Annotated in this window: 53 protein-coding genes (2 of these 53 cut by a window edge); 39 read left to right on the forward strand and 14 right to left on the reverse strand. The window is 51.4% G+C overall.

All coding sequences use genetic code 11. From position 1 onward, the window contains the following. The 4 genes in view from FHT67_RS19275 to FHT67_RS19290 are tightly spaced (at most 41 nt apart) and all read left to right on the forward strand, a layout consistent with a single transcriptional unit that may run on beyond the window. Positions 1 to 395, forward strand: partial view of an ABC transporter permease gene (locus tag FHT67_RS19275; RefSeq protein ID WP_127492433.1) — the 3' portion only. Its footprint begins 568 nt before the window's first position; only the last 395 of its 963 coding nucleotides appear in the window; its start codon lies off the left edge, out of view; the stop codon is at positions 393 to 395. A gap of 14 nt (positions 396 to 409) precedes the next feature. Next, the gene (locus tag FHT67_RS19280) at positions 410 to 1,297 is read left to right on the forward strand and encodes a carbohydrate ABC transporter permease (RefSeq protein WP_167200817.1); all 888 of its coding nucleotides are present in this window, start codon (positions 410 to 412) and stop codon (positions 1,295 to 1,297) included. Positions 1,298 to 1,338: 41 nt separating this feature from the next. Then, entirely contained in the window at positions 1,339 to 3,354 is a 2,016-nt protein-coding gene (locus FHT67_RS19285; protein WP_167200818.1) for an alpha-L-arabinofuranosidase C-terminal domain-containing protein, read from the forward strand. A 16-nt stretch (positions 3,355 to 3,370) separates the two neighbouring features. After that, positions 3,371 to 5,134 (forward strand): glycoside hydrolase family 2 protein, encoded by a 1,764-nt coding sequence (locus FHT67_RS19290; protein ID WP_167200819.1) that lies wholly within the window; start codon positions 3,371 to 3,373, stop codon positions 5,132 to 5,134. Between the two features lie 90 nt (positions 5,135 to 5,224). Here FHT67_RS19290 and FHT67_RS19295 read toward each other — a convergent pair whose 3' ends face one another. Beyond that, on the reverse strand, positions 5,225 to 6,760 hold the full coding sequence (locus FHT67_RS19295) for a sulfatase family protein (RefSeq protein ID WP_167200820.1): 1,536 nt from the start codon (positions 6,758 to 6,760) through the stop codon (positions 5,225 to 5,227). Between the two features lie 149 nt (positions 6,761 to 6,909). Between FHT67_RS19295 and FHT67_RS30550 the strand changes: the two genes are divergently transcribed. Next, positions 6,910 to 7,251, forward strand: a complete 342-nt coding sequence (locus FHT67_RS30550) for a helix-turn-helix domain-containing protein (protein ID WP_208403393.1) — start codon at positions 6,910 to 6,912, stop codon at positions 7,249 to 7,251. Positions 7,252 to 7,322: 71 nt separating this feature from the next. Here the strand turns inward: FHT67_RS30550 and FHT67_RS19305 are convergent, their stop codons facing one another. The 4 genes from FHT67_RS19305 to FHT67_RS19320 are packed head-to-tail and all read right to left on the reverse strand — an operon-like array spanning position 7,323 to position 11,465. After that, on the reverse strand, positions 7,323 to 8,399 hold the full coding sequence (locus tag FHT67_RS19305) for an acyltransferase (RefSeq protein ID WP_132311549.1): 1,077 nt from the start codon (positions 8,397 to 8,399) through the stop codon (positions 7,323 to 7,325). Next, positions 8,392 to 9,243 (reverse strand): D-alanyl-D-alanine carboxypeptidase family protein, encoded by an 852-nt coding sequence (locus tag FHT67_RS19310; protein ID WP_243867341.1) that lies wholly within the window; start codon positions 9,241 to 9,243, stop codon positions 8,392 to 8,394. Before FHT67_RS19310 ends, FHT67_RS19305 begins: the two co-directional genes overlap by 8 nt. Next, entirely contained in the window at positions 9,195 to 10,367 is a 1,173-nt protein-coding gene (alr, locus tag FHT67_RS19315; protein WP_132311551.1) for an alanine racemase, read from the reverse strand. Before alr ends, FHT67_RS19310 begins: the two co-directional genes overlap by 49 nt. An 18-nt stretch (positions 10,368 to 10,385) precedes the next feature. Beyond that, positions 10,386 to 11,465: a D-alanine--D-alanine ligase family protein gene (locus FHT67_RS19320; RefSeq protein ID WP_132311553.1), complete on the reverse strand. Its 1,080-nt coding sequence runs from the start codon at positions 11,463 to 11,465 to the stop codon at positions 10,386 to 10,388. Between the two features lie 192 nt (positions 11,466 to 11,657). Between FHT67_RS19320 and FHT67_RS19325 the strand changes: the two genes are divergently transcribed. The 14 genes from FHT67_RS19325 (at position 11,658) to FHT67_RS19390 (ending at position 24,634) form a co-directional block, all read left to right on the forward strand. Continuing rightward, positions 11,658 to 12,365 (forward strand): response regulator transcription factor, encoded by a 708-nt coding sequence (locus tag FHT67_RS19325; RefSeq protein ID WP_132311555.1) that lies wholly within the window; start codon positions 11,658 to 11,660, stop codon positions 12,363 to 12,365. Next, entirely contained in the window at positions 12,355 to 13,485 is a 1,131-nt protein-coding gene (locus FHT67_RS19330; RefSeq protein WP_132311557.1) for a sensor histidine kinase, read from the forward strand. The genes FHT67_RS19325 and FHT67_RS19330 overlap by 11 nt, the downstream gene beginning before the upstream one ends. Before the next feature lie 40 nt (positions 13,486 to 13,525). Continuing rightward, positions 13,526 to 14,497, forward strand: coding sequence for a Gfo/Idh/MocA family oxidoreductase (locus FHT67_RS19335; protein ID WP_167200822.1), 972 nt, complete (start codon positions 13,526 to 13,528; stop codon positions 14,495 to 14,497). 187 nt (positions 14,498 to 14,684) lie between these two features. Next, positions 14,685 to 15,062: a BlaI/MecI/CopY family transcriptional regulator gene (locus FHT67_RS19340; RefSeq protein WP_167200823.1), complete on the forward strand. Its 378-nt coding sequence runs from the start codon at positions 14,685 to 14,687 to the stop codon at positions 15,060 to 15,062. A 5-nt stretch (positions 15,063 to 15,067) separates the two neighbouring features. Then, positions 15,068 to 16,855, forward strand: a complete 1,788-nt coding sequence (locus FHT67_RS19345; protein WP_167200824.1) for a M56 family metallopeptidase — start codon at positions 15,068 to 15,070, stop codon at positions 16,853 to 16,855. Between the two features lie 106 nt (positions 16,856 to 16,961). After that, entirely contained in the window at positions 16,962 to 17,315 is a 354-nt protein-coding gene (locus FHT67_RS19350; RefSeq protein WP_167200826.1) for a CidA/LrgA family protein, read from the forward strand. Next, positions 17,308 to 17,994, forward strand: a complete 687-nt coding sequence (locus FHT67_RS19355) for an LrgB family protein (protein ID WP_132311563.1) — start codon at positions 17,308 to 17,310, stop codon at positions 17,992 to 17,994. The genes FHT67_RS19350 and FHT67_RS19355 overlap by 8 nt, the downstream gene beginning before the upstream one ends. Before the next feature lie 215 nt (positions 17,995 to 18,209). Then, on the forward strand, positions 18,210 to 19,628 hold the full coding sequence (locus FHT67_RS19360; protein ID WP_132311567.1) for an ABC transporter substrate-binding protein: 1,419 nt from the start codon (positions 18,210 to 18,212) through the stop codon (positions 19,626 to 19,628). A gap of 60 nt (positions 19,629 to 19,688) precedes the next feature. After that, positions 19,689 to 20,663, forward strand: a complete 975-nt coding sequence (locus tag FHT67_RS19365) for a carbohydrate ABC transporter permease (RefSeq protein WP_132311569.1) — start codon at positions 19,689 to 19,691, stop codon at positions 20,661 to 20,663. A gap of 3 nt (positions 20,664 to 20,666) precedes the next feature. Next, a complete protein-coding gene (locus FHT67_RS19370; RefSeq protein WP_015847142.1) occupies positions 20,667 to 21,521 on the forward strand; it encodes a carbohydrate ABC transporter permease in 855 nt (284 codons plus the stop codon). 236 nt (positions 21,522 to 21,757) lie between these two features. Then, positions 21,758 to 22,333, forward strand: coding sequence for a TetR/AcrR family transcriptional regulator (locus tag FHT67_RS19375; RefSeq protein WP_167200828.1), 576 nt, complete (start codon positions 21,758 to 21,760; stop codon positions 22,331 to 22,333). A 106-nt stretch (positions 22,334 to 22,439) separates the two neighbouring features. Then, positions 22,440 to 22,790: an oxidoreductase gene (locus tag FHT67_RS19380; protein ID WP_347880114.1), complete on the forward strand. Its 351-nt coding sequence runs from the start codon at positions 22,440 to 22,442 to the stop codon at positions 22,788 to 22,790. Between the two features lie 71 nt (positions 22,791 to 22,861). Next, the gene (locus FHT67_RS19385) at positions 22,862 to 23,635 is read left to right on the forward strand and encodes an SDR family NAD(P)-dependent oxidoreductase (protein ID WP_167200831.1); all 774 of its coding nucleotides are present in this window, start codon (positions 22,862 to 22,864) and stop codon (positions 23,633 to 23,635) included. Between the two features lie 384 nt (positions 23,636 to 24,019). Further along, on the forward strand, positions 24,020 to 24,634 hold the full coding sequence (locus tag FHT67_RS19390) for a DUF1345 domain-containing protein (RefSeq protein ID WP_132311577.1): 615 nt from the start codon (positions 24,020 to 24,022) through the stop codon (positions 24,632 to 24,634). Between the two features lie 160 nt (positions 24,635 to 24,794). Here FHT67_RS19390 and FHT67_RS19395 read toward each other — a convergent pair whose 3' ends face one another. From FHT67_RS19395 to FHT67_RS19405, 3 genes are read right to left on the reverse strand one after another with little or no spacing between them, the layout of a single operon-like run. Further along, the gene (locus FHT67_RS19395) at positions 24,795 to 25,619 is read right to left on the reverse strand and encodes a carbohydrate ABC transporter permease (protein ID WP_132311579.1); all 825 of its coding nucleotides are present in this window, start codon (positions 25,617 to 25,619) and stop codon (positions 24,795 to 24,797) included. Positions 25,620 to 25,633: 14 nt separating this feature from the next. Continuing rightward, on the reverse strand, positions 25,634 to 26,593 hold the full coding sequence (locus FHT67_RS19400) for a carbohydrate ABC transporter permease (RefSeq protein WP_132311581.1): 960 nt from the start codon (positions 26,591 to 26,593) through the stop codon (positions 25,634 to 25,636). A gap of 35 nt (positions 26,594 to 26,628) precedes the next feature. Continuing rightward, positions 26,629 to 27,798 carry an ABC transporter substrate-binding protein gene (locus FHT67_RS19405; protein ID WP_243867343.1) on the reverse strand — a complete coding sequence of 390 codons (1,170 nt, stop codon included), beginning with the start codon at positions 27,796 to 27,798 and terminating at the stop codon, positions 26,629 to 26,631. A gap of 327 nt (positions 27,799 to 28,125) precedes the next feature. Here FHT67_RS19405 and FHT67_RS19410 point away from each other — a divergent pair, with 327 nt between their 5' ends. The 6 genes from FHT67_RS19410 to FHT67_RS19435 all read left to right on the forward strand — a co-directional run bounded on the left by FHT67_RS19410 (position 28,126) and on the right by FHT67_RS19435 (position 33,133). Then, positions 28,126 to 28,749, forward strand: a complete 624-nt coding sequence (locus FHT67_RS19410; protein WP_347880108.1) for an AAA family ATPase — start codon at positions 28,126 to 28,128, stop codon at positions 28,747 to 28,749. 386 nt (positions 28,750 to 29,135) lie between these two features. Next, on the forward strand, positions 29,136 to 29,534 hold the full coding sequence (locus tag FHT67_RS19415) for a DoxX family protein (protein WP_132311587.1): 399 nt from the start codon (positions 29,136 to 29,138) through the stop codon (positions 29,532 to 29,534). A 320-nt stretch (positions 29,535 to 29,854) separates the two neighbouring features. Next, on the forward strand, positions 29,855 to 30,736 hold the full coding sequence (locus FHT67_RS19420) for a putative RNA methyltransferase (protein WP_167200837.1): 882 nt from the start codon (positions 29,855 to 29,857) through the stop codon (positions 30,734 to 30,736). Positions 30,737 to 30,870: 134 nt separating this feature from the next. Then, positions 30,871 to 31,374, forward strand: a complete 504-nt coding sequence (locus FHT67_RS19425; RefSeq protein ID WP_243711782.1) for a DUF4830 domain-containing protein — start codon at positions 30,871 to 30,873, stop codon at positions 31,372 to 31,374. Positions 31,375 to 31,675: 301 nt separating this feature from the next. After that, positions 31,676 to 32,632 carry a sigma-70 family RNA polymerase sigma factor gene (locus FHT67_RS19430; protein ID WP_167200839.1) on the forward strand — a complete coding sequence of 319 codons (957 nt, stop codon included), beginning with the start codon at positions 31,676 to 31,678 and terminating at the stop codon, positions 32,630 to 32,632. Between the two features lie 75 nt (positions 32,633 to 32,707). Beyond that, complete coding sequence (locus tag FHT67_RS19435) at positions 32,708 to 33,133, forward strand: SRPBCC family protein (protein ID WP_208403394.1); 426 nt, start codon at positions 32,708 to 32,710, stop codon at positions 33,131 to 33,133. Positions 33,134 to 33,199: 66 nt separating this feature from the next. Here the strand turns inward: FHT67_RS19435 and FHT67_RS19440 are convergent, their stop codons facing one another. Beyond that, on the reverse strand, positions 33,200 to 33,616 hold the full coding sequence (locus tag FHT67_RS19440) for a VOC family protein (protein ID WP_167200841.1): 417 nt from the start codon (positions 33,614 to 33,616) through the stop codon (positions 33,200 to 33,202). Positions 33,617 to 33,997: 381 nt separating this feature from the next. Here FHT67_RS19440 and FHT67_RS19445 point away from each other — a divergent pair, with 381 nt between their 5' ends. Then, a complete protein-coding gene (locus FHT67_RS19445; RefSeq protein WP_167200843.1) occupies positions 33,998 to 34,837 on the forward strand; it encodes a DUF2935 domain-containing protein in 840 nt (279 codons plus the stop codon). A gap of 14 nt (positions 34,838 to 34,851) precedes the next feature. Here the strand turns inward: FHT67_RS19445 and FHT67_RS19450 are convergent, their stop codons facing one another. Genes FHT67_RS19450 through FHT67_RS19460 form a run of 3 tightly spaced genes read right to left on the reverse strand, consistent with a single transcriptional unit; the run spans position 34,852 to position 38,533 of the window. Continuing rightward, positions 34,852 to 35,955, reverse strand: coding sequence for a Ger(x)C family spore germination protein (locus FHT67_RS19450; protein WP_167200845.1), 1,104 nt, complete (start codon positions 35,953 to 35,955; stop codon positions 34,852 to 34,854). Next, positions 35,952 to 37,061 (reverse strand): GerAB/ArcD/ProY family transporter, encoded by a 1,110-nt coding sequence (locus FHT67_RS19455; protein ID WP_167200847.1) that lies wholly within the window; start codon positions 37,059 to 37,061, stop codon positions 35,952 to 35,954. Before FHT67_RS19455 ends, FHT67_RS19450 begins: the two co-directional genes overlap by 4 nt. After that, the gene (locus tag FHT67_RS19460; protein ID WP_167200849.1) at positions 37,058 to 38,533 is read right to left on the reverse strand and encodes a spore germination protein; all 1,476 of its coding nucleotides are present in this window, start codon (positions 38,531 to 38,533) and stop codon (positions 37,058 to 37,060) included. The genes FHT67_RS19455 and FHT67_RS19460 overlap by 4 nt, the downstream gene beginning before the upstream one ends. 260 nt (positions 38,534 to 38,793) lie before the next feature. Between FHT67_RS19460 and FHT67_RS19465 the strand changes: the two genes are divergently transcribed. Further along, on the forward strand, positions 38,794 to 39,645 hold the full coding sequence (locus FHT67_RS19465) for a hypothetical protein (RefSeq protein WP_208403395.1): 852 nt from the start codon (positions 38,794 to 38,796) through the stop codon (positions 39,643 to 39,645). A 64-nt stretch (positions 39,646 to 39,709) separates the two neighbouring features. Here FHT67_RS19465 and FHT67_RS19470 read toward each other — a convergent pair whose 3' ends face one another. Beyond that, entirely contained in the window at positions 39,710 to 41,302 is a 1,593-nt protein-coding gene (locus tag FHT67_RS19470) for a response regulator transcription factor (protein ID WP_167200853.1), read from the reverse strand. Positions 41,303 to 41,305: 3 nt separating this feature from the next. After that, positions 41,306 to 43,051, reverse strand: a complete 1,746-nt coding sequence (locus FHT67_RS19475) for a sensor histidine kinase (protein ID WP_167200855.1) — start codon at positions 43,049 to 43,051, stop codon at positions 41,306 to 41,308. Between the two features lie 295 nt (positions 43,052 to 43,346). On the opposite strand from FHT67_RS19475, the gene FHT67_RS19480 reads away from it, so the two are divergent. From FHT67_RS19480 to FHT67_RS19535, 12 genes are all read left to right on the forward strand, one after another. Then, positions 43,347 to 44,276: an ABC transporter permease gene (locus FHT67_RS19480; RefSeq protein WP_132311607.1), complete on the forward strand. Its 930-nt coding sequence runs from the start codon at positions 43,347 to 43,349 to the stop codon at positions 44,274 to 44,276. 62 nt (positions 44,277 to 44,338) lie between these two features. Beyond that, positions 44,339 to 45,250, forward strand: coding sequence for a carbohydrate ABC transporter permease (locus tag FHT67_RS19485; RefSeq protein ID WP_132311609.1), 912 nt, complete (start codon positions 44,339 to 44,341; stop codon positions 45,248 to 45,250). A 48-nt stretch (positions 45,251 to 45,298) separates the two neighbouring features. Continuing rightward, positions 45,299 to 46,939 carry an extracellular solute-binding protein gene (locus tag FHT67_RS19490; RefSeq protein ID WP_167200857.1) on the forward strand — a complete coding sequence of 547 codons (1,641 nt, stop codon included), beginning with the start codon at positions 45,299 to 45,301 and terminating at the stop codon, positions 46,937 to 46,939. A gap of 71 nt (positions 46,940 to 47,010) precedes the next feature. Further along, the gene (locus FHT67_RS19495; protein ID WP_167200859.1) at positions 47,011 to 47,745 is read left to right on the forward strand and encodes a ThuA domain-containing protein; all 735 of its coding nucleotides are present in this window, start codon (positions 47,011 to 47,013) and stop codon (positions 47,743 to 47,745) included. A gap of 21 nt (positions 47,746 to 47,766) precedes the next feature. Further along, the gene (locus FHT67_RS19500) at positions 47,767 to 48,816 is read left to right on the forward strand and encodes a Gfo/Idh/MocA family protein (RefSeq protein ID WP_167200861.1); all 1,050 of its coding nucleotides are present in this window, start codon (positions 47,767 to 47,769) and stop codon (positions 48,814 to 48,816) included. A gap of 135 nt (positions 48,817 to 48,951) precedes the next feature. Further along, positions 48,952 to 49,278, forward strand: a complete 327-nt coding sequence (locus tag FHT67_RS19505; protein ID WP_167200863.1) for a hypothetical protein — start codon at positions 48,952 to 48,954, stop codon at positions 49,276 to 49,278. 223 nt (positions 49,279 to 49,501) lie between these two features. Further along, positions 49,502 to 51,331, forward strand: coding sequence for a cache domain-containing sensor histidine kinase (locus FHT67_RS19510; protein WP_167200865.1), 1,830 nt, complete (start codon positions 49,502 to 49,504; stop codon positions 51,329 to 51,331). Beyond that, the gene (locus tag FHT67_RS19515; RefSeq protein ID WP_167200867.1) at positions 51,324 to 52,862 is read left to right on the forward strand and encodes a response regulator transcription factor; all 1,539 of its coding nucleotides are present in this window, start codon (positions 51,324 to 51,326) and stop codon (positions 52,860 to 52,862) included. The genes FHT67_RS19510 and FHT67_RS19515 overlap by 8 nt, the downstream gene beginning before the upstream one ends. Before the next feature lie 151 nt (positions 52,863 to 53,013). Continuing rightward, positions 53,014 to 54,531 carry an ABC transporter substrate-binding protein gene (locus tag FHT67_RS19520; RefSeq protein WP_167200869.1) on the forward strand — a complete coding sequence of 506 codons (1,518 nt, stop codon included), beginning with the start codon at positions 53,014 to 53,016 and terminating at the stop codon, positions 54,529 to 54,531. A 321-nt stretch (positions 54,532 to 54,852) separates the two neighbouring features. Beyond that, on the forward strand, positions 54,853 to 55,788 hold the full coding sequence (locus FHT67_RS19525; RefSeq protein ID WP_132311627.1) for an ABC transporter permease: 936 nt from the start codon (positions 54,853 to 54,855) through the stop codon (positions 55,786 to 55,788). Between the two features lie 70 nt (positions 55,789 to 55,858). After that, positions 55,859 to 56,773 carry a carbohydrate ABC transporter permease gene (locus FHT67_RS19530; protein WP_165930797.1) on the forward strand — a complete coding sequence of 305 codons (915 nt, stop codon included), beginning with the start codon at positions 55,859 to 55,861 and terminating at the stop codon, positions 56,771 to 56,773. 158 nt (positions 56,774 to 56,931) lie between these two features. After that, a protein-coding gene (locus FHT67_RS19535) for a glycoside hydrolase family 125 protein (protein ID WP_132311631.1) crosses the window boundary here: on the forward strand, positions 56,932 to 57,671 show its 5' portion. Its footprint extends 586 nt past the window's final position; only the first 740 of its 1,326 coding nucleotides appear in the window; it begins with the start codon at positions 56,932 to 56,934; its stop codon lies beyond the right edge, outside the window.

A 57,671-nucleotide genomic window follows, 5' to 3' on the forward strand; every position in this document is an offset into this window, starting at 1 on the left:
GGCAAAGCATGGGATGGCAATCCATTATTTATATCGCGGCGCTCAGCGGGGTGAATCCCCAGCTGTACGAAGCGGCCAAGATGGACGGAGCCTCGCGGCTCCGCCGCATCTGGCACGTCTCGCTGCCGGGCATTATGCCGGTTATCGTTATCCTGCTCATTCTCGATATCGGCCACTTCATGAACATCGGCTTCGAGAAAATTTTGCTCATGCAGAACAACCTGAATCTGGAATCCAGCGACGTCATCTCCACGTTCGTCTATACGACGGGAATCTTGAAGGGCGAGTACAGCTACACGGCGGCCATCGGCCTGTTCAACTCGGTGATCAACCTTATGCTGCTGCTGCTCGTAAACCGTTTTGCCCGCAAGACGTCGGAGACGAGCTTATGGTAAGGAGGTAACCGCTTATGGAAAAGAGCATAAGTCCGTCGAATGAACGTTTATTCGACGCAGTCGTCTATATCATAGCCGCTATAATTATGGTCATTGTATTGTATCCGCTGCTGTTCATTGTCAGCGCGTCATTCAGCGACCCGGCCAAAGTCTTAAACGGCGACGTGTGGCTGCTGCCGCAAGGCCTCAATGTCGAGGCTTACGCCAACATTTTGCAGAACGACAAGATCTGGACCGGCTACGGCAACTCGATTATGTACACCGTCATCGGAACCGTCATTAACCTTATCATGACGATTCTCGCGGCGTATCCGCTGTCGAGACCGGATCTTCCCTTGCGCAACGGGATTATGGTCCTGATTACGATGACGATGTTTTTCAGCGGAGGTCTTATTCCGACTTATCTGCTGGTCAAAGACCTGGGCATGGTCGACACCATTTGGGCGCTGATCGTGCCTGGCGCTATCGCGACTTACAATCTTATCGTCATGCGCACGTATTTCCAGAACAGCATTCCTTGGGAGCTGCAGGAGGCAGCCCACATGGACGGCTGCTCCAACTGGAGACTGCTCGTCAGCATCATCCTGCCGCTTTCAAAACCGATTCTGGCTGTCATGGTGCTGTTCTACGCGGTTGGCCACTGGAACTCGTTCTTTAACGCGCTTATCTATATCCGCGACGAAGGCAAATATCCGCTGCAGCTGGTGCTGCGCGAAATCCTGCTGATCAGCCAATCCGCCCAAACGGACGGCGGAAGCGTTGGCCTGGAGAAACAAATTTTGCTGTCGGAGAGCATTAAATTCGCGGTGATCATCGTGTCCAGCTTGCCCGTGCTGATCATGTATCCCTTTGTGCAGCGGCATTTCGTCAAAGGCGTCATGATTGGCTCCATTAAGGGATAAGGCGGCTCCCGCTATACTAACGATTTCTATGGAGGTTCATTTTGACTAACAAAGCTAACATAACCGTCGATTGCGCCGGAGCGAGCCGGCATGCCGTCAACCCGTACCTGTTCGGACATTTTGTTGAGGATATCCGGGACCATATGGAAGCCATGCTGGCCTTCCCGCTTAAGGATATGGATTTCGAGAGTGAGTCCGAGACGAAGCGGGAAATATCCGGAAGCTGGCAAGCCTTTACGAACGGCCGCAATACGAAATATGCATTGGAGGCGCCCGCGCCCAAGCATTCGGGACGGGCGCAGCGCATCCGCTTGTTAAGCGACGATGAAGCCTATGCCGGAATCGCGCAGAAGACCGCCCTCAAAGGGCCTGCCGATTATAAGGTAAAAGTCGTTGCGCGCGCGTCGATTGAGCTGAAGCGGCTGGTGGTGGAAGCGGTGGACCGGCATACGGAGGAACCCCTTGGTTCTGTAGTTATCGAGCTCACCAGCCATAACTGGCGGGAATACGAAGCGGACTTAGCCGTCTCCCGTGCTTGCGCCGACGCCGAGCTTCGCGTCTACATTCCGGATGACCATCCGCGCTGGGCGGATCACGTGTCGACCGGCATGCTGTGGCTCGATCACGTATCCCTGCTTGCAGCCGACAGCATCGCCCTGGTGAAACGCGAGGTCGTCGATATGACGAGGGAACTGAACGCCGGCATGATGAGGCTGGCGGGCAACTACATCAGCGCCTACCATTGGGAGCATGGCGTTGGTCCCGTGCTGGAGAGACCTGTTATGTACAACGAGGCATGGGGCGGCTGGACGAGCAAATATTTCGGCACGGACGAATTTATCGCCTTCTGCCGGGAGCTGCAGGTGGAGCCCCTTATTTGCGTGAACGACGGATCCGGAACGCCCGAAGAGGCAGCGGCATGGATCGAGTATTGCAATGGCGCGGCAGATACGCCGATGGGCGCCTTGCGCGCCGCGAACGGATATCCCGAACCGTACGGCGTGAAGTACTGGGAGATTGGCAACGAGGTATGGGGAGGGTGGCAGGTAGGCACCTGCTCCGCCGAAGAGTTCGCGGCGCGCACGGTATCGTTCGCCAAAACGATGAAAGCGGCGGACCCCTCCATCGTGCTGCTGGCCTGCGGCCATTACGACCAGGCATGGAACAAGCCGGTGCTCGAGCAGGCCGGCGAGCTGATCGACTATTTGACCCTGCATATCTACCATGGCTACGGACCGTTCGGCATGAACCGGAGTACGCCTCAGGAGGACCGTTATAAAGCCATTGCGGCTTATCCCGAGTTCACGCGGCATTACTTGCGGGAGACGACGGACAGCATCAAGGCAAATCCGAAGCACGCCCATGTCAAAATCGCCATTACGGAATACAACACGATGTATTATCCGAATACGATTCGCAAAGGGCTGCCGAATGAGCATACGCTTGGCGCGGCGGTTGCCAATGCCGCCAATCTGAACGAAATGCTTCGTTCAAGCGACATGGTGCATATCTGCAGCTTCTCCGATCTGGTTAACGGCTGGCTCGGCGGCTGCATCCGGGTGGGCGATTATTATGCCGATCAATATTGCGGCAAGCTGCCTGGCTGGAGCAATCGGCCGCTCGACGTGTATGGGACGCCGACCTACGAGGTCATGAAGCTGTACGCGAACCGCGACCTTCGGCATATGCTTCCCGTGCAGGCGGAATGCGCGACGTTTGCCGTGCCGGCGCTCAAGGAGACGCCGGTAGAGCTGAACGGGCTGCCGGAGCTGGACATTGCGGCGGGCATTAACGGAGACGGCGATACCGTTACGGTATTTATCGTTAACCGCGGCCTGAATGAAGTGAATGCCGCGCTGGATTTGGCTGCCTTCAACGCGGCCGATGAGATGGTACTGCACGAAATCAGCGGCGAGGGTTACGACGAGATTAACAGCGTTTTCGAGCCGGAGAACATCATGAGCAAAAGCCGGATTGTTCCGACGGCCGATTGGAAGCGAGGCGTTGCGCTGCGTCCGTCTTCCATTTATGCAGCGGTATTTCAAGGGAAGGTATAGGAGCAGGAGGTACGGCATGACGACGAAATCATATAGCAAGGACTATCCGAGACCTCAGCTCGTGCGCGGCGATTGGCATAATCTGAACGGCGAATGGGACTTCCGGTTCGACGACGCAAACGCCGGCGAGCGCGAGAAGTGGCAGGTGGCATTCGAGGCAACGCACCGGATTAACGTACCGTTTACGTATGAAACAAAAGCGAGCGGCATTGGCGAGGAAAGCTTTCATCCCTATGTGTGGTACAGCAGAGAGATCTCCGTTCCGTTGGAAGCGGTGGGCAAGCAAGCGATCCTGCATTTTCAAGCCGTGGACTACGACGCCAAAGTATGGATTAACGGCGAGCTGGCCGGAAGGCATCAAGGCGGCTATGCGGCATTCTCTGTCGACATGACGCCGTATCTGAAGTTCGGAGCCGATAACCGGATAACGGTGAAGGTAACGGACAGCAACAGCTGCTATCAGCCGAGAGGCAAGCAGCGCTGGGTGCCGGACATCTTTGAATGCTTCTACGTGCAAACGACGGGCATCTGGCAGACGGTATGGATGGAATACGTAGAGGAAGAGCGGCTGGAGTCGGTCAAAATCACGCCGGATCTCGACCGCCATGTCATCCGGTTCGATTACGAGGTGAACGGCGTCCGGCCTGGAGGCGATCTGCTGCTGGAGGCCATCGTCACCTTAAAGGGGCGGCCCGTGAAGCGGGTTGCGCTGGGGATCGACCGCCCATGCCTCTCGGTTGAGGTAGATCTTCACCATGAAGCGAACGGACCGTGGAAGCGGGCGTATTGGACACCGGCCCGTCCGAATTTGTACGATGTCGAGTTCGTCCTGACCTCGGGCGGACGTGTCGTCGACCGTGTGCTTTCTTATTTCGGCATGCGGAAAATATCCATCGAGAACGGCAAGGTGCTGCTGAACAACGCGCCGATTTACCAACGGCTTATTTTGGACCAGGGCTATTGGACGGACAGCCATCTGACGCCGCCAAGCGAAGAAGCGCTGACCCGGGATATCGACCTCATCCTGGCGATGGGCTATAACGGCGTGCGAAAGCATATGAAGATCGAGGATGCCCGCTTCCTCTATTGGTGCGACGTTAAGGGGCTGCTCGTCTGGTCGGAGATGGCGGCGACCTTCGAGTTCCATGACCGCGCGGTCGAGGCGTTCACGAGAGAGTGGCTTGAAATTATCAAGCAGCAGCATAATCATCCCAGCATTATTACGTGGGTGCCGTTCAACGAGTCGTGGGGGATTGGCAACATCCTTCGCGACAAACGGCAGCAGGGGTTTACGGAGGGCATCTACCATCTGACGAAGTCGTATGACCCGAATCGTCCGGTTATCGTCAATGACGGCTGGGAGCATACGGTATCCGATATCGTGACGCTGCATGACTACGTCCAGACCGGAGACGGCTTCCTGAAGCGTTACCGGGATAATAAGGAGGGGATCATGTCGCGCGAGACAACCTGCAACCACTGGAAATATGCCTTTGCAGAAGGCTACAGCTACCGGGGACAGCCGATTATTATCAGCGAATTCGGCGGCATTGCGTTTCAGTCGGATAAAGGCTGGGGCTATGGGGAGCAGGTGGATTCGGTTGAAGCCTTCACGGAACGCTTCAAGGGGCTTACGCAAGCCATCAAGTCCGTCGACTATATTTGCGGCTATTGCTATACGCAGGTGGCCGACGTGCAGCAGGAGATTAACGGACTGCTGACGGAGGACCGAAAGCCGAAGATTCCGCTGGAGGAGATTCGGGCCATTAACTTGGGTTGATCGTCTTCTGTAACGGGAAAGAGCCGGGTCTGCAGCATGCAGGCCCGGCTCTTTCCCAAGTCAGGGGATAGCCTCTCCTATTTACACAGCCTATGCGCCCGAGATGCGCGGCATCGGCATCGGTTCCTTGCCAAGCTCCGCCCAGATGTATTTGAGCAGCAGCTCGGATTTCAAAGCCGCGTATGCCGGATCGTCCCATAAGTTGTTAAGCTCGCTTGGGTCATCTTGCAGATCAAAGATTTCGCCGTAGGTCTGGTTGTAGTAAACCGTGATTTTATAACGCTGGTCGACGTACGTTTTTTGATGAATGGTTGTTGGCTCATGACGGAATTCGCAGATGGCATGGTCTCTGGCAGAGGATGCCGTCCCTTTCCATACCTCGCTTTGATCGACGCCGGTCATCGCATGCGGAATCGGAATGCCGCTGAGCGACAGGAACGTTGGCGCAAGGTCAACAAGCGATTGGATCGCGTCCGACGTTACTCCTGCCGGAACCTGTCCCGGATAACGCACGATAAACGGCAGGCGGATCAGATCCTCGTAATGGAAGCCGCCTTTGGCCTGCAGACCGTGCTGGCCGAAGAAGTGGCCATGGTCCGTCGTAAAGACGACAACCGTGTTGTCTGCAATGCCAAGCTCTTCGAGCTTGTCGAGGATGGTGCCGATATATTTGTCCATCATGCTGATCATGCCGTAATAGACGGCAACCAGCTTCTTCTTGTCGTAGTCGGTAAGCTTCTTTCTTTCGCCGTATTCATAATAATGATGCGAACGGTACCCGTGAATGCCTTTACCCGTTTCCGCCCAAGGGGAGAAGTCCGGATTGTCCATTTGCGTCAGGCCGAAATGAGGCGGGTTTTTGTCGTGCTCGCCTGGCACGATATCGGGAATGGTCAAGGAATCCGGATCGTACATTGTATCCCACGGCTCCGGCACCAAATATTCCGGATGCGGGTCGAAGAAGCTTGACCAGAGGAAGAACGGCTTGTCTTCTTCGGCGTATTGCTCCATAAGCGCGTTCGTGCGCTCCGCAATCCACGTATTGTAGTGGTACTCTTCTGGAATCGGCCACTTGTACGTAATGGCAGGGTCCATGGTTCCCGTAGGAGGAAGGAAATAATCCCGCCAATTCGTGCAGCCCTTCTCCTCCATCCATATGGCATAATGTTGGCCTACATGAGCTTCGTTCGTATGATTGCGCGTCAGCTCGACATGCTCGAACCCGTAGAAGGGCCCATGGAAGTGCTTCCATTTCTCCAGATCCTGCAGGACCGGGTAAGCCTCTATAGACGGGTATTCTTCCGTAGAAGACAGCGGCTGAAAATGGGCTTTGCCGACAAGCGCGGTCTTGTAACCGGCTGAGTTGAAATCTTCCCCGACGAAATGCCGGTCTTCCAAGAGCTTTGTTCCGAGCGTCCAAGCGCCATGCTGGCTTGGGTATTGGCCCGTAATGATGGATGCACGGCTTGGCGTACACGTCGGATTCGGGCAATAGGCTCTCGTAAAGGTTGTGCCGGACTGAATAAGCCGGTCTAAATTAGGCGTGCTTAATTCGTTATTGAAATAACCTAGCGTATTCCAGTGCTGCTGATCGCTAGTAATCAACAAAATGTTTGGTTTTTTCAAGGGAAAATCGCCTCCATGCCATTCATTGTAATGGAAAGAAGGCAGTCGTAAAATAGCATCATGTATGGTTGATTTACCAATTTGTCAGGTTAAGAGGCGGATTGCGGTGAATGGCAATGGTGCGGGGGCTTCGAAAACGCCGAGTTTTTGTGTATCGTCTATTGGCGGCTTTATGCCGGACGGTTTCGGTTCCCCATGCGTATGCCCGGAATGCCTCGGATTGGGTCAAGCAATGCATGTCCTATATCCGGCAGCATGCCACGGAAGGCATGACGGTTCAGCAGGCGGCTAGGGCAGCGGGGATGAACCGGACGTATTACTCCGTTGCTCTCTCCGAAAAGGCGGAGATACCGCCAAGCGAATTCATCACGCAGGCCCGGATGGAGTCTGCCAAGCGGCTTCTAGCGGAGACGGATGCCTCCATTACGGAGGTCGCTTATACGACCGGTTATTCCTCTTTGTATGCTTTTACGGGAACGTTTGAAAACTGATGCCAACAGGTTGCCCACAGTTATTCACAAACTTATGCACATATTAAGAGCGCTTTCTGTCGTACAACTGTTCATTTTCGCAATGTTATCCACTTGTCCACAGGGGCTGTTATCCACATCCGCATGGGATCTTTGAATTTTCGGATGATTGCCGACAGCCATGCGCTAAACGCGGACATCGCGATCGACAGCAGACAAACGGCGGCGAAATGAAGCAGGCTGTTTACTACAAACAGCCGTTCCAGATGCGCTGCTTTGGCTGCTCCGCGTACCAGAACAATGGCCAAGGGATGCAGGATATACACCCATGTACGCCACTCCCGGAACCTTTTGCTGGCCGGAACCTTCCACTGCATGGACCATTGGAACAGGAAATACGTAGCGGGAAGCGCAAACACATACATGCTGTCATGCCGCGGCATTCCAGACGACCGAAGGAGCATCCCTTCGACGAACATGAGTCCTAGCGATCCCGCAAACAAAGCCGCGTTCACGATCGGTTTGCTGGCGTGAGGAGGCTGTTTGGCTGCCCAGGCTCCCATCGCCAAATAAATGGGGGCGTAGAAAAGCCCGTTGCGGGTGTAATCAAACACCGTAAACATTCCTTCGTAAAGATGGGCCAGGCCTGCATGATTCTGCAGAATGCCGTAGTAACTGTCGCCAAGCAGTCCGACGATGTACAAGAGCCCGGCCGAAGCCAGCACCGCGTTCATCGGCAGGAACCGAACCATCGTGCAGGTTATCAACAGACCGATCATTAACGCCGGCAAATACCATAGATGATAAAAGGTTCCGTCAAACACGATGTCCTTAATGACGGAATACGCCGTGAAGGAATCGGAAAAATAACCGGTATACAGGTTGAGCGGAATGTACAGGACAATGGCAATTGCGTAGAGCTTTAAAATTTTCAACAGGTAGCCTTGAACAGCCTTTCGATCCGTTAAAGGATTTCCGGTCAGCTTGCGGAACAATAAAAATCCGGCCGTCATAAAAAAGACGGGAACGGCAATACGCGTAAGCAGATTGCTTACAAGAAAATCGGCGGAAGCGCTGTATGACAGAAGCGGGCTGGTATGATTGGCGACAACGAGGAGCGCGGCCGCGAATTTGAGCCAATCGAGTCCGCCGTAGCCGGTTCTAGACATGGGCACCCCTGCTTCTATCTCTGAACGCGGTCACGATAAAGCCGTCTATATTATTGCCGGACAAGTGGAACCGGTCGCAGGGGATAAGGGGAATGGACGTCGATTCTCCCGCATCCGCCGCGAAGTAGTAGATTTCGACCCATGTACGATCGTCCTCGAATAAAAGATGCTCGTTCCCGTAGGAAAAGCCTTTAAGCGCGTCAATATATTCCTCCAGGCACCAATCGTGCCGCTCCATAATCTCGGCATGGGGATAACCGATATAACGGAAATGCCAAGGCTCGCACGAGATTTGAGTAAGGGCTTCCTTGCCTTCCTTGTAACGTTGAATGAAACCAAAGCCTGCGGCAAGCTGCTTAAAGGACTTATAGACATCCGTGTCCGGGAACGCCGGCGCGATAAAATCGATCTCCTTGCCAAGCCTGCCGACGTCGATTGCCAGTCCCGTTTGATGCTCGCTCCGGTCGGGCAATGCGACATAACGCGTTGTGTAATCCGGACCGTTCTCAGCTAAGGACGAGCTGTAAATCTGCTCCTGATCATGCTTAGTCCGATAGCCGCTGACCGCGATAATATCATCGAGCCCTTCGCTGGCCGCAAGAAGCTCAGCCAGCTGCCGCAAGCAGGTTCGCTCCAAGCGCATGCCATCCCTCAGCGTATGAATCGCCGGAACGGAGCAGATTGGTGCCAAACGGTCCGAAGAGGGGATTTGCCGAATGGGATTTTCCCGATTAATCAAGACCAGATGTCCTTTATGAACACCGGAATTGGCGGTTTGAATAATTGTGTGGCTTGTTAGATGACGGCCTGACTCATGTCGCTTGGCCAAGTTGGTTTGTCCCATCTTGTTTGTACCTCCTCGATATCTTTATAGACTCTTGTTATCCGGACGCCAAGCGAAGTGGAGACTTCCTGCGCGACGCTTCCGATATGCGCCGCAAGCTCTGCGAAAGTAATACGCTGCCCCCCTTGCGTTCCGATCAAGGTAACCGGAGTTCCTTCCGCGCACGGTCCCGGAAGCTTGACCATCAGCTGATCCATGCAGATTTTGCCCACGATGGGGGCGCGATGGCCTCCAATCAGCACCTCGGTGCCTTGCATCCGCTGCGCCCAGCCGTCGGCATAACCGATCGGTACCGTTCCGATCCATTCCTCCTCTTCGGCCCGGTAAGAATTGTCGTAGCCGAGATAATCTCCTGCAGCCAGCTTTTTCACCTGAATCAGACCGCTGTGAAGACTTAAGGCAGGCTCCAGCTTAACCGGACAAGCAAGGCTTGCAGGGTAGAAGCCGTACATCGCCGCTCCGATTCGGACCATATCCATCGCCAGATGAGGAAATCGCAGCGCCGCAACGCTGCCTGCGCAATGATAATGACGAATCGCAAGTCCGGAGACGCGCGCCCATTCCTTCATATCGAGGAAGCGGGCAGCCTGCTGTTCCAGAAAACGGGTATCCTCCTGCCCGGCGGTCGCAAAATGCGTATAGAATCCGTCCACGTCCACATCCTCAGCGTGCAGCGACGGAACAAGCCTGTCCCATTCCTGCTTCGTCCGGATACCGATTCTCCCAAGCCCCGTATCCATCTTTACATGAATCCGCAGCCTGCCCGGGGAGCCGCAAGGCTTAAAGACCCGCATCTCGGAAAACCATTTGGCGCTTGTTACGGTTATGGAGAGGTCATGCCTCAGAGCCAATTGCGCATGCTCCGGCGGGATAGGCGTTAAGACGAGAATCGGCAGCGTTAATCCGGCATCGCGAAGCCGAATCGCTTCTTCCAGGTAGGCAACCGCCAAATAATCCGCGCCGGCCTTCATCGCAGCCCTGGCCGACTCGATGTCGCCATGCCCGTAGCCGTTCGCCTTCACGACAGCCATCAGCTTCACCGAACCGGGAAGAGACCGGCGAATGTTCAGCATATTCTCCCGAATACGGCTCAAACTAATTTCAGCCCAAGTTTCTCTTAACATAGGGCTCACCTCGCTCGCTTATTTGGTATATTGCAGCGTTTGTTTATTTTGGTGGCGGGCGACGGCATGCCCGATTAATTGTTCGATCAGCTCGGAATAAGCCGTTCCGTTCGTGCGCTCCCACATGACCGGGTACATACTGAAATTCGTAAAGCCGGGCAGCGCGTTTATCTCATTGAGGTACAATCGGCCTTCTCCGTCAAGGAAGAAGTCGACGCGGGCAAGGCCTTCGCAGCCATGGGCCTGATAGGCTTGGACCGCCAGCTCGCGGATTCGAGAAGTCAGGCCGTCCTCGAGCTTGGCCGGAATCTGCATGGTCAGCCGCTTGTCCAAGTATTTGGATTCGTAATCGAAGAAAAGATGGTCATGGATAAATTCGCCGGGCAGCGAGGCAAGCGGTCTCTCATTGCCGATAACGGCGACTTGTATTTCTCTGCCGGCTACTTCGCGTTCGATGACAATCTTTTTGTCGTAAGAGAATGCTTCGCGGATCCCGGTCAGGAGCGCTTCGCGGTTTGTGCACCGGCTGATGCCGATACTGGAGCCAAGGGAGGCTGGCTTCACATAGCACGGGTATCCAATGGCGTCCTCCGCCTTGCGTAACACGGCGTCCTCATCCGTGGCCCACTCCTCATGGCGGTATACCCGATATTCCGTCTGCCGAATGCCGGCTTGGGCCAATACCTGCTTCGACATCGCCTTGTCCAAGGTTAACGCGGCAGCCAGAACGCCATTCCCTACATAAGGAACGTTCACGAGCTCCAGCAATCCTTGTACCGTACCGTCCTCACCATTGGGACCATGCAGAAGCGGCAAGACGACCTTTGGGCCGGGCAGCGCCATGATGCCAGACAGAATTTCCCCAATGGAACGGGCAGGATCCGAAAAGGCCGGCAGCTGGGTCAGCCTTTCAATCGTCAACCCCTCCTTGGCCAGACATCCGGGCGGCGAGCACCATAAGCCTTCGCGTGTAATATAGACGGGATAAACCTCGTAGCGGCTTTGATCAATGGATTGAAGGACCGTAACGGCCGTTTTTAACGACACTTCATGTTCGGCGGATTTACCTCCGTACAGCACGTATAACTTTGTTTTCATCTATTCATACCTCCAGGTAGAGTTTTTGTCCGTTGCTCTATATCCAAGATAACGCGCTGGGCCCAAGAGATTCGTAAGACATCCTAAAGGAAACCTTAAGAATTTCTTATTTGTGATGGGGGGTGTCCGCTCCGCAGACTATTTCTGATACACTATAGCCACATTCATTAACCATATAGACGGGGAGATCTCATGAATACCATTCAAATACTGATCGCCGACGATGACCTCGAAATCGCGGAGCTGATCAAAATCTATCTAACCAACGAAGGGTACCAGGTGCTGATTGCGGGCAACGGCCGGGAAGCCATGGAGCTGATCGCCAAGGAATCCGTCCAGTTAATGATTCTCGACGTTATGATGCCGGAGATGAACGGTCTCGAGGTGGTCCGGGCGGTACGCGCGGAGTACGGCATTCCGATCCTGATGCTAAGCGCCAAGGCGGAGGACATGGACAAAATCATGGGGCTGACGACGGGCGCGGACGATTACATGGTGAAGCCGTTTAACGCGCTGGAGCTGATTGCCCGGGTGAAGTCGCTGCTGCGCAGGTCCATTTATTTGAATCCCCAGCTTCAAACGGCGCAGGATCAGGACAAGGACATCATTCAGCTGCATTCGCTGAAAATAAGCAAGAAATCGCATACGGTAACGGTGGAGGACCGCGGCATCAATTTAACTTCAACGGAGTTTGATATCCTGTACTTGCTGGCAAGCCATCCCGGGCAGGTCTTTAGCGCGGAGGCGATCTTCGAAGCGGTGTGGAAGGACAAGTTCCTGGAGTCCAATAACACCGTCATGGTTCACATAAGCAAGCTTCGGGATAAATTGGAGAGCGAGCTGGGCGGCGTCAAGCTGATTCAGACCGTGTGGGGAGTTGGGTATAAAATTGATCCGTAAACCGTGGAAAAGCCTTCGTTTCAAAATGCTGTATCTATTCGGACTTAGCGCGTTTGGGGCATTCATGTCGTCAGGCCTTTTGTATCTGGTCGCGGTCGCCGCGTACAGCGCCGATATGATTTATCTCTCTCCTTTGCTGAGGGAGGTGCTGGATAAATTTGGACTATTAACAACGTTTATCTCGGTTACCGTTATCTTTTTTTTCATCTATTTCTTCGCTTTAAGCCGTTCGACTATTCGCTATCTGGTGCGGATTTCGCAAGGAATCGAGCGGATTGCCGGCGGGGATTTCGAATCCCGATTGCCGGTGCGAGGCGGAGACGAGCTGGGGGCGTTGGCGGAAAATATCAATAAAATGACGGCTCAGCTTAAGCTCTCCATCGAGGAGGAACGACGCACGGAACGGACGAAAGCCGAGCTTGTGACGAACGTGTCCCATGATTTGCGCACGCCTTTAACGTCTATTGTCGGGTACTTGGGTCTGATCGAAGAAGACCGTTACCGGGATGAGGTGGAGCTGAGGCATTACGTTCAAATCGCTTACGAGAAATCGATTCGTCTGAAAACGATGATCGATGATCTATTCGAATATACGAGGACCAGCGGCGGAATAGGGCTAAGGCTGTCGCCGATCAATCTCGTAGAGATGATTGGCCAATTGTCGGCACAATTCCGCTTGCAATTCGAGCAGGCAGAGATGAAATGCAGATTGACCCTTCCGGATCATCCGATCCTTATCGATGCCGACGGAGACAAGCTTGTCCGTGTGTTCGAGAATCTGATCGTTAACGCCATTCAATACGGAAAAGAGGGCAGGCAGATCGATATCGCGGTCCGGAGCGAGAGGTGGCTTGCCGTCGTCGAGATCGCGAATTACGGCGAGCCTTTGCCGGCTTCGGTTATTCCGCTATTGTTCGAACGGTTCTATCGCGGCGAGCAGTCCCGCTCCCGGAATACGGGCGGTTCAGGTCTAGGCCTTGCGATTGCGAAGAATATTGTCGAGCTGCATCATGGCCTGATTTCCGCGGCGAGCGCCGAAGGGAAAACTTCGTTTAAGGTCGAATTGCCGCTTGGCGGCAAAGATCTCCTTGACATCCACCGGGGGGCAGGTAAACATTAGGGGGAAGGCATAAAACTACGACGTAAGGTGGGAATGTAGAGTGACTCTTCGGATTGGTATTGCGGGAACAGGCTGGTTTGGACGGATGCATGCGGAAAAGCTTGCTGCGATGGATGGGGTAAGCGTCAGCGCGTTTTGCGGGACAAGCCTCGACAAGGCGGAAACGGCAGCAAGGCCTTATAGCGATGCTCGCGGTTACGACACGATTGAAGCGATGCTTGAGGACCGCAAGCTGGACGCGGTTTATATTTGCACGCCGCCATTTGCTCATGGCGAGATTGAATTAGCGCTTGTGGAGCGGGGGATTCCTTTCCTCGTCGAAAAGCCGATTGGCGTAGACGAGGAGACACCTTCCCGGATCCGTCAGGCGATTGCGGATAAAGGACTTATTACGTCGGTTGGTTATCATTTCCGTTATATGGACAGCACAAACCAGGCGAAGGAGCTCCTTGCGGACCGCACGCCGCTGATGGCCCTGGGCCAATGGATGGGCTCGATGCCGGGCGTATACTGGTGGCGCAAGATGGAGACCTCCGGCGGACAGTTTGTGGAGCAGACGACGCATATCGTGGATTTGACCCGTTATTTGCTTGGCGATGTGAATGAAGTCTATGCGGCGTATGGCAGCAGACATATGGCTCAGGTGGAAGAGGGCGTTACGGTGCCGGATGTCGGTACGGTAACGATCAAGCTGGCGAGCGGGGCCGTTGCCACGATCAGCAATACTTGCGCGATTCCGGCCGGGGGCCATGCCGGACTTCAAATCTACACGAACACGGGCGTGCTGCAGGTTACGGGCGAAGCCCTGGTGGATATCGAAGCCGATAAGAAAACCGAGTACAAATCCTCGAACAATCCGTACGTACGGGAGAACGAAGCTTTCCTTCACGCAGTAAGAACAGGCGACAGCAGCCAAATTCTGTCCACTTACGAGGATGCTTGGGAGACGCACCGCGTAACCATGGCAGCCAATGAATCGGCAAGAACGGGCCTGCCCGTTAAGCTGAGATAGCTGTTTGACGGCGCGTAATAAAGTTAACATAAAGGTGCTTATCGTTATTTGACGATAGGTACCTTTTTTTGCGTTACAGGTTTGCGGGGTTAAAGGTTAGCCTTGACAACCATTGATTACAATCGTAGTATTGACTACAGCTGTAATATTGATTACATATGTAGTCGAGGAATGGAGGCAGAAGCCCATGAAAGAGATGTCGCGCATCTCCGATGCGGAGTGGGAAGTGATGAAGGTGTTGTGGACGAAATCGCCAATGAGCGCAAGCGAGGTGATTGAGGATTTGGCAGGCGTTACCGATTGGAGCCCCAAAACCATCAGAACCCTGCTTACCCGGCTGGTTCAAAAAGAGGTCGTAACCTATGATTCAAAGAGCAAGCCCTATGTCTATTCTCCGCTCGTTACGGAAGAAGAAACGACGAGGGCCGAAACGGAGTCGTTCTTGAAACGGCTGTACGGAAGCGTTGCCTTGAAGCCGATGCTGGTTAATTTTTTAAAGCACGAGAAATTGTCTAAAGAAGATATTGAAGAGCTGAAAAGCATTCTGGACGAAAGAAAGGATTAAGACAGATGACCGTTCGTCTTTCCGACTTTTTTGCTTGGATACTGTCTGCCTCGCTGATGGCCAGCGTATTGGTCGTTCTTATTTTGGTTGTCAAAGGGCTGCTGCGAGATAAATTAAAGCCTAGATGGGGCTATCTGCTGTGGCTTCTCGTGATTTTACGGCTAGTGCTGCCGTGGACTCCCGAAAGCTCGTTCAGCATGTATAATATCTTTCATCTATTCGGAGAGAAGAATCATTTTGCAGCCGCGAACGAAACGGCAATCACTCCTGCAGTGAAACCGGCGATTGAGGGAGTTATTCCTGCGCCAATGCCCCATACCTCTCAAGATGCGTTAGCAGCTATTCAAAGTGATCCGACGATTAAAGAACCGGCTTTGCCTCTGAAAGTCGCTTCAATTATTTGGCTGGTTGGCACGGTTGCTTTCCTTGGTTTTATGTTCAGGACCAATCTGCGGTTTGCTAAGAAAATAAAAGGTGAACAGTCCATATCGGACCCAGACATCACGGCTTTGTTTGAACGCTGCAAAGAAGAAATGAACCCGCGCCGAAGTCGAAGGATCACGTTAATACAGACGAATCGAATACCCAGCCCTACCTTATTTGGATTATTTAAACCAAAGCTGCTATTGCCGGACATAGCTTTAAAAACGTTAAGCGAGGCGCAGCTGCGGTATGTGTTTCTGCATGAACTATCGCATGTGCGCCGAAAGGATATTGCTTTGAACGGGACCATGAACCTTTTGCTGGCTCTGCATTGGTTTAATCCTCTTCTCTGGTATGCCTATCACAAAATGCGGGTAGACCAGGAGTTAGCCTGCGATGCGTTGGCTTTATCGAGAATGACACCGGAGGAGTCCAAAGAGTACGCCTTAACGATTATTAAATTGTTAGAGCTGTTCGCTAAACCTATTCATCTGGCAGGGGCTGCGAGTATTTTGGGGAATAAAAAGGAGCTCAAGAGAAGACTGTTGATGATCACTTCACCCGTGAAAAATTCCTATAAGTGGTCTCTAGTTGGCGTTGCGGTCCTCTTGTTAATAGGAGGTGCTGCATTAACCGATGCGAACTCGAAAGAGAAGCATAAGGAGGTAACTACGCAAATAGCGGATGCTGCAATAGAAAACCTGACTACGGTTTGGGCAGACGCGCTTAAGACGCGGGACGGGAAACCCCGTTATGACATGATGTCCGCTAAAGCGAAGGAAAAGTTCGTACAGGAACAGGTCAACAGGAGCGGCCAGGACTGGAATTATAATATAGGCGTTTCGAGCCCTTGGGTGATCGATTACCGTAGTAAAGTTAGCGGGATGAATGCCGTTATTACCTATGTCACGCAAACCAGCGAGCCTGCCTACTATAAGACGGTGGAGTCTGTTACTTTCGTCAAGAAGAAAGGTGAACTTGTTGTAGATGATTATCAGACCCTGCTTGAAGGGGAGCTGATTCCTACAAATACGAAAATATCAAAAACAGATTATGAGAGAATGAGCAACATAATTATTGCAGTTAATAAAGGTGAGCTTCCTGTTTCGGCTCTTAAAGACGCCGGGCCATTACTTAAAAGAGAAGGCCGCTTAGTCGACTTATCTATTTCTGTTAGAGAGCAATATATGAAAGGGCCGGATTACCAGCTTATTTCAAAAGATGAGTTCACGAAAATGTCTGACATTGTTACCGAAGTTAATGCCGGAAACCTGCCTGCTGAGGCTCTTAAGGATGCCGAGCTTTTGCTCGAAAGAAGTCCAAATATGATCACACCGGAAACGCGGGCGAAATATTTAGCTTTTAAATAACAGCTTCACGCAAGGGCCTCCCGATAATTATCGGCGGGCTCTTTATCGTTATTCACCTTGCTGGTAAGCTAGTAACTAGCACTTATACGATAAAGGAGAACCAACAATGAGAGGACTTGCCATCTTGCTGGGATACACCCTATTGGGCAACGCGATACACTCCCTGCTGTCCGTGCCGATCTCGGGGAACGTTATCGGAATGGTATTGCTCGTCATCAGCCTGTTTGCAGGCTGGATGAAGCTGGCGTGGATCGAGGAGACCGCGCAATTTTTTCTGAAGCATATGATGATCTTTTTTGCGCCCGTTATCGTGGGCACGATGATGTTTTTTGGCTTAATAGGAGATCAGTGGCTAGTCATAGCGGTTGCGCTCTCCGCCGGCACAATAATCGTCATTCTAGTTACAGCCTGCGTAACGGCATGGCAAACCGGAAAGGCCAAGGAACGTACCTATGAATGAAGCCTGGTTTCAACAGCCGTTGTTCGGCTTTACAATCACCGTATTATTTTATGTCGGAGCCCAGCTCCTTAATAGCCGCTATAAATGGTTAAACCCTCTGTTCGTAACATCGGGAGGCATTATCCTGCTGCTGCTGCTTTGCGATATTCCTTATGAGGCTTACCAAGCGGGTGGGGACATCATTACCTTTTTCCTTGGACCGGCTACGGTTGCTTTAGCGGTTCCCTTTTACAAAAACTTTCAAAAGCTGAGAGATCAGCTTATGCCCATTGTTATTGGCGTCAGCGCCGGATTGGTATGCGGGCTGCTTGCGGTATGGGGAATCGTTCATTTTCTCCATGGTTCGAAAGAGGTCATGCTCACCATGCTGCCTAAATCGGTAACAACGCCTATTGCGATAGAAGTTGCCGATTTGCTGGGCGGAACGCCCGAGCTGGCTGGCGTGTTTGCCGTACTGACGGGTCTCCTCGGCAGCATGGTTGGACCTGGCATCCTCAAAATGTTAAGATTCCGCAGCGATTTGGCCATTGGAGCAGCCATGGGGACGGCGGCACACGGCATCGGCACAGCGCGCATTATGCGAGACTCCGAGATCCAAGGCGGCATCAGCGCCTTTGCCATGGGGTTGTCGAGCATCTTGACGCCGCTGTTTTGCATACCGCTGATTTGGTGGCTGTAATATAAAAAAACAATAAAAAGGTACCTATCGTCCGTCGACGAGAGGTGCCTTTTTTCGTTACCGCGTGCCTACGACTTTGGGAATAAAAACCAATAAAAGTGGAATTTTTCCCAATAATGGATTCCTTACGCCTGTCAGAAATTGGTCCTATAATTATGAATGCGGTTACAAAATAACGCACAAAAAAACAAGGATCATTAAAAGGGAGGCAAAGCATGAAACGAATGAAACGCGCTTTAATGGGGATCTCCACATTGCTTGTGATGACAACAGCTCTCGCAGCGTGCGGCGGAAACTCAAACTCGAATTCGAATTCGAACGCAAACTCATCTAGCCCAAGCCCGACAGCATCTGAGACAGCATCAGCGGAACCGGCAAAAAGTGACGGCAAGAAAGTCACGATCAACCTCTGGAGCTTCACGGATGAGATTCCGAACATGACGAAAAAGTATCTCGAAACTCACCCAGACGCAAACGTAGAGTTCAAAACAACCGTAATCGCAACAACCGACGGCGCTTATCAGCCTGCGCTCGACCAAGCACTGGCAGGCGGCGGCAGCGATGCTCCGGACATCTACGCAGCCGAAGCCGCGTTTGTTCTCAAGTATACACAAGGTGACGCATCTACTTATGCCGCTAACTATGCGGACCTGGGGTTGACCGACCAAATGGTTAAAGACGCGGGTATCGCCCAATACTCCGTTGATATCGGCTCGAAGGACGGCCAGCTGAAAGGTCTTGCTTACCAAGCAACCGGCGGCGGCTTTATCTATCGCCGTTCGATTGCCAAGGACGTATTCGGAACGGATGACCCTGCAGCCATCAAAACGCAAGTTGGCCCAGGCTGGGATAAATACTTCGCGGCAGCCGAGAAGCTGAAAGCGAAAGGTTACGCGATTGTATCCGGCGACGGCGACATCTGGCATCCAATCGAGAACAGCTCCGACCAAGGCTGGGTTGTGGACGGCAAGCTGCATATCGACCCTAAACGTGAGCAATTCCTTGATTTCTCCAAAAAGCTGACAGACAACGGCTACAGCAACGGAACGCAGGACTGGCAGGAAGCCTGGTACGCGGATATGTCCGGCGCAGGCGCAAAACCGGTATTTGGTTTCTTTGGTCCGGCATGGCTTATTAACTACGTTATGAAAGATCAAGTCAAAGATACAAACGGCGACTGGGCAGTTACAGAACCGCCAACTGGCTTCTTCTGGGGCGGCACATGGCTGCTTGCCAACAAAGACGTAACGAAGGACGATGCGAAGAAGAAAGCGGTAGCGGACTTCATCAATTGGGTTACGCTCGATACTTCCGAGACAGGTCTCCAATACTACTGGGCGAACGGCACGATGAAGGAAGGCGAGCAAGGCACGAAGGACAGCGTAGCTTCTTCCGTCGTGATGTCGAAGTCGAACGGCGAAGTGGCATTGCTCGGCGGACAAAACATGTTTGACGCATTTGTTCCGGCTAACGCCAACGCAACGGGCAAAAACCTCACGCAATACGACGAATCGATCAACCTGATCTGGCGCGACCAAGTCCGTGCTTACGCTTCCGGCAGCAAGAGCCGCGAGGCTGCACTGAAAGACTTCAAGCAAACGGTTAAAGACCAACTCGGTCTCGAAAGCGAATAATAGGCGCCAAGGGGCGGGAGCATGATCCCGCCCCTTTATATCAATTGATGGGGTGAGAGCATGCGCCGCAAGGGAGTCAACTACTCGAAATACGGCTATATTTTCAGTATTCCTTTTATACTAGCGTTTCTTATTTTTTCTTTGTATCCAACACTGTACACGGCCTTTATCGGCTTCACGGATATGAAGGGGGTTATTCCGAAGCAGGTTCATATTCTGGATAATCCGTTTGGAAATTTCAAAGACCTGATTCTTAACAACGTTTCGTTTAAACAATCTCTTGTGAACACCTTTGTACTCTGGATTGCCAATTTCATTCCGCAGATTGGGCTTGCGCTTTTGCTTACGGCTTGGTTTACCAACAAACGCCTTAATATTAAAGGGCAAGGCGCGTTTAAAGTTCTTCTCTACATGCCGAATATTATCACGGCGAGTACGATCGCCGTGCTTTTCAGCACCTTGTTCGCTTATCCGATGGGGCCGGTGAACAGCTTGTTCCACGCGCTGGGGTGGAGCGATGCTCCCATTCAATTTCTTCAGGATAAGAACACGGCAAGGGGCATTGTTTCGTTCATCCAGTTCTGGATGTGGTACGGCAATACGATGATTATCCTGATCGCAGGCGTAATGGGGATTAACCCGGCACTCTTTGAGGCGGCGGCCATTGACGGAGCAACGGGCACTCAAACCTTTTTCCGCGTGACTCTGCCAAGTCTTCGAACAATCCTGCTGTACTCGCTTGTTACCTCCATGATCGGCGGGCTGCAGATGTTTGATATTCCGCAGCTGTTCATCACACCTGCTGGCGGTCCGGATAATGCCACGCTGACGACATCGGTATTCATCTACGGGCAAGCGTTCAAGGGAGCTTATATGTATAACAAGGCCGCGGCGGCCAGCATGATTATGTTCCTCATAGCGGCCGTATTGTCCGCGCTCCTGTTCTATCTGATGCGCGACCGCGGCGAGGCGAAGCTTAGAAAGCAGCTAAAGCTGCAAGAGAAAGCTGCAAAAGCAGCGGCAAAGGGGGTGTGAGGGATGGCGAAAATAGAGAGAACAGCAACGGTCTCCCGGGGCATCAACAAGACCATTATCTACATTGTCTGCATTGGCCTTGCGCTGCTTAGCATCCTTCCATTCTGGGTGATGTTCGTGAATGCAACGCGTTCTACGGCGGAGATTCAAAGCGGACTGTCATTGATTCCTTCCACGCATCTCAAGACTAACTGGGATGTGCTGACCAGCAAAAGCTTTGATCCGTTAAAAGGGTTCTTGAACTCGTTCATTATTTCGGCTACATCAACCGTCTGCGCCGTTTATTTCTCTTCTCTAACGGCCTACGGGCTTGTTGTGTACAATTGGAAATGGCGTCAAACTTTCTTCACGTTTATCCTGTGCGTGATGATGATTCCGGCGCAGGCCAGCGCGATTGGCTTCTATCAATTTATGTACCAGCTGCATTGGACGAACAGCTTCCTGCCGCTCATTTTGCCTGCGATCGCGGCTCCGGCCATCGTATTCTTCATGCGCCAATACCTGCTGGCAACCCTCTCTTTGGAGATTGTTGAAGCATCGCGCATTGACGGTTCGGGCGAGTTCGCAACCTTTAACAAGATTATCATTCCGATTATGATGCCGGCGGTTGCGACGCAAGCCATCTTCGCTTTTGTGGCAAGCTGGAACAACCTGTTTATGCCTCTCATCCTGCTCACGGACAAATCGAAGTATACGCTGCCGGTTATGGTCAGCCTGCTCCGGGGCGATATCTATAAAACGGAGTTTGGCTCAATCTATATGGGCCTGGCGTTAACGGCCTTGCCGCTATTCGTTATTTACTTCCTGTTATCCCGGTATATTATCGCGGGCGTAGCGCTTGGCGGGGTTAAGGAGTAGCGTGGTTATAAAATCGAAAGAGGCTGCCTCAATGGGCAGTCTTTTTGTTGTCTTTATTGGGTTGACTGCAACGCCAGACGAAGTAGATCCGCAAATACGGGAAGACTACTACTATGGATCGACTGGCCTCTGACATTATTCATTCTATACAAACTGTGTTAAAATTGATTTGTCATTTTTCAACCGGTAGACGGATACTGAGCTCGAGTAAAAGAAATCATAAAGGGTGTGTCGAGATGTCGAAACTCCAAGAGATTATTACTGTTTCCAGAAGAATCATTTATTATAAGGGCTACCAAGCTACATCGATAAGCGATATTTTGGACAAGGCTCGCATCGGCAAAGGTCAGTTCTATCACTACTTTTCGTCCAAGCGCGACCTTGGTCTTGCCGTCGTCGATGATCTGGTTAAGGAATGGGATAGGGATGTATTCGAAGATATTTTCGCATCCAACCTTGATCCTATTGAGAAATTAAATAAAATGCTTGATAGGACGTTAACCATCCATACAGACGAAGAAGGGAAATCGGGTTGTCCCGCAGGGAACCTTGCCATCGAGATGAGCGAACACGACGAGACGTTTCGGGAAAAAGTCCAATATATATTTGACCGATGGATTTCCTCGATCGAAGGTGCGCTCAACGATCTGAAAGCACAGGGGCATCTAACGTCGGACATTGATGCCAAACAGCATGCACGAGCCATCGTATCCATGATCGAGGGTGCCATTTTATTAAAGAAAAGTCAGAAAGAAGCCGACTTTCTCACAAACGCCATCGCGATCATTCGCTCGCAATATCGGCTTTCTTGATTCGCGATGACTTCCGATTTTTTCTATTGCGCAACTAAAACAGTTTTGTTATGATCGGTTTGTACCGAACGGTAGGTACAGATACATCGATCAGGAGCTGGATTATATCCATGTCTCTCTGCATAATTTCTTTTCTAAGCCCCTCCGAGGCACGGAAAGTAATAAATCCCGGATGGAAATCCTGAAAGAGCTAGTAGGAAACCGAACTGTACTCATTGGCGTTGGCGAAATTACGACTCCGGAGCAAGCTGCAGCCGCCCTATCTTCCGACGTGGAGCTTGTCGCACTTGGAAGAGCGCTTCTACTCGACCCGGACTGGCTTGGCAAGGTTCGAGATGGTCGAGAAGATCAACTTAAGAACAAGTTATTCCAAAGAGACTTACCGGAGCTCTTATTTCCTAAGAAAATGTGGGAGCACCCTGATATTCTCCCATTAATCCAGGCTGCTGACGATTAAGAGAACTTACTTGATATTTTTCCGGAGGAGAGGTTAAGCCTTTCCTCCTCTTTTATAGGAGGAATATGTTTATGAAAACGGTTAAATTCGATTTAAATGAAAAGGTAGCTCTCGTTACCGGTGCGGGCCGGGGGATTGGACGAACGATTGCCGAAGGGTTGGCACAAGCGGGGGCTGATGTCGTTTTGACTGCGCGGACCGAAACGGAGGTACTAAAGGCTGCAGAAGAAATACATCTTGCAACCGGCCGGCGCACGCTCGGAGTTTTATGTGACGTTACGGATAAAATCTCCATTCATTCAGCCGTTCAACGGATATTGAAAAGCTTTGGGAAAATTGACATTTTAGTTAATAATGCCGGGACGAATGTACGCCATTCCGCTTTTGATCTTAGTGAGGAAGAATGGGATTTCGTCGTCGACACCAATTTGAAATCCGTTTTTCTTATGTCTCAGGCGGTAGGAACTCATATGGTAGAACGCCGAAGCGGACGTATCGTCAATATCGCGTCCGCAGCATCCGAATTAACGTTATCTTTCTCATCGGCATATGGGCCAAGCAAAGCGGGCGTCGTACATTTAACAAGACAGCTTGCCAACGAATGGGCTAAATTCGGAGTTACCGTAAATGCAATCAGCCCTTGGTTTTTCCGAACTTCTCTTAACGAAAAGGCTCTTGATGATCCGGATAACAAAAAGTTAATCGAAGAGCGTACGCCAATGGGAAGGTATGGCAGTGTCGAGGAATTAGTCACCCCTGTCGTATTTTTTTGCCTTGAAGGTTCGGGTTATATTACAGGTCAAAACTTGTTTGTTGACGGAGGAACTGCACATTACGGCGTCTGATAAACTTCGTCCTCTAGCGGCTGCTACACTTTAAAACTCTATGGGTAGTCCGCGAATCCCGAGTGGTTCGTCCGGACGAGCGAAAGACGGCGACCATTTGAAATGTAATCGCCAATAATACGACCTCGGGAACAAGAAGCTGCGTAGTGTATGCTTATTACTCTACCGAGGAGAAACCAACTCCGCTAGAAATAAAAATCCTAGACTAAGTTAACGGAGAACTTTATTTCAAAAAAACACAAAATAGCAGCCGATAGTTCATCGGCTGCTATTTGTGTTGAAGTAACGGGCAGCATCGTTGGAACATAGTATTCTTTATAAGACTGAAACAACTCATCTTAAAAAAGAGGGTGGGAATTACGAGCAAGAAGGGGATAAAAGCGAGTGAAACGGCATTCGTCGAGATGGGGATATTTTACTGTTATTATAGTCATAAGTATCTTACTTAGTTATCTACCGGAAAAACTGACTGTTTTGCAGAGTTGGACATTGCCGGCCCTTGCTGTTTGCATGCTTGCAACTCTCATAATTTCCATTTTGAGGCGACACCACGAGTGGATACGAACATTCGCGATCATTACAAACAGCATGGTGATGCTCGGGCTTATCAGTAGTGTCGTTATCCTCTTGCATCAGCTTTTTACGCATGTTGCAAGTGCAAGTGAGTTATTCGGAAGTGCATTGGTACTTTGGGTGACTAATATATTCGTGTTTTCCGTCTGGTACTGGGAAATCGATCGTGGCGGACCAAATGCAAGAAATGAACAAGCAGAACGTATTCCGGATTTTCTTTTCCCTCAAATGACTCGTGAGGATTTGAAAGCCTGGAGCCCGGCTTTTTTTGATTATTTGTTTCTGGCCTTTAACACAAACACCGCGTTTAGCCCAACAGATACACTCGTATTGTCGAAAAAGGCCAAAGTTCTAACGATGATGCAGTCCTCCATCTCACTCGTAATTGTAGCGGTACTCGCGGCGCGGGCGATTAACATTGCATAATCATTCAAATAACTCGACCGCAGCATACGCTAGTCATCCAGCATTGGCAGTACAGATCATTGACGGCTGTTTTTTTATGATGCTTAAGAAACCAGAAACCCGGGCGTCTTGTTAAAAGCCCCGGGTTTCTCCACGCATAGGTGATGGCCTTGCGGCAAGGTCAGCTTTTGATCGCGCCGGCCGCAATATCGGAAATAAACTGCTTGCTGACGAACAGGAACAATATAATGAGCGGGATAACCGCCAACAGCGTGCCCGCGACGACCATGGCATAATCGGTCACATAAATGCCGTTCAGGGAGGAGAGCGCCACCTGCAGCGTAAATTTGCTTTCGTCGTTCAGAATAATCAGCGGCCAGAGATAATCGTTCCAGGAACCGATGAAGGTAAATGCTCCCAGGAAAGACAACGCCGGGCGAAGAATAGGGATGGTGACGTTCCAGTAGAGCCGGAAGTAACCGCAGCCGTCGATACGTCCGGCATCTAACAGCTCGGATGGAACGGCTTCCTGCGCGTATTGGCGAATCCAGAAAATGCCGAATGCATTGGCCATGCCGGGAATGATCAATGCTTTGAATGAGCCCACCCACCCGAACTTCGCCATGATGACGAAGGAAGGAACGAGCGAGAGCTGCGACGGCGCCATCATTGTGGCGAGCAACAGGACAAACAGCCATTTTTTGCCCGGAAAATTGAATTTAGCGAACGTAAAGCCGGCCAGGGAATCAAAAAACAAGACGAGCAAGGTGCTGCAGGAAGCTACGAACAGCGAATTGAGAAACGCGCCGACAAAATCGACATTATCGAACACCCGCGTCACATTGCTTATTAAATGCGTCCCGAACCAAAACTTGGGCGGGAAGCTGTAAATTTCCGCCGTCGTACGGGTGGCCATGACGGACAACCAGTAAAAAGGAAAGATCGAAATGACGAGTCCGATAATCAGCCCGAAATATAGCAGGATGGCAGACTTTCTTTTAACCATGCGTATCACCTCGTTTATTCATCTTTGGCACCGCCCTGAACTACCCGCCAGTTGAAGATCGAGAAGAGGGCAATTAATATGAACATACCCCAGCCGACGGCGGAGCCGTAGCCGAAGTAATTGTTCACGAATGCCTCCCGGTACAGGTAGAGAACGATGGTCAGCCCCCCGCCGCTAACGCCGCCGTCGTTGCCGACGAGCACCTGCGATTCGGTGAAGATCTGCATGCCTCCGATGGTAGAAGTAATGACGGTGAAAAGAATAATCGGCCGCAAATTCGGGATCGTAATGCGGAAGAACGACTGGATGCCGGTTGCTCCGTCAATTTTGGCGGCCTCATAGAGGACAGTGGGGATGCTTTGGAGTCCCGCCAAATAAATGATGGCATTGTATCCGACCCAGCGCCAGATGACCATGATGGACACCGCCAGCTGGATGCCCCAGGTCTTGTTCAGCCATTCCACGGGGGAAAGGCCAAAGAGGGACAGGAAATAGTTCAGCAGCCCGTAATTGTTGGAGAATACGGTGCTGAACACAATGGCAACCGCAACGAGCGAAGTGACGTTCGGCAAGAAGTAACCGATCCGGAAGAAGGTACGAAACCTCGTGAACGACGCATTCAGCAAAAACGCGATGATAAGCGCGAAGAACAGCATCGGAATGGACGAATAAATCCAGATCAAGAGCGTATTGCCTACCGCTTTCCAAAATTCGGGATCGGTGACCATGAATTGATAATTGTTGAGACCGTTAAAGGTCATCGTGCCAATGCCGTCCCATTTCTGGAAAGAAAGATACATCGAGAACAGAATCGGAAATAAGCCGAAGACGGCAAACAAGATATAAAAGGGGGAAATGGCCAGGTATTCTTTTCGGTGCTTCCAAATTTCAGACGCCAATCCTCGCTTCCGTACAGAGAGCTGCATGGAGCTTCCGGGATCGATTTGAGTTCGGTTCTGTAATGGTTGAGCCATAAGAATCTACCTCCATTGTGCGATGGTATGAGGCCTTAACGCAGCAGCTCCTTTTTCACTCTGGATAGCGCGTCTTTCCAAGCCTTATCCGGGTTTTTGCCTTGAAGGGCAACCGATGACAGCTCACGGTTTACGATACCGTTTAGGTTGGAGTATTTCGTCCCGAAATAGGCAGGCTTCACGTTGCGCGCGGACTCCGTAAAAATTTCACCGGTAGCTTGGCCGCCGAAAAACTCCTCTTGCATCTTCATGACATCCGAATCAAGCGCCTTGGAGGCGGAAGGAAACAGATTCAGTTCCTTGAAGCTGGTCACCTGGTTCTCGGAATTCAGCAGCCACTTCATCACTTCGAAGGACTCCTTCGGGTATTTGCTCGTTTTCATAATGGCGAGGAAAGAGCCGCCGTTATTGCCGTCTCCGCCCGGAGCTCTCGCGACGCGCCACTTGCCCGCCGTATCCGGAGCCGCGTCCATTAGAATTTGTTTAGCCCATACGGCGCCAACGAAGGATGCGATCTTTCCGTTGTTCATTGCCGCGTTCCACTCGGTGGAGAACGTGCCTGCATTGGCGAGCAGGTCCATTTGCGAGGCTTTTACCGCAAGATCCCACGCTTTCTTCATGGAAGAGGAGGGATCCTCGCCAATGAAATTTTCGTTTTTATCAAAATAAACTTTATCCGACTGCGAATTGACCTGGTTATACACCTGTCCAATGTTGTCAAGCAGCTTCACCTTGCCGCCTAACGCCTTCTGAAGCTTCTCGCCCGCGGCGAAGTAGTCTTCCCAAGTGCCCATCATCCGATGAACCTCTTCCGGGTCGGTTGGAAGCCCCGCTTGATCGAACAAGTCCGCGCGGTAAAATAAGGCGGTCGGGCCCGTGTCGATCGGCATGGCGATCATTTCGCCCTTCGGCGTGACCCCAAGCTGCCATTTCCAGCCGAGGTAGTCCCCCTCGATGTCCTTTGCTCCGAGGTCGTACAAGTTGTAGAACCGGTCGGCGCTTGGAAACAGCTCGGTAACCCAGTCGTTAAAAGCCACGATATCCGGGCCGCCGCTGCCTGCGGCGAGCGTCGTTTTCAGCTTGGATTTGAAGTCGCCCCCGATTTTTTGGGCGTTGATGCGAATGCCCGGAAACTGCTTCTGGACCTCGTTGATCAGGTTATCGTCCAGACTCCGGTTCCAGTACCAAAGGGTAAGCGTTTTCATTTCGCTGTTAGATGAAGTTCCGTTTGAACATCCGCTAATTATGAAAACTAGAAGCAATAAACACGTTAATAATCCTCGGTATTTTGCCATCCTTTTCGGCCTCCCATCGCGGCATTTTGGTACTGCGGCAACCTCACCACCTCTTAAAAACCCTGAAATGTGTGTTCGACTTATAGAACATTATAGACGCATCCCATTCGATTTTGAACTCGCTTTCCCGAAATGAGGCGATGGTAGGACACCGCCCGAAATGCCATTATATTGCGCATGGGTTTATAGTCATAAGGAAGAACGCCACGATATCCCATAATAATATTTGCGAACTTCGTGAATATATTGTTAGATAAAACTGATGAAGTGAGACATCCTATTACCGAAAGGAATGATAACGTGATCATTATGATAAACGGGGCTTTTGGTTCAGGTAAGACTTCCACAGCCCAAATGCTGCAGCCATTAGTTGCGAATAGCATGATATTTGATCCTGAAGAAATTGGACTTATGATTAGAAAGCTCGTACCCGAGGAAGTAAGGCGCATTCATGAACAAACGGAAGATTTCCAGGACATTGAACTTTGGAAAATCTTGACCGTAAAGGTGGCGGGAGAGGTGAAAAAGAAGTATCAAAAACACTTGATTGTGCCCATGACGATCTATAAAGAGGAAAATTTCAATTACATTTACAATGGATTTAAAGAATGGGATGAAGAACTCTATCATTTTTGTTTAATAGCCTCGGAGGACACCATATATAACCGATTAGTCAAGCGCGGTGACACCGTGGGGGGATGGTCATTCCAACGGACAGCTGCATGTATCGAAGCATTTAGGAAGGATATATTTCAAGAGCATTTAATTACGGATCACTTAAAGACAACGGAAATTGTAGACATTATTTTAAAGAGAATAAACAACTCGACGGCGAGTTTGACTTCACCTAACAATGAATAGGGCTTTTAACATCCGCAACGATCGAGGTTGTGCAACCAGGCTCAGCAAGGGAAAAACTTTTCATTTGCCTGTTGACAACAATAAGAAAATCGTTTATCTTTAATTCAAGATATTTAAATTAAAGATAAACGCACATCATACAAATGCTATCGAAAATGAAATTGAGCATTGTGTGGAGGGACAGAAATTTTTTTACATCTTATATCTTAATTTTAAGATAATTAACCGAGGAGTGATTCTTATGTAGATGTGCCGCAGTTAAGGCAAGAAAACGTCGATTTTTTTACCGGCGCGCTTGCGAAGAGAGAGGCATGACGTGACCATTAGATAAATTCGCTAAGTAACTGTAAGATCAACGCCATAACAATATTGGGGAGATGAAGGAAATGATGGATTTGGGACTTCTTGTTATTCGGGTAGTGGTAGGATTGTTGTTTGTAGGTCATGGAGCACAGAAACTGTTCGGCTTGTTCGGGGGATACGGCCCTAAAGGGACAGGAGGCTGGATGGAATCGGTTGGCATTCGTCCGGGTGTTGCTATGGCTGTCTTTGCCGGAGTATTGGAACTGCTGGGCGGGGCTTTGTTCACTGCGGGCCTGTTCACGGCAGCAGCAGGAGTGATGATTGTAATCACCATGGCAGGCGCAATAGTTAAAGTGCATGGGCCTAACGGCCTGTGGGCAACGGCAAACGGATATGAATATCCGCTGGTACTCGTGGCTTTAGCTATCGGCGTTGCACTAACCGGAGCAGGAGCTTATTCGCTGGATGCGCTGTTCTTCTAATCTGAAACGCGGGGATGAGATTTTCATCAATGATATAGCGGTCTATACAAAACGGCAGTCCATGGGCTGCCGTTTTGTATGAAACCCTATCAGGCAGCCGATAGCGGGTTCTTCAGTAAACCCCAGCCAAATGTTATAATTAGAGCGGTTTTAAATACCTCAACATTTTAGGAGAGTTACATTATGATCATCCAATTCATTCGTTTAAGGTAGTGTAAGGTACAGATCACTTAACCCGTCTATTTTTTTAACAAATAGGTTGGGTTTATTTGACTGTGCCTTTTTCATTCACCGATTACGAATGAATGGGGTGCTTTTTTATGTCCAAACCTAGTAAAAAGATGATGTGTGCAGCTGTTATTGCACGATTCCAAGAGATATTTAGATGCCCGGTATGTAACGGTCACATGCAAATGATCAATTTACAAAGTTTAATTTGCAGCAACCGGCATTGTTTTGATATAGCGAAGCAGGGATATGTGAACCTATTGTCGCTAGCCAAAAAAACCAAATATGATAAAAGAATGTTCGAACATCGAAGAATGATCAACAGAAACGGATTTTTTGATCCCTTGAATGCTGCGGTAAGCAATAAAATAATTAATCAACTCGGGAACAATGAACCGACAAGCATACTAGATGCAGGGTGTGGGGAAGGCTCTCATTTAACTGAAATTCAAGAAAAATTATTTCGAAAAACAACCAATTCTCTCTTGGCGGTCGGAATCGATATTTCCAAGGAGGGGATCAGCAGCGCTGCGGCTGAATATTCCAATGCTATTTGGTGTGTTGCAGACATTGCGAACTGTCCATTTGCCAATCATCGATTCGATTTCATTCTTAACATTCTATCCCCGGCTAATTATTCAGAATTTAAAAGACTGATTGCGGATGAGGGTATGGTTATAAAGGTCATTCCTGAACGGGATTATCTTAAAGAATTAAGAGACATTTTTTACGAAGGATCTGAAAAACAGGTTTATTCAAACGAAATGACGCTGGATCACTTTATTGAACATTTTGAGCTAACAGACGTTGAAAATGTTCGATATCAGGTGAACTTGGGAGAGTCGTCCATTAAACCATTACTTGGAATGACGCCTATGTCCTGGGGGACAACAACGGAACGTTTGCGAAAAATCCAAGAGATGAAATTACAACAGGTCACTATGGACTTCAAGATTTTGATTGGTAAGAAATAACCTTAGTGTAATAGGTCAACGGCGGCAGCTGACACATGATGATCGGCTGCCGTTTTTATTAAGGTAAAGGGCAGGATAACGCAACAATCGAATTGTTTAGGGAGTTTTATATAGTAAAGGGGGCGATGAATTTCTTGAGGAGTATTACCAATTGGGGGATTATTTTGGGGTTATTATTTTTAATCCTTGCTGGATGCGGTAAAGAGATTTCAGGCGATGAAAAAAATGCTGAGCAATACGTCGAGCAACAAGGGTATAAAGTTATTACACGAAAAGGCGAAGTTCAAAAATACGTTTTAGACAAAAGCAAATTTTTCGAAGGAAGTGTGGAATCAACGTACAATCAACAGATATGGGGCGTTCAAAAAGAAGAACCCGACAAGTATTTCGGGAAAGAAATAACCGAATACGGATTCACAGTGAAAAATCATCCCCTAGAGAAAAAATACAATACCGAAACCAACGTCTCTGTCATGGTTTGCGATGGCAAAGTAATAGGCGGCACTTCATTCCCTGTTCAAGGAAAAGTGCTTTTAATGGGAGCGCCTTTCTCACTTGACGGTAAAACGTTAGAGGAAGTAACTGGACTGACTTATAAAGAGTGGTCCGAAAAATGGGGAAAGAAATACGGAAGATGACAGACTAACCGGAAATACTAGTTCAATTAATTAGCCAACTGCCTTTGGAAGCACGTTGGCCTAATTCTGAAATTAATGGCAGTTATGCAGAATATCTCATGTAAGGATGAGGGGGAGCGATATGGAATACGGAGGGTTTTGTCCAGCGGTACAAAAGGTTATAGCTCATGGCTTATGCTGGGAATATTTCTTCGCTGGGCGTGGTGGTCCCACAGATACATTTCATTCGGATTGAGGCTGTCCGCTTCATTGCATATAATGAAGGTACCACCCTTCGGGGAAATCGTTAAGGGAGGCTGCCATGAACGAGACCGCATTTGACGAACCATTATTTGCAAGCTTGAAGCCGGGCTTAACCTCGTTCTGTTACCGAATGCTAGGCTCCATGGACGATGCGGATGATGCCGTACAGGAGACGAGTATTCGGGTCTGGCAGAGCTGGAGCACGTTCCGGCAGGATTCCTCATTCAAAACGTGGGTCTATCGGATTGCCTCCAACCTGTGCTTGGACAAGCTGAGACAATCCAAACGCCGCGCACTTCCCGTTGACCTATTCGATCCGGCCGTCGACATCGTCGAGCCGCGCGACACGCTGCCGGACTCTGCATGGATCTGGCCGTCTCCCGACTTTGGGGGCAATCCGGAGGATCGGCTCGTCCGCAGAGATACCCTTCAACTGTGCTTCATCGCTCTCCTGCAGACCTTGCCTCCGCGGCAGCGCGCGGTACTTCTTTTGAAGGATGTATTTGAATGGTCTTCCAAGCAGATTGCGGAAACGTTGGCGATGTCGCCGGCAGCGGTGAACAGCGCCTTGCAAAGAGCCCGAGAGACGATGGACCGGGCGCAGCTTCGCTCGGATGAGCTCAGCAGCATGGAGGTTCAACCGGAGCAGCAGCTGCTGTCCCGGTATGTGGAGGCCTTCGAGCAATTCGATATTGATGCGCTCGTCGCGTTGTTCCACGAGGAAGGCTGCATGTCGATGCCGCCCTTCCAAATGTGGGTCCGCGGCAAGGAAGATTTGGCCGCGTTCTATTCGCTTACTCGCTGGCATTGCGAAGGATCGCGATTTGTGCCCATTACGGTGAATGGCGGTTATCCGGCGTTGGCCCAGTATATGCCGGGCAAAGAGGGCTCTGGCCTGGTACCCTGGGGCATCCACGTCATCGAAACCAAAGAAAATCAAATCCTGCACGTTCAAAACTTCATTCATACGCCATTATTTTCGCGATTCGGGCTGCCTGAGCGAATTGACCAATGAATTTCGTCATTGGCTTACGTCTATATCATTGAGAGTAACCAAATGACGAATGTCATGAGAGAGGTGTCTATTAAATTGGAAACAAGTCAACCGACGAAAGTAACCGTGCAAGCTATCATTCAAGCCCCTGTCGAGAAGGTATGGCGTTATTGGACCGAGCCGGATCACATCACGAAGTGGAATCAAGCGTCCGAGGACTGGCATGCGCCGAGAGCCGAAAACGATCTGCGGGTCGGGGGCAAGTTTCTGACACGGATGGAAGCGAAGGATGGCAGCATGGGCTTTGATTTTGGCGGCGTCTACGATGTCGTGAATCGGCATGAGGCGATCGGCTACGCCATGGAAGACGGAAGAAGAGTGGATACTGCTTTCGTCGATCAAGGGAATGAAACGAAGGTCATTGAAACCTTCGACGCGGAAAGCTCCAATCCCGTCGAGTTCCAGCAAGCAGGCTGGCAAGCGATCATGGACAATTTCAAAGCCTATACCGAAAAAAACTAATCATCGCGAAGAAGACGCCGGGGAGATGCCCGGCGTCTTTCTTTTTGAATCCTATCTCCGTTAGCCTTATCCTTGTGCCGCATCCATGTTCATGCAGTTAATGGCCCACAGATGGCCGTCCAAATCCACGAAGCCCCAATGATACATGGACCCATGATATTCGGGTTCAGCGTGCAATTTCCCGCCTAAGGAGACCGCGGTATTTACGATTTCATCAACCTTTTCCCGGCTCTCGAAGGCCAATGCGATCGTCATCTGCGCATACTTGCTCGTATCGACGGATTCCTTCTCCGTGAGCGTATTAAAGAATGCTTGATTGATCAGCATGACCTGCAGGTTGTCGCCGATCACGATAGCTACCGAATTCTCGTTATCGGGGAATTGCGGGTTGAGCTCGAATCCGAGTCCGGTGAAGAACGCTTTCGATTGTCCTACGTTTTTTACAGGCAGGTTGAAGCTCGTGAATGCGGACGTTAATGCCATTTTCAAAACACCTCTTCGCAAATTAGTTTGTGTTCATTTATGCCTTCGTTTATATAGACGACAGCCGATCCGTGAATTCATCGGTCTCATGGAATTTCGCTCGATGAGGATGAAAGAGTTTAAACCAATCCACTTTCACGGCAGTCGCAAGACATGGCGCACAGTCCGTTTTTAGAATTTAATAATATCGAGCGAATGAGCATGTTCGTTAACTCGGAACACGCACTGGGCCACAACATAGGCGAAGTTAAGCTATCGGGGAACATTAGGATACGGATATGACACGGAAAGGCGTGATATCGGGATCATTCATTAAGCCTCCTCCTAATAACATAAGATAAATGGATTGTAAAATCGGCAGCTTATCAGGAGGAATGAACGATGAATCAAGCATGCGAGCCTATCAGCCCTTGGGAGGAACACCGTTTTTGGCTGGAAATTCTGGACGATCACTCGATTTTTGTCCGTGACTTTCTGTCTCCTACGGAATCTCAATGGGTTGCATTGGCCCAACAGTACAGCGAACGATTCCGTTATTTGCTCGGGCTGCTGGCGCAATTGCCAAGTCGCAGCCTCCCGATCGATGACCCCGCGATGATCGAGTTCGCCCGTGTTGTCTATCCCGTAGCGGAAGGATACTATCGGCTGGAAGGTACGCTGCAAAACTTGCGGTTAACAAATCGAGTTAATTTAAATGCCACGCCTACTTATTTCAACGGAACACTGAATGAGAATCAGGAGTATCTGCGATTCTTGTCTTATGCACAGAAAGGACAGCCGTTTGAGGAGTTGTCGCTAGTCGCACTGCTTCATCTATGGATCGAGGATCAATTGGGTCACGCTATTCTGCTAAACAATGTTTTGGATCCCGTGGAAATCCCGCTTGCAACGAAAGCGCTGGGATTAGCGCAAGCCTTCCGCAATCATATGGCTAAAAACCAATCGATCGCGGGCTACTTGCGTTTCTCTCCTCCCGGCTTGCCCTTTCAACAACGGTTTGCCCGGGAAGTATCGCAAACCGTTGCCGAGTTCTACTCGTTTGTCGTGCAGATTATCGGGCAATTCGCCAATACGGAGCTCTTAAGCCGGACAACGCTGCGTTTTCTGGAACACCATTTGCCTGAGACCTGTTATTTTCTGCGCAAATTGAGCTGTTTTAATCCCGAAATCGTCATGATCCCATACTGTTCGTTAACGAAGCCGACCTTATATAAGACATAAGCGATTCCCGGAACTCATTTTACCGCGCCTGTGCTTATCAGCTTGACATGGGTTGTAATCCTGACGTCCGCTTGGGCAAACGCATCTCCCCAGTTGTCTTCGACCTTCTTCCATTCGGACAATTGGTAAGCCTTTGCATAATAGCCGAATCCAATCGGATCAACGCGGTAACGCTGAATTTTGTTGATAAGCTTGCCACACTCCAGTTGCAGCTGCCTTGAGACTTCCTGTTCCAGAACGGGAACAGGAATATTTTCTTTCCAGTTCGTCGCTTGTTCCGCTAATTCTGCCTCCGCGTGGATAGAAACGCTAAATTGGAACCGGTCTTCGCCATAGGCGGAATGAGTGTTGAGCTTGGCGTCTTTGATATTAACGGTAACAGTGCCCTTAGAAGGTAAAATGAACGTGAATTGGATCTGCCGTCCGATATCTTGCTGCAGCAATAGCAGCAAGGAGCTTTCCTTGTTATTAAGAGAACCGGCGTATTTTCCGTCATCGGTTAACAGTGCCGTTCCGACTACTTTTATTTCCCGCGGCATTGCCTTGATTTCCGTCACGTAAGGCGTAACTCGGGGATTGAGAAGCTGATCTTCCAATTGATAAGCATGAGTGAGAACGCATATCCGGTCTTCGTAGGAAGTCTCGATCTCTTCCAACAGCACGACTTCCAATCTCCCCTTATCGTCCATTTCCGATTCCATAATTTCAGCCACCGTACCATTGACCATAGCAATGTCAGCGTTGATCTCACTGCTTGGGTCCCGGAAAAGGACATCCATGTATGGATAGATCGACTTCTCGGTAAGCAGCTTTTTGCCGACCAGAACGGTTGCGAGCTTCCGTCCCGTTAACGCACCAATGCTCATGGAATCGAGCTGCTGACGGGATTGTCTGGTTGATAAGGCTGTTGCTTTCGTTATATTGTACTTTTTGGTTGCCTCCCGGCTAAATATAGGTGAGGAGGAAAAGGACTGCAACCGCCCCTCCTCATTGAGGTCTATTCCGTAAACCCCCATAATTTGCAGTTTCTCCAGAGCGGCAGGCTTACTGCATGCGGCCGTTGCCATCAGCATGATCAACGCGCACGGCAGTAGGTACCGTTTAAGTATTCTTTTCATGAATGCCGCTCCTTTCTTATGAACCGATAGCCAATCCCCCATAGCCACAGCAAGACTGGGAACAAGAAAGCGAGCAGGTACCCGGCTTTGCCGTATTGTCTTCCCATCCATTCAAGCTGCCAAACGGAAGGCTGGAACAACATCGAGAGCACAACGCAGCCAGCCAGAAACGCAATGGTGTAGTAGCGATGGTTGCTTGTGCGCAGCAACTTGTTCGCCCCCATGGCAGACATATACAGATAAGGGATAATCGTCGCGAACAGGATAATCAGATACAAGGCTACGAAAATGATCTCGAATCGCTCGACGAAAGGCAAGCGAATCAGCTTTAACAAGACGAGTGAAGGCCATACATATTCCTTGAGCGTTTCTTCGCTAAATTGAAGAAAGCTGACAACCGTAGCAATTGAATAGGTGATCAGCGCAAGCGTGTTCGCGAAAACCACACCCCGAATGGCGTGTTTCTTTTCCGTAAGGTACGGATACAGAACGAAGGCAAGCTCAAATCCCAGGAACGACAGCAGTGTGGATTTAACTGCCTGGATAATGTGCACCCATCCATTGTGTCCTATCGGAAGAAAGTTCAGCCAGTGGGCATCTTTAAGTCCCCAGAATAACGCTAGAGGCATCCAGAACGAACTCATGTAGACAAACTCGCCGAACCTTCCGACCAGCTTAAGTCCTTGAAAGGTATAAAGACAGATCGGGAGCACGAAAAGAAACATGAGAGTTTGATTGGAAATGCCCGGCAACACCCATACTTGGGTCAGGTGTACCGACCATAAGAGCATAACGAGCGCGCCTCCTGCTGTGTAACCGATCCAGAGGAGAGAGAGTCCCCTGCCGATCCAAGATCCGAACAAGCGCGGGAGTAGCTCATATAGCGTATCTTTTGGGTATTTCGACATAGCGGCAATGATCAGGATGCTGGCCGTCACAGCTATCGCATAGCCAATCAGCAAGGATATCCATCCGTCGGTACCGGTTGTTTCCACGAGATCTCGAGGCAGCGTAAGGATTCCGATACCGATTTGAGTCTTATAGATGGTGAAAACAAACTGAGTAAAGCTGATCTCATGATCCTTCTGGCTAAGCGGCCTCCTCAAGCTCCATTCCCTCCCCGTCCGCCGCTCCGGTTTCTTCCTTGCCGGCGAAGCTGTGACGCGTTGGTGGAGCGCGGACGCAGCTTAAGCATAAAGAGGGGGAGGCGAACAAATATATCCTTCCAATCACGTATATCAATCGGAGCAACGGGAATGCCGTAGGGAATGTTGAGCGTTCGCATAGACATGATGACCCCGACCAAAAGGAGCATGCCGATCACAATGCCAATCAACCCGAATAAGGAGGCCGCAATCATAAACGGAAAGCGGATAAGCCTCAAAGAAGACGCCATGTCATAGTCGGGAATGATAAAGGAGGAGATCGCCGTCAGGGCAACGATGATAACCATGATGTTGCTGACGATGCCCGCTTGCACGGCCGCTTGACCGATTACGATCCCGCCAACGACGCCAATCGTCTGGCCGACCGGGCCAGGCAGCCGCAGACCGGCCTCTCGCAGCATTTCGATCGATATCTCCATCAAAAAGGCTTCGATGATGGGGGGGAACGGAACGCGCGCGCGCGACTCCCCGATCGAAAGCAGCAATTTGAAGGGCAGAACCTCGAAATGAAACGCAATGAGCGAGATATAGAATGCCGGAAGGAATATCGTTATCAGCAAAGCGACAAAACGGAGCGCCCGGAGAAACGAAGCCACCAACCAACGGTGGCTGTAATCGTCTACCGCTTGGAAAAATGACACGAAAGTGACCGGTCCGACAAGAACCGACGGCGAATGATCGATAACGAGCGCGATGCGTCCTTGCAGGAGATGCGCTACCGCAGCATCCGGCCGCTCCGTCGTTTGGAATTGAGGCAATAAATTAAAAGGATGATCGTCAAGGTATTCGGTCAGTTCGCCAGTGCTCAGAACCGCATCGACGTCGATGCTTTGGAGTCGCCTCTCCATCTCGCTAACCAAATCCGGCTGAACGATATCAGACAAGTAGAGAAGCGTAATGGTCGAGCGGACTCGCTTGCCGATAATAAATGGGTTGAGCTTGAGCTCATGGCTTGGCAAATAACGCCGAATAAGAGCAATATTTTGCTCTCCCGTTTCTACGAATCCCTGATGAGCCCCTTTGATCGTCGACTCGGTCTGCGGTTCGCTAATCGCGCGCTGCGGCCAGCCTTGCGTGTACATGATCAGGGCTTCCGCAATACCGTCAACGATTAGCGCGCTTTTCCCGGTATACAGCGACATTTCGATTTGTGGCCAATCCGAGACCGTATGCACTCTGCCTACCGTAATTGGAGCATTCGAAAGTTCATTTATGGTTTCGGTTTCAGTAATAAGGGGCCGCAATACATCATGGGTTATAGATAGCTTGTCGACAAGTCCTTCGAAATAGAGCAGTAAAGCCCGTTGTCCCGATTTTAATTGAAAGGGCCGGATAACCAGATCCGGACTTTGACGGAATAAGTGCTGCGCGGTTTCCAAATTGTCGGCAAGCGATGTTGAAAGATCGTTCATTTTTCATTTCCTCCGCAAGGTCCAACAAGCTGGATTTATTTACTAAGACGTAGGTTGCGCATTTGGTAAAATTTTATTCACATTACTGGCATAACCAACGAGTTACTAAGGAGCTATCCCAATGACATTCGATAACATACGGAAGCAGTCTCTGGAGTTGGATCGATCCGCTGTGAATATGTCCCATGGAAGTTGAAACAATAAGGGGAACTCGGCAATGCAAGGGAGGGGGGGGCTTGGGCTCTAATTCGTATTGGTACTTGGGACTGAGCTTCATTAGTATTGTGTTGCAGGTCATTGTGTTTCATAGAAAACGAAGCGTCCACACCTATATGCAATTCTTAATTGGAGTTGAACTCTTATATATTTTCGAAGCAGTCATTTATATCTTCAACGGAAGCTACGAATATCATCCGAAGCTGCTTAGTAATCGTTATTACGACAGCCATCTCGGGGCCATAACCTCGAACTTAATCTCGATACCGTCTCTCGCTCTGATCCTTTCGGTATATCAACTAGGCTGGTTTTGGATAGTTGGGTTTATCGCCCTGCTAGCAGGGATCGAGTGGCTTTTTGTTGAGTTGCGTATCTATACGCTGTATTGGTGGAGGATCGGATATACTTCGTTGGGTCTCCTGCTTTACTTCCCGTTGATAAAAATAATATATCCCTGGATGCTTAAGGCGAAGAAAGGGGGCTCGCGCGCGTTATTGCTCTTTTTATGCTTAGGTCCTATTTCCGGAACCATCCAGTTCTTGCCCTTCATATTATTCTTCAGCAGGGTTTACCGGCCTGGATGGTTTAGCGACCCGGCATATGACACAAGCGCTTTCGGTATCGTTTACTATCTATCCATTGTACTCATTACGACCTTGCTGCTTATGGTAAATTGGAAATACCGATGGATAAAATATGCTTGTTTGGAGACCATCCTTATCCTTGTAACCGTGCTCCTGAAACAAAGAGGAATCTTGATCAGTCAGATATGGTGGGACGTTTACCTGTATCTGTTGTTCCCCTTGTTGATCCTGATGATCGGAGAGGTATTTGGCAAGCATTTGGCAAGGGGAGAATCCCGCGGATTCTGGCCCCGCAGTTCTGAACGTACATAATAAAAAGCAGTAGTCCCCAAAAAACAGCAAGCGGTTAAGTAAAGGGAGCATTCCTTGACCATTCCTAACCGTCCTGCTTATATTCATTCGGCGTTACGCCAACCTCCTGCTTAAAGACCTTCGCGAAGTAGGAGTAGTTGGCATAGCCGACCTTCTTCGCCACGGCGAATACCGACAGATTGGTCGTTCGGAGCAGCTGCTTGGCGGCATTAATTCTCGCTCCGATTACATAGTTTCCAAGGGAAACGCCAGTCTCCTTCTTGAATAGTCTGGCCAGGTAATCGGGATGGAGGTAGACGATTTCCGCCAGGCTGATGCGGGTCAAATCCTCCCCGTAATGGGCATGGATATACTGCTTGATTTCTTCGGCAACGGATTTCGGCTGCTCGGCGAAATGGCGGTATTCCATGGCCGTGTGAACCAAGTACTTCAAGTAAGCCTCCAGATCCTCGATCGAATGAAGGGAATGGGCGAGCAGCCGTTCATTGGTTTTACCCGCGTAGAGTTGATGCGCCTGAATGCCCTTCGACTTCAGGAAAGCGTAAACGAGCTGCATCATATCCAGCCGGAACAAGCTGAGGACGGAGGTGGAGAAATGGTTCCGGTGCACCGATTCGTTTAAATACCGGGTGGTCTCCTGAAGGAATTCATCCGGCAGGTTCCGCTCCAGCAGCTTCTCCAGTCCGGTCAGGTCCGGTGGCTGATACGATTCGTCGGTTTGCCGGAGACCATGCTCCACGAAAAAAATACGGTTGCGCCGCATGGCGATCGCCTGATTGCGCTCCAGCAGCTCGCCGATGACCGGGCTGATGCCCTCGAGCCGACCGGACATGGCGACGATGCAGCAGGCATCGCATTTCAGCGAGCGGTTCGCCTGCCGGATAAAGGCGGCGCATAGCCCGTCAAGCGTCTCGGAGTCGGGGGCTACCTTCCATTTGAGTACGGCAATCCAGTTATGCGCGTTGTATTCCAGCACCGTTTCCACCGTAAATTGCGGATGCTGGAACAGCTCGTATAGGACGTTAAGCAGCGCGAAGTCGAACAGATTTTTTTCCTCAACGCCCATGCTGCCGTCATAAGGAAAGAGATTAAGCAGCACGGGCTGAATGAGATCATTGCGGTCATACGGGAGATGCTGTTCCTCAACGGCGAGCAGGATATCCGCGGCCTTCAGAGGGCAGGAGACGCTGCCGCTGATCAGCTTGCGCCAGAAGTGCTCCAGCATTTTCGCTTGATTGCGCTGCCAGTAGTAACCCTCCTTAATCGCTTTCTCCTGCTGCTGCTGTTCTTTCGCCCGCTCAACGGCTTTGCGGATAATAAGCATCAGCTTATCGAATTGAATCGGCTTCAGGAAATATTCGAAGCTACGCAGCTCGATCGCTTTTTGCGCGTAATTGAAGTCCGCGTAGTTGGTCAAGAAGATCGCCTGCACGTTGTAGTTCTCCTCGCGAATCCACGCCAAGAGCTCCAGACCGCTTCCCTGCGGCATTTCGATATCGGATATAAGAATTTGCACGTTATGCTTCATCAGAATATCCCGCGCCTGGGCGACATTGTGGGCCGTATAGACGCCCTCGATGCCAAGCGAAGCCCAGTCGATCTTCTTCTCCAGCGCGGTTACGACAAAGTAATCGTCATCAACAAGCAATACATTCATGGGCTACACTCCCGTCTCGTTCGAATTGGCCGGAAGCTCCGGAAGATAGAGGGTCACGGAGGCGCCGCCGCTAGGCGGATTCCCGAAGCGGATTTGCGCAAGCTCGCCGTACAGGTGCTTCAATCGCTGAACGGTATTCATAATACCGATTTGCGTGCCAAGCGTCTGATCAAGCGGCTCTCCTTGCTGGAGCTTTTCCAAGACTTCCGGCGGAAAACCCGGCCCCGTATCCGCAATCCGGATGACGGTCATTCCTTGCTCCTCCACCATCTGCCGATCAACGGTCAGCGTAATGAGCACCTCACGATCCCGCGACACCGCGTATTTGATCGCGTTCTCGACAAAGGTCTGCAGCACGAGAGGAGGGATCGGGACATCCCGCGTCGACTCGCCTTGCTCAATCCGGTACAGGAACGAGCTGCGGTAGCGGTTCCTCTGAATTTCGAGATAAACCCGGACATGCTCGATTTCGTCCTCCAGGCGGACAAAGTCCTGACCGTTCTGGAAAATATACCGGAAGTACACCGAGGTGGATAAGGCCATCTGCTGGATTTCTTCGGTCATGTCCATCTGCGCCATGCTGTGAATGGTCGTCAGGCAGTTCAGGAAAAAATGCGGCTTGATCTGCAGCTTCATATAATCCAGCTGAATGCGCTGCTTCTCCAGCTCACGTTCGTAAATGTCGATCTTGTAGGTTTTAATCTGGTTAACGAGCTGGGCGAATTGCCTGTTGGCCTTCTCCAGCTCCACGATCTTGCTGCCCGTACTGTCGAGCGGCTCCCCGTCCTCCGTCCAGAAGGCGAGATTGTAGGAGAAGCTCTTGATCGGCTGGAGCACCTTGTTCTTAAAGTACAGCATGATGAAGCTCAGGCTGCAGGCAACAATTACCGCGAGCAGCACGATCAGCAGCTGAACGATCATGATTTTCTCGAACGCGCCGAATTGAATGACAAGCTTCACGAAGAAGGCTGCGTTATCGAACTCGCCGTTGACCGTTGTTCTGGTCTGGAGAGTGTTCATGATGGAGGAGCGGTCCTGCTCCTGTTCAATGTTCAACAGCTTGCCTTTATTCGAGATGGGGCTGGTTACAAGACTGCCGTCCTCGGCCCGCAGGGAGGCGTAGCCGTTCTCGCCCAGGTTAATCTGGCGGAGCGGCAGGATCAGATCGTCTGCGTTGATCAGGCAGATCATGTAGCTGTCGTGATAAGGCACGATATTAACGATATAAAATTTACCGGCCAGCTGAATGGTTGACCAGCGGGAATAAAACTTTTCATAGATGACCTTGTCTTTGATGAAGACATTAATCTGCTGCTGCAGTTGCTGATATTCCTTGTAGGTCACCCTCATAGGCGCAATATTGAGCATCACGTTCTTCTTCTTGAAGAAGATAAAGAAGTTGTAGCTCTTGTCATAGCTGGTCTGAAGCTCGACGAATCGCTTGTACAACGCGTCGTTGGCCTTGATGAATTCCGTCTCGTTCGTGTCGTGGGTTTCCATCATTTTGACGTTCTCGTCGTTGGCAAGCGTCCAGCCCATGAAGTGATTCATGTAGGAAAAGTCGCTGTTAATCCGGTTGATGTACAAATAAGCGGTATCCCTCAAATCCCGCGCGGACTGCTGTTTAACGATCGTGATCGACGCAAAGCTGATGATAAAGTCCAGAATCAGCGCGGTAAACGAAATGACGAGAATGATTTTGACGTAATGCTGAATCGGATACAGCTTGTTCTCCGACGGTTTGGCCATATGCCCCGCAACTCCCCGCTATCCACCTCTATTGAAAGGAAATCCGTGTGTCAGATAATTATAGCCTTGGCTTTCGAAAATGCAACCGGTTGCAACCCCTTAATCGGGCGAAGGTCCGAATAATGACAGCAAAAAGTCTGGATTGTAGGGCAGCCTGAGCCGTGAATCTCCGTTAAGGCCGAAATCGGGTTTGCTTGCATCCGAATGTCCGGAATTTGCATCCATGAGGTCCAAATCTCGCCGCCGCAAGCACGTATACTGAAGGCAATCACACAGCAAAGGGAGGTACGCATTCATGATAAACAGTTCATCGAGCGGTAATCTGCATCGTTACGTAACGAGAATCAGCAGAAACTGGGGCTTATACCTGCTCTTGCTGCCGGCTGTCGTGCTGCTGCTCTGTTTCACGTATAAACCGATGTACGGGGTCATTATTGCCTTTAAAGATTTCAAACCGGCGCTTGGCATTATGGACAGTCCCTGGGTAGGGTTCAAATATTTCGAGAAGTTTTTTCATTCCTACCAATTCTCGGTCACCATTAAGAACACGGTATTCATCAGCTTGTACAGCTTTGCAACCTTTCCGCTTCCGATTATATTCGCCATTCTCGTGAATCAGCTGAGGCAGAACCGGTTCAAGCGGGTATTTCAGACGATTACGTACATGCCGCATTTTATTTCCACCATCGTTATCGTTGGTCTCATGATGATCCTGCTGTCGCCGGGGAGCGGACTGATCGGCAACATCTACCGGCTATTCGGCGCCGAAGCTCCGAACCTGATGGGCTCGGCCAGCATGTTCAGCAGCCTGTATGTATGGTCGGACGTCTGGCAGCATACGGGATGGGACAGCATTATTTATCTCGCGGCTTTGTCCTCCGTAAGCCCAAGCTTATATGAAGCGGCAACGGTGGACGGGGCCAGCCGATGGCAGAAAATCCGCTACATCGACATTCCGATGCTTATCCCGACCGCGGTAACCTTATTGATCCTGCGAATTGGCGGACTCTTGGGCGTTGGCTTCGAGAAGGCCTATCTGCTGCAAAACAACCTGAATATTGCGGGCAGCGAAGTGATCTCGACCTACGTGTACAAGATCGGGCTGCTCAGCTCGCAGTACAGCTTCTCGGCCGCCATTAATCTATTTAATACGGTTATTAATTTCACGCTGTTAATTCTGGTCAACTGGATATCGAAAAAATACTCCGAGAACAGTCTCTGGTAAGTCAATGCTTACGAAGTATGAATGGCTTCGCCATTCCTTTTAGAGAGGAGGATGAAACAGCTATGGAGGCTGCAACGAATTTAGCCATGCAACCGAAAAGAACCGGCAACAGCGATAAACGGCTGGAGGTCCTGCTCTATATTTGGGCCGCATTAGTCCTTATCATAGTGTTATATCCGCTTTATTTTATAATCATCGCCTCCTTCAGCGATCCTTCGGCTGTGGGAAACGGAAAGGTATGGTTATTTCCGAAAGGGTTTACAGTCGATGGTTATAAGGAATTACTGAATCATTCGAATATATGGATCGGCTACCGGAACACGATTGTCTATACGGTTGTGGGTACCTTGATTGGCCTTATCGTCAACGTTTCGGCGGGCTACGCCTTATCGAGAAAGGATCTGGTCGGACGCAAGTTCCTGTCTCTCTTCTTTATCTTTACGATGTTCTTCAACGGCGGGCTAGTGCCAACGTTTCTGACGATCCGCGATTTTCATCTGTACGACACGTTCCTGGTCATGGTGCTGCCGTTCTCGGTTGCCGTCTTTGATATTATCGTCGCGCGTACGTTTTTCCGGACGGGCATTCCGACGGAGCTATGGGAAGCCGCGCAAATCGACGGCTGCGGAAACCTGCGCTTTTATGCCCGGATGGTGCTGCCGCTCTCCAAACCCATTATTGCCGTGCTGGCTTTATGGTTTGCCGTTGGTCAATGGAATTCGTATTTCAACGCGCTAATCTATTTGCAGGATAAGAATCTATATCCGCTGCAGCTGATCTTAAGAGATATTCTGGTCACCAATCAGATGCAGACCGCGCTAGGCACGGGGGAAGCTGCCCAAATCGCGCTGCGTCTTGCCAACCTGCTGCGCTATTCCGTCATTATCGTCGCTACGGTTCCGATCATGTGCATCTACCCGTTTGTGCAAAAGCATTTCAACAAGGGGGTGATGATCGGCGCCGTGAAGGAGTAAGCAAGCAGTGGGGGAATTGCCATTATCCTTTTAGAGGGGGATTTATACATGACAACCGTTTCAAAGAGCTATACGAGAAAAATACTGTCCGGCCTTGCTTTGATTTCCGTGTTGGGCACAACGGTGCTTGCGGGCTGCAGCAGCGACAAGAATACCGATAATGCCGCTGCGTCCAATAACGCCGGCAACGGCAAGGCAGACAGCAACTTCCATGCCGAAGGGCTTCCGATTGTCGATAAGCCGGTCACGCTGGACGTTCTTACGATCCGTTGGGGCAATATGGGGGACACCTTCAAGAAGAACACCTGGCTTCAGGAGCTGGAGAAAAACTCGAATGTCAAAATCAATTGGCAGGTTATTTCCTCCAGCGACTGGGATGCCCAAAAATCGGTTATGCTGGCAAGCGGCAAAATGCCGGATGTGATTATCGGCGACCTGGCGTTCGGGGATTCCGATATCGTGAATAACCTGAGCATTTTCCGTCCGCTTGACGACTACATCGACAAATACATGCCGAATCTGAAAGCGGCCATGGCCGAAATGCCGGAGCTCAAGAAGCTGAGCACGTTCCCGGACGGCAAAATCTACTCGCTGCCCGCAAGGCTGCCATCGCGGCCGTATTCTTCCGTGCAGCCGGTGATCAACAAAGAGTGGCTGGACAAATTAGGATTGAAGGCGCCTGAAACGCTTGATGAACTTTATACGGTACTGAAGGCGTTCAAAGAGAAGGATCCAAACGGCAACGGCAAGGCTGACGAGATTCCGTACAGCGATCAGAAGGATCTGGACATGAACCTGTTCGCGCCGTTCGGCATTACGGATATCCGAGGCAACCATATGGTGCTGAAGGACGGCAAGCCGGAATATTTCCCGACGTCGGAGGCTTATAAGGCCGCCATTACCTGGGCGAATAAGTTGTACTCCGAAGGCTTGATCGATAAAGAAACGTTTACGCAGGACGACACGATGCTGACGGCCAAACGGCAAAACCCGGACAACGCATTGATCGGGTTCTCGTACCAATGGACGCCCGACGCGGTCTTTGGCCAATGGAGCAAGCAGTATGAGACGATCGCGCCGATTTCCGGACCGGACGGGAAGAAATATCAGATTGGCGATCCGAACGGAATGAGCATCCGCCGCAACGAGGTGCTCATTACAACCTCGAACGAGCATCCGGAGGTTGCGGCGCGTTGGGCTGATCAATTCTACACCGGCGAAGCAAGCATCCAGAACTTCTGGGGCGCGATTGGCACCTCCATCGAGAAAAATGCCGACGGTACCTATACGCTGATGGATCCGCCGGACGGCACAAGCGCGGATGCGTGGTACTGGGACAGCTCCCTGCGGGATTTTGGACCGAAATACGTAAGCCCTGAGTTTGAGAAAAACATCAAGCTCGATCCTGCAAGCGGCGACGGCCTGAAGCTGCAGCTCGACAGCTTGGGCAAGGAATACGTCACGCAGCCATTCCCGGACGTGATGTACACCGAAGAAGAATACGCGGAGCTGCCGACGCTTATTACGGATATCGAGAGCTACATCAAGAGCACCCGCGCCAAATGGGTAACCAAAGGCGGCATCGAGCAGGAGTGGGATGCTTACGTCAAGAAGCTGAACGACATGGGCCTCGAGAAGCTGATCAAGATTTACAATGACGCGTTCAACCGCTATATGGACATTAAATAAGGTTTTGCTGCTGCCCTGCGTACGGACTGCAGGGCAGCTTTTTTTATAGATCATGCTGGGAGGAACAAGAGATGACTGACAAACTGCGAGTAACCGTATGGAACGAGAACCGTCATGAACGTACGAACCCCAAGGCAAAGGAGATTTACCCGGACGGCATTCATCAGGCCATCGCGCGCTTTTTGACCGAAGCGGGGATGGAAGCGGGAACGGCGACCTTGGAGGAACCGGAACATGGACTTACCGATGAAGTGCTGGCTAATACCGACGTAATGATCTGGTGGGGTCATCTCGCGCACGACGAAGTGCAGGATGAAATCGTCGGCAAGTTGCATCAGCGCGTGCTGGACGGCATGGGGCTTATCGTGCTTCACTCCGGCCATTATTCTAAAATTTTCAAAGCTCTGATGGGAACAAGCTGCAGCCTGAAATGGCGCGAAGCCGACGAGAAGGAGCGTCTCTGGGTCGTTGCGCCGGGACATCCGATTGCCGAAGGGATTGGCGAATACATCGAGCTGCCGCAAGAGGAAATGTACGGCGAGCATTTCGATATTCCGGCACCGGATGAGCTTATCTTCGCAAGCTGGTTCGAGGGCGGCGAAATCTTCCGCAGCGGCTGCGCCTATACGCGCGGAAGCGGCAAGGTGTTTTATTTCAGACCCGGTCATGAAACGTATCCGACTTATCATAACCCCGCGATTCAACGCGTCATCGTGAATGCGGTGAAATGGGCGCAGCCGGTTCGGCGGGAGCTGCCAGTACGCGGTAATGTGCAGCCGCTTGAGCCCATTGGCGCGAAGGCATAACAAGAAGAGGGGGAAACGGTGATGAAGAGGTATCGAATCGGATTGATTGGTCTTGGCGGCATGTCGCATTCGCATATCCGCTGGATGGCCGAGGAAGGCCGCTTTGCCATTATCGCGGTGAGCGATGTGAATGAAGCTGCTTTGACGGAGAAAGGCGATTTGCTCGGGATAGCGCCCGACAAACGATACGGGGATTTCGTGCAGCTGATTAACGACCCGGATGTGGATGCGGTCGTATCGGTGACGCCAAATAACGTGCATGCGGATATCGTCCGCGCCTGCCTGCAGGCGGGCAAGCCTTACCTCGCGGAGAAGCCGTTCACCCGCGTATTCGAAGAGGCAGCGGGGCTGCTCGAGCTGTACGAGCAACAGCCGGTTAACGGGATGGTGGGATTCAGCTACCGTTATACGCCCGCTTTCCGCTATGCGCGGGAGCTTGTGCGGGAAGGGAAGCTGGGCAAGGTGCGGAGCTTTGCGATCCAATACCTGCAGGACTGGGGAGCGGTACCGAATCAGACGCCCTATATATGGCGTTTCAACAAAGACATTACCGGCACGGGAACGCTTGGCGATCTAGGCTCGCATATGATCGATATGGCGCGTTTTCTCTTCGGGGAATTCAAGGAGCTGTCCGCGCAGATGCGCACGTTAGTTCCGGAGCGTCCTGATCTGGCTACCGGCCGGATGGTAAAGATCGAGGTCGACGACTTCGTAAGCTTCCAAGGCCGGATGGCCGGCGATGAAGTCGGAATCTTCCAGTCGTCGCGTAACGCGATCGGCTCGGGCAACCAGCATGAAATATCGATCTACGGCGATGCCGGCACGCTTCACGCGTCGACGCTGAACCCGGACCAGATCGTCTGGATCCGCGAGGAGGCGCCGGGTCAGCTGGCAAGAGCGGTAATTAACGTGCCGGAGAGATGCCGGGTAACCCAGTACGGAGACTTTCTGTCGCTCTTGGACGGCACGGCTTCGGAGAGCCTTCCCGGCTTTATGGACGGCTACCGCAATCAGGAAATCATCGACGCGGTAATCCGCGCGAGCGAAGAGAAGCGTACGATTGCGATTTAAGCGCAAAGGTATCTGCGTTCAATGGACGCAGGTACCTTTTTTATTTTTCTGACAACCGAGTTCAGTCCCAAAATATGGTATTATGTAAGCGGAAGTTTATCGATTATTTTTAGAGAGGACTGATCTCGTTAAGCCATGAAAACGCGGAAAGTATGGGCTTCTGCGGTTATTCTGTTTCTTCTTGCAGTCTCGTTCTATTTTCTAAATACCAGAGTGTGGGTGGACAAATACGAAATTAATGGCGACGCCATCTTATTCGAAAACAATAAATATGTTTACGCTGAATCCGACGCCGATCACCTTGGAAAGACAATTGGCATTGCCTATTCGGAAGGAAAGAAAAGGGGAATCACCGATTACATTTGGCCGGAATGGGTGTACGGTTACAAAGGCGATAAAGCCCATAGGCGTATTTTCGTAAGAGGGCTCATGGATATGGGGGATACTTATATTAGGCAGTAACAAGACATTAAAAGCCCGTCTCGGCCTTGCGGTTAGACGGGCTTTTTTCATTTTGATCATACCTTGACCTTCCGGAATGCAATGGACTTCCTGATTCTTTCGGTGTTATGATTTGTGCTGAAAATCGGACCTGTCGCCGGCGCCGGTCCGAATAGGCGCGGCTCCGTCCTTAATGTTATAATGGCGGGAAATCCTAACTATCGACGAGAGAGGGCACGGGCGTTTGAAATTCCGGAACATCTACCGAAACTATATACAGAACAACCTGTTCGTCAAAGTCATTCTCGTCTTCGCGCTTATTGTGCATGTGACGATTATCACGCTCTCGTACCTGCTCTTCGGTCTCATATCCGATTCCATCGTAAACAGCGAGCTGAACAACCAGAAGCAAGCGATGGAGCGGGTGAACCGTTATATGGAGCAGAAGTACGACTGGGTGCAGAACACGGTGCAGGATATCTACCGCAACAGCCTGCTGGCGAGCAACGCGTCTTACTTTCTGCGGCATTCCTACAGCGAATACGCGCAGTACATGCTCGACCAGAATTACGCGGGCGGCAACGAGAGCGCGGTTGATATCCTGAGCTATCTCGCGGACCGGATGGATGCCGATCCCGACATCCAGAATATCCTGCTGTACAGCACGGACATGCAGCAGCTGTACGCCTTCAACCGGAACGGCCCGCGACGGCTGTACAAGACCAATCCGACCCGCTCGTACATTCCCGAGATTATGGCGGCGGAAGGGCCCGTGGCGGCAACGCCGAACATCTGGATCCGCGGGCTGATCGGCCAATGGAACTCGCAGCTGTATTCCATGCGCGTCCAGGTAAACGATAAGAATACGCTTAAGAATATCGGACAGCTGCTCGTATACTTCGATTCCGGCATGGTGAACCGGTCGCTTGACCAGCAGCGGACCCCGCTCAAGGGCGAGATTCTGGTGCTGTCGCAGGACGGGCAGGTGTTGTCGGATTCCGCAAACCGATACTATGGACAAATCTTCCCGTACATGAAGCAAATCGGCTCCCTGAAGGAAACCGGCATGCTCGACGAGCCGTCGTACATCTCCACGCTGACGCAGAACAAAGCCGGTTATTTCGTTGTCGGCATCACGCCCAAGAGCGCGATGGCCGAGGCTTACGCGGGCCTCAAGCGGACGATCATACTGATCAGTACGATCTGCATTGTCGTTGCCGTCATTATTCCGTCCATCGTAATCGTCAATATCTCGCGGCGTACCAACCGGATCGTTCACTTCATGCGGAAGGTGGAGGGCGGAAACCTCACCGCCCGCCTGCAGGACGCCCGCGAGGACGAGCTTGGTCAGATCTCCCAGAGCTTCAACGAGATGCTCGATGAGCTGGGCCGGCATATCGACAGGGAATACAAGGCGGAGCTGAGGCATAAGCAGACGGAGCTTGCCGCTCTGCAAGCGAGGGTAAACCCGCATTTTCTCTACAACACGCTGGAGGTCATCCGGATGCGGGCGATGTCGCAGGGCGCGGTCGACGTAGCCGAGATGATCTACAGCCTCGCGGCGCTGTTCCGCAACTCGGTCAGCGCGAAAGCGGAGAACACGCTGGGCGAAGAACTCGAGATGTGCAGACTGTACCTGGAGCTGTTTCGGATCCGCTACAAAAACAAATTCGCTTACGAGGTCGAATGCGAACCGGAGCTGCTGCGGGTTCCGATCGCCAAGCTGCTGCTGCAGCCGATCGTGGAGAATTATATCGTGCACGGGATGGATTCCCGGCGCAAGAACAATCGCTTGATTATCGAAGCCGTGCAAGAGCAAGGCCTGATCCGGGTACGGATAAGCGACAACGGCAAAGGCATCGAGCCGGAGCAGCTCGCAAGCATCATGCGGCGGCTGAAGATGCCGGAAACCGAGGAACAGCAGTCCTTCGGGCTGCGCAGCGTGCACGAGCGGATCGAACTGGTGCATGGACCCGGCTACGGGTTAAGCATAGAAAGCACGCCCGGGAAAGGGACATCGGTGACGGTGACTTGGCCCGCGGCTGAACAACAGGAGGAAGCTGGCGATGTATAAAGTATTGCTCGTGGATGACGAACCGTTTATCACGGAGGGGTTGAGCGACGCCGTTGATTGGTCCGCCTTCGGCCTGGAGGTCGTCGGCAGCGCCGAAGACGGCGAGGAAGCGTTGGAACGACTGCGCGAGCTCCGGGTCGACCTGCTTATTACCGACATCTCCATGCCGATCATGACCGGACTCGAGCTGATCCGCAAGGCGAGGGAGCTGCAGCCGCAATTAAAGGCGATCATCCTGAGCGGGTACAACGAATTCGATTTTCTGAAGGAAGGCATGCGCCTCGGCATCGAGAATTACCTGCTTAAGCCCATTAACTTCGGGGAGCTTGAGGCGACCTTGGCGGATACGGTACGGAAGCTGGAGGCGGACAAGCCGGCGGAGCCGTTTGGGGAAGACGAGATCGGCATTCTGCGGGACAACGTCATGACCCGATGGGTAAACGGGCGGATCGCTTTGCCCGAGCTGACGGAGCGGACCTCGCTTCTCGGCATCGATCTCTCGAAGCCTTACGCGGCGCTGGCGATCATCCGTTTTCGCCCGGAACAGGGGGCTGAAGACTACAATCCCGACGATTGCATCGCGGATCTCCTGGCCGAGGAGACGGACGGCCTGTTGCTTGTTCCCTTTCGCAACGAGGAAGGCGAGCTTGTCGCCGTCTGCTGCATAAACGGGGACCCGCGGAATCAAGCTAAGGTAACGGAAGCCTTGGAAAGAGCGGCGGACAAATGGGAGCACAGGCAGCTCGGCCCGCAGATCGCGCTCGGCGGGATTGTGGCGACGGCCGATGCCGCCGCAAGCTACGCAGAGGCGCGCAAAGCGCAGCAGTTTTTCCTGGTGCGGCATGACCGGCATTTGCTCGATTATGCGGCCATTTCCGCGGAAACGGCGGCTCTTCCTTCGGGACTGTTCGAATGGGAGGCGTATGCCAAGGCCATTCTGGCCAAGGACAAGAATGAGCTGGCGGAGGTTATCGAACGCGATTTCGCGGCTATACGGTTGGCGGAGAGCTTGCATCCCGTCCGGGCGAAAGGCGCAGCTATCGAGCTCATGATTCTGATGAAGATCGAAGTCGACAAGCTTGGACGAGCGGATGCCGCCGAGGTGTTCCAAGGCGCGCTCGACCAGGCGGTAACCGCGGCAACGCTCGAGGGCGTGGAGAAAGCCGTGCGGACGGCGGCATTCTTCGCGGCCGATTCGTTCTCCGGGGAAGACATGAGTCCCGTCATCAAGCAGGCGCTGCGCTACATCCACGAGCACTACGCGGAGGCGCTGACGCTTAAATCGCTTGGTCTCCAATTTCACATTCACCCCAATTACCTCGGGCAGCTATTTCACAAGCAGACGGGGGATACGTTCACGGATTATTTGAATAAATATCGTATCGACAAAGCGAAGGAACTGCTGGCGGACAGCCGGCTCAAGGTAAACGAGATCGCGAGACAGGTCGGGTACTGGGAGACAGGCTACTTCTACAAGCAGTTTAAGAAGCATGTCGGGATGGTGCCGGGCGATTTTAAGGAGCTGCTGTGACGCCGAGGCGTCATTCGCGGTTCCTTTCTTTATTTTGTACACATATTCTTTGTTTTCTATTATTTTTGAAAATGTTTTCATCTTCTAAGATGAAGTAGCAAGAAGTCGCGACTACTGAATTTGCTACACAGACAAAAGGGAGGCAACACCAATGGGAATCCGTAAAAAGGCTTCGATCGGCCTGACGTCCGCGATGGCCGTCATGCTCTTGCTGAGCGCCTGCGGAAGCAACGGCGGCAACAATGGCAACAATGGCAACAGTGCAGCAAGCAACAACACATCTTCGTCCAGCAACGCTGGCAGCAACGCCAAACCGGTCGAATTGAACTGGTACACAATCGGCACGCCGCAGAAAGACGTCGACAAAGTCATGGAAGCGGTTAGCGAATACACGAAAGAGAAAATCGGCGCTACCGTCAAAATGACGATGATCGACTGGGGCGATTACAACCAGAAGATGCAAGTACTGACGGCTTCGGGCGCGGACATGGACATCATGTTCACGGCGGCATGGGCGTTCGATTACGTGCAAAACGCGCGCAAAGGGGCTTTCGCTCCAATCGACGATCTGCTGGCGCAATACGGCAAAGGCATTACCGACACGCTGAACCCTGCCTTCCTGAGCGGCTCCAAAGTCGACGGCAAAAACTACGGCGTACCGGCAAACAAAGAGCTTCCGACATCCGAGGTATGGCGCTTCAACAAGAACATTCTTGACGAGAACAAGCTGAGCATCACGGACGTGCGCTCCCTGGAAAGCCTGGAGCCGCTGCTGAAAACAGTCAAGCAAAACAACCCGGACGTGACGCCGCTGCAAGTGGACAAGACCTTCACGCCTTACATTCCATACGATTACCTGATCGAGAAATTCCCGCTGGCCGTGAAGCTTGACGACTCCAGCTACAAAATCGTAAACGTATTCGAAACGCCGGAAATGAAGCAGGCACTCGAAACGATGCATAAATACTACCTGGCCGGCTACATTCCGACGGAAGCCGCAACGCTGGAATCGTCCTCGGACGTGCAGGCGACGGGCAAATGGTTCGCCGACAAGGCGACGACGCAGCCGTTCGCGGACAACGTATGGTCGACCAGCTACGGCTACCCGATCGTGTCGACGCCAATGAGCGACGCGCTGATCTACAACGCATCGGTTATGGGTTCCATGCAAGCCATCTCCGCGAACTCGAAGCATAAAGAGAAAGCGATGGAATTCCTGAACCTGCTGAACACCGATCCGGTTCTCCGCAACATGGTTGACTCCGGCATCGAAGGCACGCATTACAAGGTAACCGACGGCGACTACATGGAGAACCTGCCGGAATCCAAGAACTACGACATGCCGACATTCTCGCTCGGCAACATTATGATTACGCACCTGAACCCGGGCGATCCTGCCGACAAATGGGAACAGTTCAAGAAATACAACGATGCGGGCAAGCCTGCGGCACTACTCGGCTTCAACTTCGATCCGACGAAGGTGTCGAGCGAAATCGCGGCCGTGCAAAACGCGAAGGAATCCTTCTGGGCTCCGCTCATGACGGGTACCGTCGATCCGGAAAAATACTTGCCGCAAGCGATCAAGAAGCTCAACGACGCGGGTCTTGGCAAAATCATGGCCGAAGCGCAGACGCAGCTCGACGCTTGGAAAGCTGCGCAAGGCAAGTAAACCGTTATTTATAGCACCGAAGGGCGAATGCTCGGCATTCGCCCTTTTTTCAAAAACAAAGGAGACGAACGGGATAGGACATCCTGTACGTTCTTTTCCGCTCTAAGGGATGAAACTTGCGCCGCCGAAAGAGGACGGCATCAGCCGTTTCATCTTGAATTCTAAGAGTCTATATGTGTTTTTTTTATAGACATGGCTTAGAATTCTCCGGATTGAAACGCGCCACCCCGCCTTAAGGATGGGGAAGCCGTTTCACCTTGGAACGAATTGCCGCAGGCCCTTGGCGCTGCAAACCGACTTCGCTTAGAAAGGGTGAACCCCATGAAGGCCTTTGGGCGTTTCTTCAAAGACATCAATCGCAACAAAGCCCTGCTCCTGATGGTGCTTCCGGCTACCGTCTGGTTTCTTTTCTTCTCGTACCTGCCAATGCTCGGCACCGTGATTTCCTTCAAGGAATACCGCGTGCACGGGGGATTTCTCTCCAGCATCATCCACAGCCGCTGGGTCGGCTTCGATAATTTCAAGTTTCTGTTCAGCACAAACGACGCATACGTCATCACCCGCAATACCTTGCTCTACAACATTGTGTTCATCATCATTGGTCTAGTTCTGGCAGTGGCCTTGGCCATCGTTCTTTCCGAAATCGCAAACAAGCGGCTGGCGAAATGGTACCAGACGGGAATGTTCCTGCCTTACTTCCTGTCTTGGGTCATCGTCGGTTATTTCGCATATAGCTTCCTCAGCTTCGACCGCGGCGTGATGAACAAGATCGTCCAGGCGTTCGGCATGGATCCGCAGCAATGGTATTCGGAGCCGAAGTACTGGCCGTTTATCATCGTCATCGTGTTCCTATGGAAATCGCTCGGCTATAACAGCGTTGTCTATCTGGCCGCAATCATGGGCATTGACAAATCGCTGTACGAGGCGGCGATGATCGACGGCGCGAACAAATGGCAGCAGATCCGCAACGTTACGCTGCCGATGCTGGCACCTCTCATGACTATTTTGACCTTGCTGGCCATAGGCCGCATTTTCTACGCGGATTTCGGTTTGTTCTACCAAGTTACCCGCGATTCCGGCACGCTCTACAACGTCACGAACGTTATCGATACTTACGTGTACCGCGGCCTGAAGACGACCGGAGAGATCGGCATGAGCACCGCGGCCGGCCTGTACCAATCGTTCGTCGGCTTCGTGCTCGTCATCACGTCCAACTGGATTGTCCGTCGCTTCAATAAGGACAACGCGTTGTTTTAAAACTATCTGCCGCCTAAGGGCGGCGAAGCCGTTTCGCTTCGAGAGCAACTAGAAAGAAAGGAGCATCATCATGGCATCCCTTAGGAAAACCAAGGACTTCCACCGGCTGACGCCGGCCTGGAACGTCATCTTCAACCTCATTGCCGGACTGTTCGCGCTGGCTTGCGTGTTTCCGTTTCTGCTCGTCATGGTCATCTCGTTTACGGACGAGAAGACGCTTGCGCTGGACGGGTACTCGTTATTTCCGAAAAAATGGAGCACCGACGCCTACAGCTACCTGTTCAAGGCGGGCGACCAACTATTGCGCTCCTACGGCGTGACGATTCTCGTCACGGTCGTCGGCACGGTGATCAGCTTGGTCTTTATCTCGCTCTTCGCATACGCGATCTCTCGCAAAGGTTTCAAATACCGTAAATTTTTCTCGTTCCTTGCCTTCTTCACGATGCTGTTCAACGGCGGACTCGTACCGACCTACATCGTGACGACGAAGCTGCTTGGTCTCGGGAATTCCTTGTGGGCGCTCATTCTGCCGCTCGCGGTAAATGCCTTCTACATCATGATCATGCGCACGTTCTTCTCGACCATGATCCCGGACGCCATTATCGAATCCGGCAAGATTGACGGCGCCGGCGAGTTCGGCATCTTCTTCAGGCTCATTGTCCCGCTCGCGCTGCCGGGCCTCGCGACAATCGCGCTGTTCAACGTGCTGGGCTACTGGAACGACTGGTTTAACGCCCTGCTGTACATCGAGAACCCCGACCTGGTGCCGCTGCAATCGATGCTGATGCGGATCGAGAACAGCATGCAGTTCATTCTAGCCAACAGCAACAACGCCTCCTTGGGGACGGCCGTGCTGCAGTCGATGCCGCAGGATACGTCGCGGATGGCGATGGTTGTCCTCGCGACCGGCCCGATCGTGCTTGCTTATCCGTTCTTCCAGCGCTATTTCGTGCAAGGACTGACGGTTGGTGCCGTAAAAGAGTAATGCCCTTAAGCATTTAAGGTTAACGGAGCGAAGCATTAACCTCATTACGAACATTTCACACCGCATGCGGCCCGCGGCGCGGACAACCGCCTATGGGCCGTTTTTGCGGTTCGCATAAGCAACGACGCGATACAGTAACGACAAAGGGGAAAACGACCATGGAACAATTTAGACTGCCCAAAATCAATATGCCGCACCTGCCGCTGCCGCAATCCGTGCAAGCGGTGCTGGCGGAGGCGGAGACGCGCCTTGCGCACCGGCCGAAGCTGCTGCAGCTGTTCAAGAACTGTTTCCCGAATACGCTGGAAACGACAACCAAGCTGCTGGACGACGGTACGACGTTTGTCATTACGGGAGATATCCCCGCGATGTGGCTGCGCGATTCCGTCGAGCAGGTTATGCACTACGTACCGTTCGCCAAGGACGACGCCGATCTCCAGAGGATTATCGGCGGCCTGATCAAGCTGCATATGCGCAATATCGTTATCGACCCGTACGCGAACGCGTTCAACGAGATGGCCAACGACTGGCACTGGAACACTGACGACAAGACGGACATGTCCCCTTGGGTATGGGAGCGCAAATTCGAGCTCGATTCCATCTGCTTCTCGATGCGCCTCGCGTTCGCGTACTGGAAGGAAACCGGCCGCGCCGACATCTTTGACGCGGACTTCAAGGTTGCGATGCGCGCCGCGGTCGACCTGTGGAAGCGGGAGCAGCATCATTTCGAACGTTCGCCGTACCGCTTCGAGCGGGACAACGGCATCATGACCGATTCGCTCATGAACGATGGCATCGGCATGCCGGTCAACTATACGGGCATGATCTGGTCCGGCTTCCGGCCAAGCGACGACGCCTGCGATTTCCATTACAACATTCCGGACAACATGTTCGCGGT

This window comes from Paenibacillus sp. BK720, assembly GCF_011761545.1.
Classification (GTDB): Bacteria; Bacillota; Bacilli; order Paenibacillales; family Paenibacillaceae; genus Pristimantibacillus.

Excerpts from the sequence above, each read along its gene's own strand:
- FHT67_RS19280 (WP_167200817.1), top strand. The coding sequence starts at position 410 with ATGGAAAAGAGCATAAGTCCGTCGAATGAACGTTTATTCGACGCAGTC.
- FHT67_RS19290 (WP_167200819.1), top strand. The coding sequence starts at position 3,371 with ATGACGACGAAATCATATAGCAAGGACTATCCGAGACCTCAGCTCGTG.
- FHT67_RS19305 (WP_132311549.1), bottom strand. The coding sequence starts at position 8,399 with ATGTCTAGAACCGGCTACGGCGGACTCGATTGGCTCAAATTCGCGGCC.
- FHT67_RS19310 (WP_243867341.1), bottom strand. The coding sequence starts at position 9,243 with ATGGGACAAACCAACTTGGCCAAGCGACATGAGTCAGGCCGTCATCTA.
- alr (WP_132311551.1), bottom strand. The coding sequence starts at position 10,367 with ATGTTAAGAGAAACTTGGGCTGAAATTAGTTTGAGCCGTATTCGGGAG.
- FHT67_RS19320 (WP_132311553.1), bottom strand. The coding sequence starts at position 11,465 with ATGAAAACAAAGTTATACGTGCTGTACGGAGGTAAATCCGCCGAACAT.
- FHT67_RS19325 (WP_132311555.1), top strand. The coding sequence starts at position 11,658 with ATGAATACCATTCAAATACTGATCGCCGACGATGACCTCGAAATCGCG.
- FHT67_RS19340 (WP_167200823.1), top strand. The coding sequence starts at position 14,685 with ATGAAAGAGATGTCGCGCATCTCCGATGCGGAGTGGGAAGTGATGAAG.
- FHT67_RS19345 (WP_167200824.1), top strand. The coding sequence starts at position 15,068 with ATGACCGTTCGTCTTTCCGACTTTTTTGCTTGGATACTGTCTGCCTCG.
- FHT67_RS19350 (WP_167200826.1), top strand. The coding sequence starts at position 16,962 with ATGAGAGGACTTGCCATCTTGCTGGGATACACCCTATTGGGCAACGCG.
- FHT67_RS19355 (WP_132311563.1), top strand. The coding sequence starts at position 17,308 with ATGAATGAAGCCTGGTTTCAACAGCCGTTGTTCGGCTTTACAATCACC.
- FHT67_RS19360 (WP_132311567.1), top strand. The coding sequence starts at position 18,210 with ATGAAACGAATGAAACGCGCTTTAATGGGGATCTCCACATTGCTTGTG.
- FHT67_RS19365 (WP_132311569.1), top strand. The coding sequence starts at position 19,689 with ATGCGCCGCAAGGGAGTCAACTACTCGAAATACGGCTATATTTTCAGT.
- FHT67_RS19370 (WP_015847142.1), top strand. The coding sequence starts at position 20,667 with ATGGCGAAAATAGAGAGAACAGCAACGGTCTCCCGGGGCATCAACAAG.
- FHT67_RS19375 (WP_167200828.1), top strand. The coding sequence starts at position 21,758 with ATGTCGAAACTCCAAGAGATTATTACTGTTTCCAGAAGAATCATTTAT.
- FHT67_RS19385 (WP_167200831.1), top strand. The coding sequence starts at position 22,862 with ATGAAAACGGTTAAATTCGATTTAAATGAAAAGGTAGCTCTCGTTACC.
- FHT67_RS19395 (WP_132311579.1), bottom strand. The coding sequence starts at position 25,619 with ATGGTTAAAAGAAAGTCTGCCATCCTGCTATATTTCGGGCTGATTATC.
- FHT67_RS19400 (WP_132311581.1), bottom strand. The coding sequence starts at position 26,593 with ATGGCTCAACCATTACAGAACCGAACTCAAATCGATCCCGGAAGCTCC.
- FHT67_RS19405 (WP_243867343.1), bottom strand. The coding sequence starts at position 27,798 with ATGAAAACGCTTACCCTTTGGTACTGGAACCGGAGTCTGGACGATAAC.
- FHT67_RS19415 (WP_132311587.1), top strand. The coding sequence starts at position 29,136 with ATGATGGATTTGGGACTTCTTGTTATTCGGGTAGTGGTAGGATTGTTG.
- FHT67_RS19420 (WP_167200837.1), top strand. The coding sequence starts at position 29,855 with ATGTCCAAACCTAGTAAAAAGATGATGTGTGCAGCTGTTATTGCACGA.
- FHT67_RS19430 (WP_167200839.1), top strand. The coding sequence starts at position 31,676 with ATGAACGAGACCGCATTTGACGAACCATTATTTGCAAGCTTGAAGCCG.
- FHT67_RS19440 (WP_167200841.1), bottom strand. The coding sequence starts at position 33,616 with ATGGCATTAACGTCCGCATTCACGAGCTTCAACCTGCCTGTAAAAAAC.
- FHT67_RS19445 (WP_167200843.1), top strand. The coding sequence starts at position 33,998 with ATGAATCAAGCATGCGAGCCTATCAGCCCTTGGGAGGAACACCGTTTT.
- FHT67_RS19450 (WP_167200845.1), bottom strand. The coding sequence starts at position 35,955 with ATGAAAAGAATACTTAAACGGTACCTACTGCCGTGCGCGTTGATCATG.
- FHT67_RS19460 (WP_167200849.1), bottom strand. The coding sequence starts at position 38,533 with ATGAACGATCTTTCAACATCGCTTGCCGACAATTTGGAAACCGCGCAG.
- FHT67_RS19470 (WP_167200853.1), bottom strand. The coding sequence starts at position 41,302 with ATGAATGTATTGCTTGTTGATGACGATTACTTTGTCGTAACCGCGCTG.
- FHT67_RS19475 (WP_167200855.1), bottom strand. The coding sequence starts at position 43,051 with ATGGCCAAACCGTCGGAGAACAAGCTGTATCCGATTCAGCATTACGTC.
- FHT67_RS19480 (WP_132311607.1), top strand. The coding sequence starts at position 43,347 with ATGATAAACAGTTCATCGAGCGGTAATCTGCATCGTTACGTAACGAGA.
- FHT67_RS19485 (WP_132311609.1), top strand. The coding sequence starts at position 44,339 with ATGGAGGCTGCAACGAATTTAGCCATGCAACCGAAAAGAACCGGCAAC.
- FHT67_RS19490 (WP_167200857.1), top strand. The coding sequence starts at position 45,299 with ATGACAACCGTTTCAAAGAGCTATACGAGAAAAATACTGTCCGGCCTT.
- FHT67_RS19495 (WP_167200859.1), top strand. The coding sequence starts at position 47,011 with ATGACTGACAAACTGCGAGTAACCGTATGGAACGAGAACCGTCATGAA.
- FHT67_RS19500 (WP_167200861.1), top strand. The coding sequence starts at position 47,767 with ATGAAGAGGTATCGAATCGGATTGATTGGTCTTGGCGGCATGTCGCAT.
- FHT67_RS19505 (WP_167200863.1), top strand. The coding sequence starts at position 48,952 with ATGAAAACGCGGAAAGTATGGGCTTCTGCGGTTATTCTGTTTCTTCTT.
- FHT67_RS19515 (WP_167200867.1), top strand. The coding sequence starts at position 51,324 with ATGTATAAAGTATTGCTCGTGGATGACGAACCGTTTATCACGGAGGGG.
- FHT67_RS19520 (WP_167200869.1), top strand. The coding sequence starts at position 53,014 with ATGGGAATCCGTAAAAAGGCTTCGATCGGCCTGACGTCCGCGATGGCC.
- FHT67_RS19525 (WP_132311627.1), top strand. The coding sequence starts at position 54,853 with ATGAAGGCCTTTGGGCGTTTCTTCAAAGACATCAATCGCAACAAAGCC.
- FHT67_RS19530 (WP_165930797.1), top strand. The coding sequence starts at position 55,859 with ATGGCATCCCTTAGGAAAACCAAGGACTTCCACCGGCTGACGCCGGCC.